This window comes from Anaeromyxobacter sp. Fw109-5 (assembly GCF_000017505.1).
Taxonomy (GTDB): domain Bacteria; phylum Myxococcota; class Myxococcia; order Myxococcales; family Anaeromyxobacteraceae; genus Anaeromyxobacter.
The window spans coordinates 4,529,263-4,586,361 of sequence record NC_009675.1; the positions used below are offsets into that span (position 1 = coordinate 4,529,263).

Here is a 57,099-nt window from a genome sequence, read left to right on the forward strand (position 1 = left end):
ACGACCACCGCGCTCGCCGGGGCGCTCTTCGCGCGCCACCGGCGGACGTTCACCGGCGGCAACCTCGGCACCCCGCTCTGCCAGCACGTCCTCGACGGCGGCGGCGCGGAGGTGGTCGTCGCGGAGCTCTCGTCGTTCCAGATGGAGGGGCTGCTCTCGCTGCGCCCCCGGGTGGCCGCCATCCTGAACGTCACCCCGGATCACCTCGACCGCTACCGCGACGTGGACGACTACGCCGCCGCGAAGGCGCGGCTGTTCGGGCTGCAGCAGCCGGGCGACCACGCCGTCGCGAACGCCCGCGACCCGCGCGCGCTCGCGATGGCCGAGGCCTCGCGCGCCGTCCTCCACACCTTCGGCTTCGGCCCTCCCGGCCCCGGCGCGCGCGATCCCGGCCTCGAGCCGGACGAGGGCGGCGCGACGGAGCTGTGGGTGCAGGCGCGCGGGGGCGGCCCCGAGCGCTTCCGCCTCGCGAACCGGGCCCTGCGCGGGCGGCACAACCGCGAGAACGCGATGGCCGCGGTGCTCTGCGCCCGCCTGCTCGGCGTGCCCGGCGGCGAGGTGCAGGCCGGGCTCGACGCCTTCGGGGGCCTGCCGCACCGGCTCGAGGTCGTGGGCGAGCGCGGCGGGATCGAGTGGGTGAACGACTCGAAGGCGACGAACGTGGACTCGACGCTCGTCGGGCTCTCGGCGTTCCCCGCGGGGACGGCGCGCGTGGTCCTGGTGATGGGGGGGCGCGGCAAGGGCGCCCCCTACGCCCCGCTCCGGCCGCTCTTCGCCGGGCGCGTGAAGGCGCTGCTGACCATCGGCGAGGACGCGCCCGCCGTGGAGCGCGAGCTCGGCGACCTCTGCCCGACCGAGGCGTGCGTCACCCTCGAAGCCGCGGTGCGGCGCGCGGCGGCCCTCGTCCGTCCGGGGGATGCGGTGCTGCTCTCGCCGGCGTGCGCGAGCTACGATCAGTTCCGCAACTACGAGGAGCGTGGCGAGGCGTTCCGCCGCCACGTCGCGGAGTTCGCATGAGCAGAGCCGAGGACGCGCCCGCGCCGCGGGCGGGCACGACGGTGGACGGGATCCTGGTCGCGGCCCTGCTCGCGCTCACCGCGCTCGGCGCGGTGATGGTGTACTCCGCGAGCGCCATCCCCGCGTCCCAGAGCGCCCGGCTCGGACACGACGAGTTCTACTACCTGAAGCGCCAGCTCGCGGCGGCCGTCGCCGGGGTCGGCCTCCTCCTCCTCGCGCTGCGCCTCGGGACGCGCCGGATCTCGGCCCTCGCGTACCCCATGCTCGGCGTCACCTTCCTCACGCTGCTGCTCGTGCCCCTCGTCGGGAAGAGCGCGGGCGGCGCGCAGCGCTGGATCCCGCTCGGCCCGGTGCAGTTCCAGCCCGCCGAGGCGGCGAAGGTCGCGCTCGTGCTCTACCTCGCCCGCTCGCTCGCGCGGAAGCAGGAGAAGGTACGGGTCTTCTCCATCGGCCTCCTGCCGCACCTGCTCGTGACCGGCGCGCTCGTCGTGCTGTGCCTGTGGCAGAGCGATCTCGGCACCGGCGTCATCCTGTTCCTCGTGCTGTTCGCGATGCTGTTCGCGGCGGGCGCGCGCGTCTCCTACCTCCTCGGCGCCGGGCTCCTCGCGCTGCCGATCGCCTGGCACCTCGTGAAGTCCACGCCGTACCGGTACGAGCGCGTGATGGCGTTCCTGGACCCCGAGCGCTACCGCTCCGGCGCCGGGTTCCAGCTGTGGGAGTCGCTGCTCGGCACCGCGCACGGGGGCTGGCTCGGCCAGGGGCTCGGCCAGGGGAAGGGGAAGCTCTTCTACCTGCCGGCGGCCCACACCGACTTCATCGCGGCGGTGATCGCGGAGGAGACCGGGCTGCTCGGCATCCTGCTGCTCGTGGGGCTCTACGCCGTCGTGGTCTGGCGCGGGGTGCGGGCCGCGCTGAACGCCTCGGAGCCGTTCGGCTGCTACGCCGCGCTCGGCGTGACCTCGCTCGTCGGGGCGCAGGCCCTCGTGAACCTGGCGGTCGTCTTCGGCCTGCTCCCGACGAAGGGGCTCACCCTGCCCTTCGTCTCCTACGGCGGCTCGTCGCTCATGACCCTGCTCGGCGCCTCGGGCGTGCTGCTCGCGGTGAGCGGCGAGCGTGGCGGGTTCCTGCGGCGGGCGCCGTCCGCGGTGCGGGTCGGAGCGGGCGACGGGGTGCGGCTCGACAGGGGAGCGGAAGGGACGACGCCATGAGGATGCTCATCGCCGGCGGCGGCACGGGCGGGCACGTGTTCCCCGGCATCGCGCTCGCGGAGGAGGTGGTCGGGCGCCACCCGGGCAACGACGTCGTGTTCGTCGGCACCGAGCGCGGCCTGGAGGCGAAGGTCGTCCCCGCGGCCGGCTTCCCGATCGAGCTCATCGACGTGAAGGGGCTGAAGGGGAAGGGGATCCTCTCCCTCCTCCTCAACCTGCTCCTCGTGCCCCGCGCGCTCCTGCAGTCGCACCGGATCCTCCGCAAGTGGCGGCCGGACGTGGTGGTCGGCGTGGGCGGGTACGCGAGCGGGCCGGTCGTCCTCGTGGCCTGGCTGCTCCGCATCCCCACCGCGGTGCAGGAGCAGAACGCCATCGCCGGCTTCACGAACCGCGTCCTCGGCCGGTTCGTGGACGCCGCGTTCACGGCCTTCCCCGAGGCGGCACGCCACTTCGCCGGACGCAAGGTCTACCAGCTCGGCAACCCGATCCGCCGCACGCTCATGGAGAACTACATGCGGCCGGAGGTGAAGCACCCGCGGCCGAGGATGCTCGTCTTCGGGGGGTCGCAGGGCGCCCACGCGCTCAACATGCGCGTCATCGAGGCGCTGCCGCACCTCGCCGATCTGCGCGAGGCGCTCGCCGTGACGCACCAGACCGGGGCGCGCGACCGCGAGCAGGTGGAGAAGGGCTACCGCGCCTGCGGGTTCGAGCCGGACGTGCGCGAGTTCATCCACGACATGAGCGCGGCGTACGCCGGCGCGGACCTCGTGGTCTGCCGCGCCGGGGCGACCACGCTCGCCGAGCTCACCGTCTGCAAGAAGCCGGCGATCCTCGTGCCCTTCCCCGCCGCCGCCGACAACCACCAGGTGGTGAACGCGCGCAGCCTGGTGGTCGCCGGCGCCGCCGTGATGATCGAGGAGCGCGACCTCACCGGCGAGCTGCTCGCGGCGGAGATCCGCGCCATCCTCACCCACCCGGAGCGGCGCGAGCGGATGGCGCGCGCCGCCGGCCGGCTCGGCAGCCCGCAGGCGGCGAAGGAGATCGCCGACGTCTGCGCCGAGCTGGTGCGCCGCCGCTGGGGCTCCCCCGCCGGCCAGGAGCGCCCCGGCCACGGCCCCGTTCGCCCGCCCGACCTCGCCTAGCCCGGATCCGACCGCATGAGCCTCTTCCGTTCCAGACCCGCCAAGATCCACTTCGTCGGCATCGGCGGCATCGGCATGAGCGGCATCGCCGAGGTGCTGCTCAACCTGGGCTACGCCGTCTCGGGCTCCGACCTGAAGGAGTCGGAGATCACCCGCCGGCTCGCGTCGCTCGGCGGCCGCGTCCAGCGCGGCCACGCCGCGCAGCACGTGGAGCAGGTGGACGTGGTGGTCACCTCCTCCGCCGTGCGCAAGGACAACCCCGAGGTCGTGGAGGCCCGCCGGCGGAAGATCCCGATCATCCCGCGCGCCGAGATGCTCGCCGAGCTCATGCGGCTCAAGTACGGCGTCGCCATCGCGGGCTCGCACGGCAAGACCACCACCACCTCGCTCGCCGCGCACCTCCTCGCCCACGCCGGGCTCGATCCCACCGCGGTGGTGGGCGGCAAGGTGAACACCTTCGGCTCCAACGCGAAGCTCGGCCGGGGCGACTACATGGTCGTCGAGGCGGACGAGTCCGACGGCTCGTTCCTGCACATCCCGCCGACCATCGCCATCGTCACCAACATCGACCCCGAGCACCTCGACCACTGGAAGACGGAGGAGGCGCTCCGCAAGGGCTTCCTCGACTTCGTGAACCGCGTCCCCTTCTACGGCCGCGCCATCCTCTGCATCGATCACCCGACGGTCCAGTCGCTCCTGCCCGAGGTGGAGAGCCGCTACGTCACCTACGGCGAGAGCCACCAGGCCGACTACCGCGCGGACGGCATCGAGGTCTCCGGCCACGCCGTGCGGTTCGACGCGTTCCGGCGCGACGAGCCGCTGGGTCGCTTCGAGGTGCGCCTGGTCGGACGCCACAACGCCCTGAACGCCCTCGCGGTGGTGGCGATCGCCGACGAGATGGGGGTCCCCGCGGACGTGACCCGCGAGGCCCTGGCGTCCTTCGGCGGCGTGCAGCGCCGCTTCACGGTGCGCGGCGAGGCGGGGGGCGTGACGGTGGTGGACGACTACGGCCACCACCCGGCCGAGGTGAAGGCGACGCTCCTCGGCGCGCGCGAGGCCTTCCACCGGCGCGTGGTGTGCCTGTTCCAGCCGCACCGCTACACCCGCACCCGCGACCTCCTCCCCGAGTTCGCCACCGCCTTCAACGACGCGGACGTGCTCCTCCTCACCGACATCTACGCGGCCGGCGAGGAGCCCATCCCCGGCGCGACGAGCGAGGCGCTCGCCGAGGCCATCCGCGCCTGCGGCCATCGCGACGTGTCCCTCGTGCCGCGCCCGGAGCTCGCGCGCGCGGCGCGGCAGCGGGTCCGGCCGGGCGACATCGTCCTCACCCTCGGCGCCGGCGACATCACCGCCGCCGGCCCCGAGCTGCTCGGGCTGCTCGAGGCGTAGCGGTGGCGGGCGCGCTCCGCGGGCCGGGCGACGCCGACTGGCGCGCCGAGATCGAGCGCCGCGTGCGCGGCGAGGTCCTGCGCGACGCGCCGCTCGCGCCGCGCACGGCGGTGCGCGTCGGCGGACCGGCGGACCTGCTGGTGCGCCCGGCCGATCCCGGCGCGCTCGCCGCGCTGCTGCGCGCCGTGCGCGAGCTCTCGGTGCCGCTCACCATCCTGGGCGGCGGCGCGAACACGCTCGTCGCCGACGCCGGCGTGCGGGGGGTCGTCCTGCGGCTGCCGCAGGGGTTCGGCGAGGAGGCGCGGGACGGGGAACGCCTCGTGCTCGGGGCCGGCGCGCCCACCAGCCGGCTCTGGGTCCGCGCTCACGCGGCGGGGCTCGTCGGGATCGAGTTCGTGGCGGGGATCCCCGGCACCCTCGGCGGCGCGGTGGCCATGAACGCGGGGACGAAGATCGGCGAGATGAAGGACGTCGTGTCCGCGGTGGAGCTCGCCACGGCCGACGGCGCGGGCTTCGTGCCCGCGGCGTCGCTCGGCTTCGCCTACCGCACCTGCCGCCTGCCCGCGGGCGCGGTGATCACGCGCGTCCAGCTCACGCTCCGGCCCGGGGACGTCGCCGAGAGCGAGCGGATCATGCAGGCGGATCGCGACGGCCGCCGCCGCACGCAGCCCCTCGATCGGCCCACGTTCGGCTCGACCTTCACGAACCCGCCCGGCGACTTCGCCGGACGCCTCGTCGAGGCGGTGGGCCTGAAGGGGCACCGTGTCGGCGGGGCCACGTGGTCGGACGTCCACGCGAACTTCGTCTCCAACCTGGGGGGCGCGACCGCGCGCGACGTGCTCGCGCTCATGCGGCTCGCGCGGACGCGGGTGAAGCAGCGGTTCGGGATCTCGCTCGAGACGGAGGTCCGGCTCGTGGGCGAGTTCCATGCAGAGGATCTCGAGGGGCTGCGCGCGTAGATTCGCGGCGCCCGATTGAAGATCGGGCGCGGAACCGGGTAACAAGGGGCGGACCAGGAGACGCACATGGGCAAGTGGACCGGCAAGAAGGTCGCGGTGCTGTACGGCGGTCGCTCCTCGGAGCGCGAGGTCTCGCTCCGCACCGGCGCGGCCTGCGCCGACGCGCTCCGCGCGAGGGGGCACGACGTCACCCTCGTGGACGTGGACGCCGAGCTCCCGGCGCGGCTGCGCGAGCTCCGCGTCGACGTGGCCTTCGTCGCGCTGCACGGCCGCTGGGGCGAGGACGGCTGCGTGCAGGGGCTCCTCGAGTGCATGGGCATCCCCTACACCGGCTCGGGCGTCACCGCGTCCGCCATGGGCATGGACAAGACGGTCTCGAAGGCGATCTTCAAGGCGCTCGGGCTCGACGTCATCGAGTACCGCGCCTTCCCGCCGGCGCGCGCCGCCGAGATCGACCTCCGCGACCTGCCGTTCGGCGTCCCGTGCGTCGTGAAGCCCGCGGGCGAGGGCTCCTCGGTGGGCGTCCAGATCGTGAAGGACGCGGCGCGGCTCGCCGACGCCTGCCGCGAGGCGGCGCGCTACAAGGGCGACGTCGTGGTCGAGCGCTACGTGAAGGGGACCGAGGTGAACGTCGCGGTGCTCGAAGGGAAGGCGCTCGGCGCCATCGAGATCGCCCCCGCGAACGAGTTCTACGACTACGCCGCCAAGTACACCGCGGGGACCACCAGGTACTACTACCCGGCGCGCATCCCCGAGGCCCACGCGAGCCGCGTCATGGCGGCGGCCGAGGCGGCACACCGCGGGCTCGGCTGCAGCGGGGTGACGCGGGTGGACTTCATCGTCGCGCCCGACGGGACGCCGTTCATCCTCGAGGTGAACACGCTGCCCGGCATGACCGCCACCTCGCTCGTGCCGAAGATCGCGGCGGGGCTCGGCCTCGCGTTCCCCGAGCTCTGCGAGCGGATCCTCGACGGCGCGGCCCTCAAGGCGTAGGGCCCGGCCTCACTCCCCGCGCAGCGCCTCGGGCAGCTCGAACCGGCCCACCCAGCCGACCCGCACCTCCATCGGCGGCGCGTCGCGGTTCAGCCCCGCGTTCAGCGTCGCCTTCAGCTCGCCCGCGGGCATCGGCAGGACGCCGGTGAGGCCGAGCACGCTCGGGCGATCGGCGAAGCGCCACCCCAGGTAGCCCCGCCAGTCGAGCTCCAGGCCGAGCCCGCTGGCGCGCGTGGCGCGGAGGCCGAGGCCGTAGCCCAGGGCGTCGTCCTGGCGGTCCTGCGCGAATTGCCAGGCGAGGAACCCGACGCGCGCCAGCGCTCGCACCTGCGTCCCGGCGAGCTCCCCCGCCTCCTTGCCGAAGAGCACGTCGATGGCGTACCCGGGCGCGTTCGTGAAGCGCCGCGACGTCAGCCCCTTGCCCGTCGTCGACTTGACCGTGAGCCTCAGCCCCACCGCGGGGAGGCGCCGCTCCCGGAACAGGAGGAAGCGTGCGCCGAACCGGATGTCCCCCGAGGTGCCGCCCGCCCGGTGGAGCGCCGCGAGCCGCTGCTGCGTCTCCGCCGACGTCCGCCAGATCTCGACCAGGATCGCGTCCAGCTCCAGCGCCGCCGTCTCGCGGAAGGGGACCATGAGCCGGACGTAGGGGGTCGCCGCGTGGTCGCGCGCCTCCAGCCCGGAGGCCTGCGCCGCGCCGCCGAGCTCGAGCTCGCCGAGCGAGCCGACGACCGGGTCGGCGTTCGGGAGCACCGGCAGCGCGTTGTACCCCATGAGCCCGGGCACGAGCGGCCAGTCGGCCGAGCCCGGCTCCTGCGCGGCGGCCGCGGTGGCTACGAGCGTGGACGCGAGCAGGAGCGATCTACCGAGCACGACTCAAGACGTTGCGGATCGGCCGCCCGCCCGCGGGAGGCCCCCGTCGCGTCGCCGCGAGTGGATGCACCGCCGGTGGGCGCCCCCGCCGCGGACCGCGGGCCGGCCGGGGCGCGCCGGACGGGATTTCCGGCTATACCTCTGCCCCGCTTCCCCCGAAGGCACCGTGCGAACCGTCCTCTACGTCCTGTCGATCGTCGCGGTGAACGCCGCGTTCGTCGTGTTCCCCCCGATCAGCCCGCCGTGGGGCGGCGTGTTCTCGTTCGCGACGCTGTTCGTGGGCGCCACCTTCATCCTGCGGGACTTCGCGCAGCAGGAGATCGGCGGCAAGGTCTGGCTCGCGTCGCTCGCTGGCGCCTTCATCACGGCCGCCTTCAACCCGCGCCTCGCGCTGGTGTCCGGCGGCGCCTTCTTCGCCGCGGAGCTCGCCGACCAGCTCGTCTTCACGAAGGTGCGCGGATCGTTCCGGGCGCGCGTGGTCTGGTCGCAGCTCGCCGGGGTCGCGCTCGATACCGGCGCGTTCCTCGCCGGGATCGCGTTCGCGCTCGGCATCCCGTGGAGCTGGGCGAGCTACGCCACGATGAGCGCCGGGAAGCTCGCGGCGCTGTCCTACCTCGCGCTCGTCCGCCGCCGCACCGCGCCTCCCAGCGCGGACGCGATCGCGTGACGTGGGACGGGCGCTACGGCGCCCGCCCGCTCTCGCCGCGCTCCAGCCGGTCGCGCAGCTCGCTCACCGCGGCGCGGTCGTCGGCCCAGAGGAGGCCGAGGTGGACCGTGCGCGGCGGAGCGCCCGCCTCGTCGACGACGTCGTAGAGCGCCTTGAGCCGCCAGCGCTCCTGCTCGCAGGCCTTCTTGATCTCGAACCGCACGTTCTGGCCGGTGCGCCGCAGCGCCTCGACGGCGGCGGCGGCTTCCTCGGGGAGGAACACGGCGCGCATGAGACCACGGGCCGTGGGGTCGCGCCAAGGAGGGAGCGCGGTCGCCCGGCCCCTCGGCGGGCCGGCGGGCGCGACGCTGAGACGAGGTCCCGCGCTCCGCACGCGCTCACCACGCCCGCGCCGCGGTCCCGCGCTCACGTGACGCCCGCACGCGCGCTGCTCCGCGCAATCGCCGATTGCGGGGTCGATCGTCTCCGTCAATCCTCCTCGTCACGAACCGTGAAGTTCGGTTGGGGCGTTCACTGCTCGCAAATGCGGCAACTCGCGGGCCAGGCCGGGGGCCACGGCCCGCCGTCGCGCGCGTGTCGATTTCCCGGTCGGCGTGGAGAACCCGAGTCCGCACGCCGACGTCGCCGGCGGCGCGTTTCACCCGACGTGAGTGCCGCGGTTTCGTGCGCCATGACGGCGACCGTCCGCGTGGCGCGCCGTCGCCCGAGCGGGACGATGCGCTGCGCCGATCGCAGCGCGTACCGTACGTCTCGCTTCACCCTCAGACCGTGATCGCTCTACACGGACGCTCCGTGCGGGTTCGCCGCACGAGGTCGCTCCGCGGCACGACGAGCTTCGGTGACACCTCGGCGGTCACGACGGGCAGCTCGCAGCAGAAGGAGGACCCTCGAATGGCGCACCACCGCAGCACCCCCAGCTGGAAACCCCTGGTCGCGGCCGTGGCCGCGCTCGCGATCGGCCCGCTCGTGCCGGATGCTTTCGCAGCGCCGCTGCCGGGAGGGTCTCTGAATCCCCTGATCATCCCGAAGTACGTGCAGCCGCTCGTGGTGCCCCCCGCGATGCCGGCCGTGGGGGAGAACACCTACGACATCGCCGTCCGGGAGTTCCAGCAGCAGGTGCTTCCGCCAGGGTTCGGCATGACGAGGGTCTGGGGATACGGCTCCACCTCCCACCCTGGGACGGTCGCCGAGGGCGGCAGCTTCCACTATCCCGCCTTCACCATCATGGCTCGGCAGGGCGAGCCGACGACGGTGAGGTGGCGTAACGAGCTCGTGAAGGATCCGGTCGCGTGCAGGGCGTCCTCCACGCCCTCGACGGATCCCAGCTGCGAGTTCGTCCCGTACTTCCTCCCGGTCGACCAGACGCTGCACTGGGCGAACCCACCGAAGGATTGCAGGCCGGAGATGCCCGGCATGGACCCGCCGCCCGGTCCGGACTGCACCGGGCAGAGCCCGCTGCCGTACACCGGTCCCGCGCCCATCGTCACGCACCTGCACGGCGGCCACATCGACCCCGACGTCGATGGGTACCCGGAGGCCTGGTACCTGCCGGCCGCGCGCAACATCCCCGAGGGCTACGCGACCGTCGGCTCGAACTTCCCCGCCAGCTGGACGTGGGACGGAACCGCCACCTACACGTACCGCAACGACCAGCGCGGGACGACGCTCTGGTACCACGACCACTCGCTCGGCATGACCCGGACGAACGTCTACACGGGCATGGCGGGCTTCTACTTCCTCCGTGACGCGTACGAGGAAGACCTCATCGCCGGGACGAACTCGTCGGGCTTCAACACGTCGTTGACCCGGATCCCCGGCGCCCCGTACGAGATCCCCCTCGCCATCCAGGACCGCTCCTTCAACGCGGATGGCTCGCTGTTCTACGCCACCACCCGCCGGTTCTTCGACGGCTTCGCCGGGCCGTACTATCCGCTCAGCGACGTCGCGCCGACCTGGAACCCGGAGTTCTTCGGGAACACCATGGTGGTGAACGGCCGGACCTGGCCGTTCCACGTCACCGAGGCGCGCCGCTACCGGGTGCGGTTCCTCAACGGCAGCGACTCCCGCTTCCTCATCCTCCGGTTCGCCGACGCCGCCGGGCGGCCGAACGGCCTCAGGATCTCCATCATCGGCAACGATGGCGGCTTCCTCCCCGGCAAGGTGGCGACCGTCACCCAGCTGGTCATCGGCCCGGGCGAGCGGTACGACACCATCGTCGACTTCGGTCCTTATGCCGGGCAGCGCCTCATCCTTCAGAACGTCGGACCCGACATGCCATGGGGCGGCGGCCCGGTCCCCGTGGGGGCGCAGGCGGATCCCGCCACCACCGGCCAGGTGATGCGCTTCGACGTCGCGCTGAAATCCGCCAACTTCGTCGATCCCGTCCCGCCCGCCGGAAAGCTCGTCCTCAACCAGCCGCCGGATCCGTTCGGCGGGCCGGCCGCGAACGGCACGGCTCGCACCCTCACGCTCAACGAGATCGTGAGCGGGGTCCCACGCTTCGGCGGCCCCATCGCCGCGCAGCTCGGCGACGCGATGGGCCCGCTGCCCTGGATGGCTCCCGTCACCGAGGCTCCGCCGGTCGGGTCGACCGAGGTGTGGCAGATCGTGAACCGCACGGTGGACTCGCACCCCATCCACCTGCACCAGGTGCAGTTCGTGGTCATGGATCGAACGCCGATCGATCTGGCCGCATGGGACGCGGCGGTTGCGGCCTGCAACGCCGGTACCCCGGGGGCGATCTGTCCACCGGACCCGTTCGCGTTCGTCCCCAAGAACGCGGTCCCGGTGCCGGCGAACCCCTGGGAGGCGGGCGGCAAGGATACCGCCATCATGAACCCCGGACAGATCACCCGCGTCCGGGCCTTCTTCGACATCCCGGGGCTGTACGTGTGGCACTGCCACATCCTGTCTCACGAGGACAACGAGATGATGCGGCCGTACTGCGTCACGGACCCCACCGACCCTGCATTCAGCTGCGCGCCGTAGCCGGCGCCGCGCGCCATGAGCGCTCGGGAGCGGGGGGCGCGCGCCCCCCGTTCCGTTCTTCGGCCCTCCTGCCCGATCGCGTTCCCGAGCGAGCCGCCGCCGCCGAAAACTTGCGCCCCCTCGGCCGTCTGCCATCCTCCAGCATCGGGCGATACCGCCCGGAAGCGCGGCGGTCTCCGAGAGGGCGCCGCGGCCGGGCGCTGGGGAGTGGCGGTGGCGCGGGGTCCGAACCGGCGACGCGTGGACAGGGTTCCGGGGGAGCGGCGGCGCAAGCTCGCGGCGGCCCTCCGCTTCGCCTTTCCGTTCGTGGTCCTCGCCTCTTGCCTCGCGGTCGCGGGCTGGGGCGTCTGGCGGGTCACGGTGTCGGGCGGCCTCCTGCGGATCGGCGAGATCCGCTTCGACGGCCTCTCCCGCGCGACGGCGGAGGAGCTGCTCGAGCTGTCGCCGGTGGCCGCCGGCGACCACCTGCTCGCGGTCGATCCCGAGGCCGTGGCGGCCGCGCTGCGCCGGCACCCGTGGATCGCGTCGGCCGAGGTGCGGCGCCGGCTGCCGGCCGCCTTGGAGGTCTCGGTCGTCGAGCGGCGGGCGCGGGCGCTGGTGGATCTGGGCTCGCTCTACCTGGTGGACGAGCGCGGCGAGGTGTTCAAGCGGGCGACGCCCGGAGACGGGCTGGACCTGCCGGTGGTGACGGGCGTCGGGCGCGAGGACTGGGTCGAGCATCGCGCCGAGGTCGAGCCGCTCCTCGTGGGCGCGCTCGCGCTCCTCGACCGGTGGGCGGAGCGCGGCCTCGATCGCCGCGCGCCGATCTCGGAGATCCACCTCGACCCGGACTACGGGACGATCCTCTGGGCGGGGGACGAGGGCGTCGAGGTCCGGCTCGGGCAGGGAGACCTGCCGGAGAAGCTGGCGCGGCTGGAGCGCGTCCTCGCGGCGGTCGACGCCGAGGGGCAGCGCGCGGAGGTGCTGCACCTCGACAATCGCAGGCGCCCGGACTGGGTGGCCGTGCGGGTATCGCGCTCGAGGCCGCCTGAGCAGGCGGCCCCGTAGCGCAGGGAAGGACGCGGGTCCGCGGCGAGTCCGACGGTCGGCTCGGCGCGGGGTGGTGGTGGCGGTCCGAGAGGGCCGCAGGTGGGCGAAGCGCGACGGCGCCAACTCGCCCGGAGGTGGTCATGGCGAAACCCGGGGACATCCTCGTCGGCCTGGACATCGGCACGACGAAGATCTGCGCCATCGTCGGCGAGGTGACCGACGACGGCATCGACATCATCGGCATCGGCTCGCACCCGTCGAAGGGCCTGCGCAAGGGCGTGGTCGTCAACATCGACGCCACCGTCGCCTCGATCAAGCGCTCGATCGAGGAGGCCGAGCACATGGCCGGCTGCGAGATCAGCACCGTCTACACCGGCATCGCCGGCGGCCACATCAAGGCGTTCCCCTCCCACGGCGTCGTCGCCGTCAAGGACAAGGAGGTCCGCCAGCAGGACGTGGACCGCGTCATCGACCAGGCGAAGGCCGTCGCGATCCCGCTCGACCGCGAGGTGATCCACGTCCTGCCGCAGGAGTACGTCGTCGACGACCAGGACGGCGTGAAGGAGCCGGTCGGGATGAGCGGCGTGCGCCTGGAGGCGAAGGCGCTCATCGTCACCGGCGCGGTGTCGTCCGCGCAGAACATCGTGAAGTGCGCGCAGCGCACCGGCCTCAACGTGGCCGACATCGTCCTGCAGCCGCTCGCGTCGTCCCTCGCGACCCTCTCCGAGGACGAGAAGGAGCTCGGCGTCTGCCTGGTGGACATCGGCGGCGGCACGACCGACATCGCCGTCTTCCACAACGGGTCGATCCAGCACACCGCCGTCATCTCCCTCGGCGGCAACCACCTCACGAACGACGTGGCGGTCGGGCTGCGCACCCCCACGCACGAGGCGGAGCGGATCAAGAAGCAGTACGGCTGCGCGATGGGATCGATGGTCGACAAGTCGGAGACCATCGAGGTGCCGAGCGTGGGCGGCGGCCAGCCGCGCGTCCTCTCGCGCCACATCCTCGCCGAGATCGTGGAGCCGCGCGTCGAGGAGATCTTCATGCTCGTCCAGCACGAGCTGCAGAAGTGCGGGATGGAGGAGATCCTCGCCTCCGGCGTGGTCATCACCGGCGGATCGACGCTCCTCGCCGGCATGACCGAGATGGCCGAGGAGGTGCTGGGGATGCCGGTGCGCAAGGGGATGCCGCGCGGCATCGGCGGCCTCGTCGACGTGGTGAAGAGCCCGATGTACGCCACGGCGGTGGGGCTCGTCATCTACGGCGCCCAGCAGCAGGACCTCTCCCCGTACTTCAAGATCCGCGAGGAGAACGTCTACCGGAAGGTGAAGAACCGGATGAAGGAGTGGCTCGGGGAGATCTTCTAGACCCGCGGGGAGCCTGCCAATGATCGAGTACACGGACAAGCAGGACGGCGCGCGGATCAAGGTGATCGGCGTCGGGGGCGGCGGCGGCAACGCCATCAACACGATGGTCGCGGGGCGCCTCGAGGGCGTGGAGTTCATCGCGGCCAACACCGACGTGCAGGCGCTCGCCGCCAACCGGGCGAGCGTCAAGATCCAGCTCGGCCGCAGCGCCTCGCGCGGGCTGGGGGCGGGCGCGAACCCGGAGGTGGGCCGCACCGCCGCGCTCGAGGAGCGCGACCAGATCGCCGCGGCGCTGGAGGGCGCCGACATGGTGTTCGTCACCGCCGGCATGGGCGGCGGCACCGGCACCGGCGGCGCCCCGGTGGTCGCGGACATCGCCAAGTCCACCGGCGCGCTCACCGTCGGCGTGGTGACGAAGCCGTTCCTCTTCGAGGGCAACAAGCGGCGCAAGCAGGCCGAGCAGGGGCTCGCGGAGCTGAAGGCCGCGGTCGACACGCTCATCGTCATCCCGAACCAGCGGCTCCTCTCGGTCGCGGGCGAGAACATGTCGCTCGCCGACGCGTTCAAGCGCGCCGACGAGGTGCTGCTCCACGCGGTGCAGGGCATCTCCGACCTCATCACGGTCCACGGCCTCGTGAACGTCGACTTCGCCGACGTCCGCACGATCATGAGCGAGCAGGGGATGGCGCTCATGGGCACCGGCCGCTCCTCCGGCGAGCGCCGCGCGGTGGAGGCCATGCAGGCCGCCATCAACTCGCCGCTGCTCGAGGACGTCACCCTCGACGGCGCCACCGGGCTGCTCGTGAACATCAGCGGCGGCCCGAACCTCACGCTGTTCGAGGTGAACGAGGCGGTCTCGATGGCGCAGGCCGCCGCCGACCCCGACGCGAACATCATCTTCGGGTCGGTCATCAACGAGCACCTCGGCGACGAGGTGAAGATCACCGTGATCGCGACGGGGTTCCAGCAGCGCGACCTCAAGCCCGCCGCCCGGGGGCCGGTGCAGGCGCAGGTGCCCGTCGCCGCGGCGGTGACGAAGGCGATCCCGCCGCCCGTCCCGGTCATCGAGGCGAAGAAGGACCCCGTCCGGCTCACCAACGCGCCGGTCGCCGCGCCGGCCAAGGCGGTGGTGCGGACGCCGGTCTCCATCCGCCGCGAGCCGGCCATCTACAAGCCGCTCGAGGAGGACCAGTACGACATCCCCGCGTTCCTTCGCCGCGGCGGGCGGGACTCGTAGCCGCCGCCTTCGGCGTGCGCAGCGCCGCGGCCGCCCTCCGGGGCGGCCGCGGTCGTTCCGGGGGTTCGTCGCGCGGGCGGAGCCCGTGCTCCCATCAGAACAGGTAGTCGCTGACGTCCACGTCCACGCGGACCGTTCCGGTGATCTGGAGGATCGTGTCCTCCGGAGGCGGCGTTCCCGTCCCCTCGACGCCGAGCATGGGGTTGCCGCCGAGCAGGTACCGGTCGAGATCCACGCCACTCACCTCGAGCTCGACCACGCGGGTGCCCGCCGGCGCGCTCGCCACGTCGTGCCCCTCGGCGATCACCACGTCCGGGAGCCCGTCCGCCCGGACGATCACGACCACGTCGTCGAGCCACCGCTCGAAGCTCGCCCCCGCGCGGAGCTCGACGCGCAGCTGCACCACGCGCGCGGAGTCGATGTCGCCTCGCTCGAGCCCCTCCTCGCGCAGCGTGTCCTCGATCCGCGGCGCGGCGCGGAAGCCGCTCACCGTGCGGGGCGGCCCACCCGCGGGGTCCCCCGGGACCGAGACGATCGCCGAGCGCGTGACGTCGACCTCGTCGAGGCGGCCGCAGCCGGCGGCCGCCGCCAGGAGCAGGCCGATGAATGCGCCACGCATGAGCGCACGGTGCCAACGGGATGCGCGGGCGGGCAGCCGCCCGCCCGGAGGCAGGAGCGCGCCTCGAAGGGTCTCGTCCGCCGCCGTGGCCGTCGGACGAAGAGACGAACGGGCCGACCCCGACCGGAGCCGCCCCGTCGACCGGTTCGACCAGGTCAGTCCAGCAGCCCGCTCACGTTCACGTCCACCCGGATCGTAGCGGTGATCTCTGCGGTGGTGTCCTCGACCGGGGGAATGCCGGCTGCCTCGACGCCGAGCGTCGGCGCGGTCCCCGTGAGGTACGGCTTCAGGTCGACGTCGCGCCGTACGTCGAGCTCCAGTACGCGGGTCCCGGCGGGCATCGCGCGGATGCCGCGCTTCTCGGCGACGACGACGTCGGGGAGCCCCTCGGCGCGCGCGCGCAGGACGACCTCGTCCAGCCAGGTCTCCAGGCTCGCGCCCTGCAGCACCTGCACGCGCAGGCTGCGAGGGCGAGCCGAGTCGATGTCGTCCGGATCGATCCCCTGGTCGCGGAGCGCGTCCTCTCCGCCGAGATCCACCGTGGCGAGCCCGCCGATCGTCCCGCCGGTCCCGCCGGAGGGGCTCCCCGGGATCGTGAACCTGGCAGAGCGCGTGAAATCCACGTCGTCGAGGCCGCCGCAGGCGATGGCGGCGACGAGGAAGGCGAGCGCCGATCTGGACATGTCTCGAAGGTAGCGATCGCCACCCGCGGCGGCGCGACGCCCGCCCCCGGCGCGGCCGGCGGCCCTGCCCTACCCTTCGACGGCCTCCGGCGGCTCGGGTGGGACGGGCTCGTCCGGGAGATCGGGCGCGGGCGCGCCGCCGATCCCGAGCCGGGCGGCGAGGGGGATCTGCGCGCGGATGACGAGCGCGACGAGCTCGGCGAGCGGCATCCCGACCTCCTCGGCGCCCCTCCGGATGTACTCGCGATCCACCGAGCGCGCGAACGCCTTGTCCTTCATCTTCTTCACCACCGACTCGGGCGGCAGATCGACGACGCTCCTCGACGGGCGCACGAGCGCGCACGCGCCGACGAACCCGGTCAGCTCGTCCGCCGCGACGATCGCCCGCTCCATCGGTGTCTCGCGCGGGACCCTCGTGTAGAACGCGTGCGCGCCCACCGCCTTCACGACCGGCTCCGGCCAGCCGCGCTCGCGCAGGATCTCCATGCCGCGGAAGACGTGGTCGGCCTCGGTGGGCCAGCGCTCGTAGTCGAAGTCGTGCAGCAGGCCGACGACGCCCCACGTCTCCAGCTCGTCCGCCGCCGTCACGCCGGCCCGCCGCGCGAGCGCCCGCATCGAGGCCTCGACCGCGAGGGCGTGCCGGCGCAGCGGCTGGGTCTTCGTGAACTCGCAGAGCAGCGACCAGGCGGCGGCGCGTCGGGGGACGTACATGGTGGGATGATAGCGCCGCGACGTTCCGCGCACTCGCCCCCGCCCTGCCCCGCGCTATCCTCGCCACCACGGAGGCGCCGGATGACGGTGAGCTTCACCCGCAGCATGCAGATCGGGGTCCCCGAGATCGACCAGCAGCACCGCGAGCTGTTCGCGCGGCTCGGGGGGTTCGACGACGCGCTCGGCCGGGGCGATCGCCTGGAGATCGAGGCGACGTTCGGGTTCCTGCGCGAGTACGCCCTCGTGCACTTCGAGTGCGAGGAGCGGCTCATGCGGGAGGCCGACTACCCGCGGCTCGAGGCGCACCGCGCGATCCACCGGACCTTCGTCGAGCGGCTGGAGGCGCTCTCGCGGGAGCACGCGGAGCGCGGCCCGAGCGCCTTCCTGCGCCTGCGGGCGCGCAACTGGATCGTCGTGTGGCTCACCGACCACGTCGGCGGCGAGGACGTCGCGCTCGGGCGGCACCTCGCGACGGTTTGAACGGGGGCTGCGCCCCCGCCCCGCCGAGCGGAGCTCGTCGGGGCCCCACCCCTGCTCGCCGGGTCCCGTGCGCCGCCGCGGGCGGCTTCGCCGCCGGCAGCGGCGCCCCGGCGGCTCGCTTCGCTCGGCGAACGGGGCTGCGCCGCGGATCCTCGTCGTCTTTCGGCGGGTCACCGGCGCGCGAGGCGCGGCGCGAGGAAGCGCAGGGAGGCGTCGAACCGGTAGTTGATGCCCATGTGCCCGTCCTCGAACTCCTCGTGGACGACCTCGATCCCGCCGCGGCGCAGGGCGTCCACGACCATCCGGGCGCCCCAGCGCAGGTGGTACTCGTCGCGCGTGCCGCAGTCCACGAACACGCTCGCGAGGCGCCGGTACGCGTCGAGCGCGCGGGGCACGAACCGGACGGGATCGTGCTCGAGCCAGCGCGCCCACACCTCCTCGCGGACGCGCCCCGAGGGCAGCTCGAAGGGCAGCGCGAGCCCCAGCGGCGCGCCCGGGTCGGGCGCGTAGTGCGCCGCCATGGCGAGGACGTTCAGCACCGGGTGGTCGCCGCCGCCGAGCTTCGTCTCCGCCGCGCGCCGCTTCGCGGCCGCGAGCCAGGCCGCCGCGTCGGGCGCCCCCGCGAGCGCCCCGGCCGCCTTCGGCAGATCGGGCAGGTAGCAGTACTCGAAGTAGGCGTCGCCGGCGTGGCAGGCCAGGTGCGCGAAGACGTCCGGGCGGTCGCGCCCCATCGCCAGCGCGCCGTAGCCGCCCGAGCTCTTCCCCACCACCGCCCGGGCCTCCCGCCGCGGGATCGTGCCGAGCGCGCGATCGACGTGGGCGACGACGTCCTCCGCGACGTAGTCCTGGTAGCCGCCGACGGCGGGTGCGTTCGTCCACTGCGTCCCGCCGAGCGCGGTCATCCCGTCCGGGAACACGCCCACCACGGGCGGGATCGCCCCCGAGGCGATCAGCGCGTCGAGCCGCTCCGGAACGGTGGGCGCGAACACGGACGCGTTGGTCCAGCCGCGCGCGCTTCCGGTGAACCCGTGGAGGAAGTAGACCGCCGGGAGCGGCGCCGCCCCGTGGCCGGGCGGGAGGTAGGCGAGGACGAGGCGCCGCGCCGGGTCGCCGAGCGGGTTGCCCGCCAGCGCACCGGACTCGACCTCGAGCTCCACGAGCGAACCGTGCATGCCCGCAGGCGTACCCCGGCCCCGAGGCACGTTCCACACATTTGCGGACGCCGAGCCCGCGCCGCGAAAGGCGCAGCGGTCGCCCCGCCGTGTCACACTAGGGTCCCCTCGAGCCCGCCGACTCCACATGCGCCTCCTCCTCCTCGCGGCCTTCCTCCTCGCTCCCGCCGCGGCGCGCCCGGACGCCGTCGCGCTGCTCCCCGCGACCGGCGCCAACGTGCACGCCGGACATCTCGCGGCCGCGACCGACCTCCTCCGCTCGCACCTGGAGCGCGCCGGGTTCTCGGTCGTCCGCGTCTCGGCACCCGAGCTCGCGAACGCAGAGGCCACGCCCGCGCAGGCGGGAGCGGCGGCGGCCGGGGCCGGGGCCTCGCTCGGGGTGACGCTGCGAGTCTCGCGCCTGGGCACGCTCGCGAGCGTGCGGCTCGCGGCCTTCCACCCGGACGGCACCGCGGCCCACCTCGACGAGCTGTCCGCCTCCGGCCCGAACGACCTCGATCCGGTCCTGCGCCGGCTCGCGGCCGGGCTCGCGGAGCGCAGACCCGCGCGCCTCCTCGCGGAGATCGACTCCGTCACCGAGCGCGAGGCGGAACCCTACCTGAAGCAGGTCGCGACCCAGGTGTTCGGGCTGCGACTCGGGAGCGCCTTCCTCCTGAACCGCGCGGACGGCGCCGAGCTCGCGCGCGGCGCCGCCGGCGGGGGATTGTTCTGGCTCTACGACGCGCGGACGTTCCTCGCCGACGTCTCCTTCGACCTGAACGGCGGCGACGGTAACCGGCTCGTCGCGCTCGGGCTCGGGTTCTACTACCCGTTCTCGCGTGCCAACCTCGCGCCCTACGCCGGTGGCGGCCTCGCCTACACATGGATCGATACGGGGGGCGCGGGCGCGCAGGGGCTCGCGTTCCGCGGCGCCGTCGGCGCGCTCTTCGGACGGCTCTCGACGGTGCAGGTGCGGGTCGAGGCCGGCTACGTCGTCGGCGCCTTCCGCGAGGAGGCGGCGGGCACGACCGGGCGCGTCCCGCACGGCGCCATCCTCTCCGTCGGGCTGGGGCACTGATCGTGGCCCGGCAGGCGCGCAGCCTCCTCTCCGCCGCCGCGCTCGCGGTCTCGCTCACCGCGACCGGCTGCGGGCACACGCGCTTCACGAGCAGGGTCACCACCCCGGAGCCGGACGCGGTCATCTGGCTCGACGGCCGCCCGCTCCGGGGCGGCGCCCGCGTCTGGGCGCTCGGCCCACCTCACGACGGCCAGCTCCTCGTCATCGCGCGCGACGGGCGGCGCACCCGCTCGGTCGTCTCGCGCCGGTTCACTCCCGGCTCGCTGGTGATGGGGTTCTACACGATGGGCGCGTGCCTCCTGCTGTGCTGGGTCTACCCCGAGGAGATCCACGTCGCCCTCCCGCCCGCGCCGCCCAGGGCGAGCTGGGACGAGGACGTGCCCGGCGATCCCTGGCTCGCGGCGCCTGCGGGGTGGGGCGGCGAGACGGGGGGAGCGAAGTAGGAACGACCCCCGACCTCGACCGCTCGGGACCGGTCATCCCGAGCGTAGCGCCTCCGCGCAGCGGAGACGCGAAGTCGAGAGACCCCGACCCCGACCCCGCCGGAGCCCGCGTGCGCCCCCTCCCCCTCCTCACCGTCCTCGCGCTCCTCGCCGCGCCGCAGGCGCGCGGCGCGCCCCCCGCCACCGTGGCGCTCCTCCCCGCGACGGGCTCCAACGTCACCGACGGTCAGCTCGCCGCCGCCGGCGACGTGCTGCGCGCCCACCTCGAGGCGACCGGCCGGTTCGTGGTGGTGCGCGCGGGCGGCCCCGCCGCGGGGGCGGAGGCCTCGCCCGCCGACGCCGGCGCCGCGGCGCGCGCGACGGGCGCGGCGCTCGCCGTCGCCGTCCACGTCGCCCGGCTCGGCGAGACCGCGATCGTCCGCGTGGCCGCGTACGCGCCCGACGGCGCCGTCGTCCACACCGATCAGCTCGGCGCGCTCGGCGTGGACGATCTCGATCCCGCCCTCGATCGCCTCGCGGCCGGCCTCGCCCGCCGCGGCCGGGCCGCCGAGCTCGCCCGCATCGACACGGTGACGGCCAGGGAGGAGCGGCCGCTGCGCAAGATGACCGCCTGGATGGCGTACGGGATGAAGATCGGCTCGCTCGTTCCGGTCCACCGCCCCGACCCGGCGGCGCGCGCGGGGAGCGCGTCCGGCGTCGGCCTCGTCTGGCATTACGACGCGCGCGACTGGCTCGCCGACGTGACGCTGGAGGGGGTCACCTCGAACCTCGACGCCTGGCGGCCGGATCCCGACCGCGCCCTCGCGCTCGCCATCGGCGTGTACAAGCCGTTCTCGAGGGGCAACGTGGCGCCGTACGCCGGCCTCGGCCTCGCCTACGCGATCACCCGCTTCGGCGACGTCGCCGGCCACGGGCTCCAGCCGCGCGCGATCGCCGGGCTCCTCCTCGGCCGCCTGTCGAACGTGGCGGTGCGCGTCGAGGCCGGCTGGTTCGTCGACGCGTTTCCGGTCGCGGAGCGCGTCACCGGCCGCGACGTGTGGGTCCACGGCGGCCTCGGGTCGCTCACGTTCGTGGCCTCGGAGCCGACGGGGCGCTGAGCCCCGCCCCCGGCCTGCGGCGGTCAGCTCCCGCGCGCGAGCACGACGCTGCAGCGGGCGGCGAGCTCGGTGGTGCGGGCGAGGAGCGCCTGCGCCTCCTCGTACAGCGCGGCCGCGTCGCCGTCGCCCCCCGGATCCGGCAGCTCGCCGATCCGGGAGAGCAGCTCCGACACCCGCAAGAGGTGCTGGTGCGCGAGGAGCAGGTCGCGGCCGAGCCGCGCGCCCTGCCGGGTGAAGATGAGGCCGGTCTGGAAGAGGCGACCGAGCGCGCCGCGGTTCACCTCGGCGACGGTGCGGCAGCGGGCCTGGAAGTCGCGCAGGCGCCGCGCCTCGCGCGCGCGCGCGATGTCCACGATTCGTGAACGTCGGCGCTGCGGACGCGAGCGGGGGACCGGGGCCATCGTGTGGGCGGGATCGTAGGCGTCCGGCGCGGGCGCGGTCAACGCCACCCGTCCTCTTGACACCACCCGAACGCGGTCCGGGGTTCCCCCGGGGGCGTCGCTCACCCCAGCGCGGCGACCGCGAGCTCCTGCACCTTGGCGAGCGCCTTCTCCAGGCCGGCGGGATCCGAGCCGCCCGCCTGCGCCAGGTCCGGCTTGCCGCCGCCCGAGCCCCCGACGAGCTTCGCGGCCTCCTTCACGAGCTCCCCCGCCTTGAGCCGGGCGGTGAGGTCCTTCGTGACGGCGACGAGCAGGATCGCCTTGCCGTCCTGCTCCGCCCCGAGCGCGACGACGCCCGTGCCGAGCCGGTCGCGGAGCTTGTCGGCCAGCTCGCGCAGGCTCTTGCCGTCGCCCTGCACGCGGACCGCGAGGACCTTCGCGCCCTTCACGTCCCGCGCCTGGGCGGCGAGATCGCCGGACTGCGCGGAGGCGATCTTGCCCTTCGCCTCGTCCAGCGCGCGCTCGAGGTCCTTCACGCGCTTCTGGGTCTGCTCGATCTTCTGCGCGACCTCGAAGGCGCCCGCCTTGAAGAGCGCCGCCGCGCGGCGGAGCTCGTCGGCCTCCCGCTGCGACAGCTCGATCGCCTGCGGCCCCGTGTACGCGACGATGCGGCGCACGCCCGCGGCGATCGACTCCTCGCTGCCGATCTTGAAGAAGGCGATGTCCCCGGTCCGCCGCACGTGCGTGCCGCCGCAGAGCTCCTTGGAGGGTCCGAGGCGGACGACGCGCACGACGTCGCCGTACTTCTCGCCGAAGATCATCATGGCGCCGGACTGGCGCGCGTCCTCGAGCTTGAGGACGGCGGTCTCCGTCTCGGCGTTCTCGCGCACGAGCTCGTTCACCCGCCGCTCGATGGCGTTCAGCTCCTCCTCGGAGAGCGGCTGGAAGTGGGAGAAGTCGAAGCGCAGGTAGTCCGGGGCCACGATCGAGCCGGCCTGCTTCACGTGGTCGCCGAGCGTCTCGCGCAGCGCGAGCTGGAGCAGGTGCGTCGCCGAGTGGTTCGCGCGGATGAGGTCGCGGCGCCGGTCGTCGACGGCGAGCTCGACCAGATCTCCGACCGCGAGCTCACCCTCCTCCACCACGCCGACGTGCGTGACGAGGCCGGGCACCGGCCGGCGGGTGTCCTCCACGCGCACGCGCCCGCCCGGCGCGGCGATCGACCCCTGATCGCCGACCTGGCCGCCGGACTCCCCGTAGAAGGGCGTCGCCGCGGTGACCACCTCCACCTTGTCGCCCCGCGCGGCCTTCGCGGCGCGCGCGCCGTTCGCGAGGAGCGCCTTCACCTCGGCGCGGGCGGTCGGCGCCTCGTACCCGAGGAAGCGGGTCTCGCCGAGCTCGCTCGCGATCTGCTTGTGGAGATCGCCGACGGCCTGCTCGCCGGAGCCCTTCCACTCGGAGCGGGCGCGCTGCTCGGCCATGTTCCGGTCGAAGCCCTGCTCGTCCACGTCGAAGCCGCGCTCCGCCGCGATGACGCGGGTGAGGTCGAGCGGGAAGCCGAACGTGTCGTAGAGCTGGAAGGCGAGCTTGCCGTCGATCACCGGCCGGGGCGCCGAAGGCGGCGGGGTGGCGGGCTTGCCGAGGTGCGTCTCCGGCGGGATCGCCTTGCGCATCTCGGTCTCGAGGATGGCGAGCCCCTTGTCGAGCGTGCGCCGGAAGGACTCCTCCTCCTGCCCCGCGACCTTGACGATGAACGCGCGGTTCTCGCGCGTCTCCGGGTAGGCGCCGCCCATCTCCTCCATCACCGCCTCGCAGACGTCCGCGAGGAACGGCCTCTCGAGGCCGAGCCGCTTCCCGTGGCGGATGGCGCGGCGCATGATCCGGCGCAGCACGTAGCCGCGCCCCTCGTTCGCCGGGAGGACGCCGTCGCCCACGAGGAAGGTGGTGGCGCGCGCGTGGTCGGCGATGACGCGCATCGAGACGTCGTCGTCCGCGTCCGTCGCGCCGTAGCGCTTCCCGGCGAGCTTCTCGATGGCGCGGATGATGCTCTGGAAGGCGTCGATGTCGTAGTTGGAGCGCTTCCCCTGGACGACGGCCGCCATGCGCTCCAGGCCGGCGCCGGTGTCGATGGAGGGCTTCGGCAGCGGGGTGAGCCCGCCGTCGGCGCCGCGCTCGAACTGCATGAACACGAGGTTCCAGATCTCGAGCCAGCGGTCGCAGTCGCAGGCGACGCCCTGGCACGTGCGGCCGGCCTTCTCCTCGGCGCAGGGGATGTCGTTCCCCTGGAAGAAGTGGAGCTCCGAGCACGGGCCGCACGGCCCGGTGTCCCCCATGGCCCAGAAGTTGTCCTTCGCGCCGAGCTTGTGGATCCGCTCGGGGGGCACGCCCTGCGCCTCCCAGAGCCGGTACGCCTCCTCGTCCCAGGGCAGGGTCCCCTCCCCAGCGAAGACGGTGGCGGCGAGCCGCTCCTTCGAGATCGCGAGCCAGCGCTCGGAGGTGACGAGCTCCCAGGCCCAGGCGATCGCCTCCTTCTTGAAGTAGTCGCCGAAGGAGAAGTTCCCGAGCATCTCGAAGAACGTGTGGTGGCGGGCGGTGAACCCGACGTTCTCGAGGTCGTTGTGCTTGCCGCCGGCCCGGACGCACTTCTGCGCCGTGGTCGCCCGGGAGTAGTCGCGCTTCTCACGACCGGTGAACACGTCCTTGAACTGGTTCATCCCGGCGTTCGTGAAGAGGAGCGTCGGGTCGTTCTGCGGGACGAGGGAGGAGCTGGGCACGCGGCGGTGCGCCTTCTCCTCGAAGAAGCGCAGGAAGAGCTCGCGGATCTGGGCGGCGGTTTTCATGGCGAAGAGCGCTTTTTAACAGAGGGATCGGCCCCTGGCTACCGGCCGCCGGAGCGCTCCGCGCCGGGGAGCACCACCCGCCAGCGCCCGTCCTCGCGCACCATCGTCACCTCGCGCGGGGCGCGCTCTCCCTCGAGCTGGACGGCGACCACCGCCGCGTCGCGCGACTCGCGCAGCACGGTGGCCGAGGCGATCCGCTCGGCGCGCGGGGCGAGGTCGCCGAGGACGAGCTCGCGTCCGCTCGCCGGGAGCACGCCGGGCGCCGCCCGGGCCGCGACCTCCTTCGCCCGCTCGTCGAGCAGCTCGCGGGAGCGCTCGGAGAGCATGCTCCACACGGTGTCGGCGTCGCCCGCCCGCGCCGCGGCCGCGAAGACGCGGTACCGGTCGGCGGGGCCCTCCGGGCGACGGCAGGCGAGCGTGACGAGGACGAGCAGGGCGGCGCCGAGCCGGACGGTGAGGGTCATGGCGCAAGCATAGCCGCGCCCGCGGCGCCCGACGGGGCGATCCAGGCGACGGCGCCCTCCCGGGGCAGCGCTCGTCCGGGCGGCCCCGCAGCGCGGCCGCTCCTCGCGCCCGGCGTCCACATATTTCGGGTCGGGACGGCGCGGCGAGACTCTCGCCCGTTCGGCTCCGCCTTCCGGCGGGGGCGCCGCCGCTGACGAGCGCGATTTCGCGCGGAGGGGGACAGGAGCATGGATATTCGCAAGATGGCGCTGGCGCTGCCGCTCGCATTCGGCATCGCCTGCTCGACGTCGCAGTCCAGCCGCACGGCCCGGACCGAGGAGCCGGCTCCGCCGGCCGGGACCGGGGCCACCAGGGAGGGCTCGCCCGGCGCCGCCGGCAGCGACGCCGAGGGCGGCCGCGTGGCGACCACGCCGGGCCGGACGGGCACGACGACCACCCCGGACGACGGGACGCTCTCCGGCGATCGGACGATGGGCGGAACGTCGGACCTCAAGGGCCACGCGAGCGACCGGGTGTTGATGGGCAAGGTGGAGAGCGTGTCGGGACGCTCGCTCTCGATCCAGTCGGACATGGGTGACAGCCGGACGCTCGAGATCGTCCCCGAGACGATCATCACCGTCGACGGCCGCGAGGGCAGCTCCGCCGACATCAGGGAAGGGCAGCCGATCCGTGCGAGCTTCAACGAGCAGGACGGCAAGCAGGTCGCGGTGAAGATCGAGGCCGGCGAGATGATGGGCGGCACGGGCCACATGGGCGACACGCACATGGGCGGCCACGGCGACATGGGCACCACCGGCACCGGCAGCGGCGCGGGCACCACGCCCGAGAGCGGCACGACCGGCACGAGCCCGGCGGACACCGGCACCAGCACGAGCGGCAGCGGTACGGACAGCGGCTACGACACCGGCACGCGCCGGTAGCGAGCGCCGATCACCAGCGACGCGCCTCCGGCCTTCGGGCCGGGGGCGCTCGCGCGTCCGGCGCTCCGGTCACGCCGGCCGGCGCAGCCGCAGCCGCCACACCGGCTGGCCGGTCTCGAGGTACCGCTTCTCGCGGGTGGAGGGCAGCTCGTCCGGCGGCCGCTCCGCGAACGCCCCCGGGCCGCACTCGTTCGCGAAGCCCGCCGCCTCGAGCCGCACCACCGCCTCGCGCGCGTACCGCTCGACGTCGGTGCGGAAGTCCAGCAGCCCGCCGGGCGCGAGCAGCCCGAGCAGGAGCGACGACATGCGGTCGTCGACCAGCCGCCGCCGCCCGTGCCTCCGCTTCCACCACGGATCCGGGAAGTGCACGTGGATGGCGGCGAGGGAGCCGGCGCGGAACAGCCGGGGGGCGAGGATGCGGCCGTCGCCCTGGATCACCACGAGGTTCCCGTGGCCGCGCCGCTCCGCCTTCGCGGCGACGTCGCGCGCGAACGCCCGGCGCTGCTCGATCGCCACGAGCGCGCGGTCCGCGTGCGCGCGCGCGAACGCCAGCGCGAACCCTCCGTGGCCGCAGCCGATCTCGAGCTCGAGCCGCCCGGCGAGCGGGCCGAAGCGCGCCGTCCAGTCGGGCGCGAGGTCGAGCGCGAGCGGAGCGTCGTCGTCGTCGGAGAAGATCATGGGCGCGCCTGTTTAGCATGCCCGGCGCGCGTGCCAAGCACCGCGGCGTCCGCGGGGGGGCCGCGCCGCGAGACCTCGGGTGCACCGGGCGGCGGGCGCCCGCCTATCCGCTACCCGCGCTCCGCGTAGACGACCAGCTTCGCGCCGACGTGGAGCTTGTGGGCGTTCGGGTTGCGGATGCCGTTCCAGCGGCACAGCTCGGTGAGGTCCACCCGGAACCGCTGCGCGATCGACCAGAGGGTGTCGCCCGCGCGCACGCGGTGGGTCGAGCGAGCGCGATCCGACGGGATGCGCACGGCGGTCCGGGCGCGGGCGCGCGCGGAGGTTCGCTCGATCCTGCCTTCCTCGCCGGCCGAGGCCACGGCCGCGCCGACCGGGCGCGGGATCATGAGCTCCTGGCCGACGCGGAGCTTCCGGGCGTTCTTCAGCCCGTTCATCTCCATGATCCCCTGCATCGGCACGCCGTGCCGGTGCGCGATCGAGGAGAGGGTGTCCCCGCGGCGCACGACGTGACCGGCGAAGGTGAGGCGGACCTTCGGCTGCATCGCCGGCCAGTTCTCGGCGAACGTGTCCGCGCTGGCCTTGGGGAGCTTGAGCGCGTACGGGCGCGGCGGCGTGCAGGCGCGGCGCAGCTCCGGGTTCAGGTCGATGAGCTCGCGCTCGCTGACGCCGGCCGCCTTCGCGATCGTGGAGAGCAGCGTGGCGGAGGGGATCCTCACCTCCTCGTACGCCGTCCACGACTGCCGCTCGATCTCCTCGTCGGAGAAGCCGAACTCCCGCGGGTGCTTCGAGAGGATGGCCGCCGCCATGAGCTTCGGGACGTAGCCCTTCGTCTCCGGGTGGAGGACCCGCTTGCCGGGCACCGCCGCCATCTCCCAGAAGTCCTCGTAGCCGGCCCGCCGCGCCTTCGCGATCCGGCCGCCGCCCGCGTTGTAGCCCGCCCACGCGAGCCGCCAGTCCCCGGTCTGCTGGAAGAGCTGCTTGAGGTAGCGGGCGGCGGCGCGTGCCGAGCGCTCCGGATCGCGCCGCTCGTCCACCCAGAAGTCCTGGCGCAGCCCGAAGGCCTTGCCGGTGGAGGGGATGAACTGCCACGGCCCGGCCGCCTTGGCGGGGCTGAGGGCGAAGTTGCCGAAGCCGCTCTCGATCATCGCGAGGTAGACCGTGTCCTCCGGCAGCCCCTCCTCGCGGAGGATCGCGCGGTAGCGGTCGAGGTAGCGGTGCGAGCGGGAGAGCCACTTCGCGAAGTGGGCGCGCGCGGCAGGCCCCTGGAAGAAGCGGATGTAGTCGAGGACCGCCTCGTTCACGTCGATGGGGATGTCGTAGCGCGCCCGGAGCTCGGCCAGGTTCATGTCGAGCTCCGGCAGCAGCTCGATGCGGCCGAGGCCGGTCTCGTGCGGCACCTGCCCGTCCACCGCCGCGTCCTTCGCGCCGTCCCGGACGTGCGCCTCCTCCTCCGCGCGCCGCACCGCCTCGATCTCGGCCGAGTCGCGATCGATCTCCTCCGCGATGGGCTGATCGTCGGGCACGTACGCCCACGCGTCCTCGACCTGCGGTGCGCGCGGCTCCGGCGCGGCCACCTCGAAGGTGTCCTCGATGAGCTCCGGCTCCGGGACGAGCGCCGGCGGGAGGACCTGCGTCGCCGCCGAATGGGCAGCGCTGAGGGTGGATGCCCGCGCCCGCGCCTGGACGGCCGTCGGTACGATCAGGACGAACAGGACGACATGGGACAGGTGCGTCGGTCTCATCGCTCCTCGGCTGCTCGGGCTCCAGCCGGGGGACGGACCGGAACCTGCTTGGGTTGACATGGTAGCGAGCAAAGGCTCGTGGTCAAAATCATGCGCTCGCTCGCCTAGTTGCTTGGCTGCCGTGGAAACTGCCGCCCCCGGGGTGACGAGACCTCGGATGCGGGGGTCCGCCGTCCTTCGTCCTCGAGATTGGGCATCGAAAGGGCACGCACGGCAGGCCCCTTTGCTGGCGGTCGCTCCGACGTGCGTCGGCGCGCCCGGCAGGGCGAGGTTCGGGTTGCGATCGGGGACGAAGCGGCTTAGCAGGGAACCGCCGGACGCCGGGCGAATTCCGGGTTCCCAGCCCATCGGCGGGAGTGCTACACCCCCGCCCCGTCGTCGCCGCGCACGAGCATGCAGATCGGGCCCTACACGTTCTCCGGCAGGTTCTTCCTGGCGCCGCTCGCCGGCGTCTCCGACCGCCCCTTCCGCGCCATCTGCCGCTCGATGGGCGCGAGCTTCGCGTACACGGAGATGGTGAGCGCCCATGGCCTCGTCCACGGGACGCTCCAGACGGAGAGCTACCTGGATCGCGATCCGGACGAGGACCCGTTCGCGGTCCAGATCTTCGCGTCGGAGGCGGACGTGCTGGCCCGCGGCGCGGAGGTGGCGGTGCGGGCGGGGGCCGGGATCATCGACGTGAACATGGCCTGCCCGGTGAAGAAGGTCTGCGGCACCGGCGCAGGCGCCGCGCTCGGCCGCGATCCGCGCCGCGTCGAGGAGGCCGTGCGCGCGATCCGCGCCGCGGTGGCGGTGCCGGTCACGGTCAAGATCCGGGCGGGGTGGGACGACGCGGAGGTGAACTGCGTGGAGGTCGCCCGCGCCGCCGAGGCGGGAGGCGCGGCGGCGGTCGCGCTCCACGGCCGGACGCGGACGCAGATGTACTCCGGCCGGGCGCGCTGGGAGCTCGTGCGCGCGGTCAAGGAGGCGGTCTCGGTCCCCGTCCTGGGATCGGGGGACGTCTGGACCGTGGACGACGCGCTGCGCATGCGCGCCGAGACCGGCTGCGACGCGGTGCTCGTCGCCCGCGGGGCCTGCGGGAATCCCTGGATCTTCCGCGAGCTGCGCGCGGCGGAGCTCGGCGCGCCGCGCCCGCCGCCGCCCACCCGCGACGAGTGGATCGGCACCGTGCTCCACCACGTCCGGCTCCAGGTCGAGCACCGCCAGCGGCAGCACCCCGGCGACGATCCGCTCGAGCTGGAGCGCCTCGCGATCCGCGAGCTGCGAAAGCACCTCCTGTGGTACACCCGCGGCCGTCGCGGCGGGGTCCACTTCCGCCGCGACGCCAACCGGCTCGCGACCGCCGCCGACGTCGCGCAGGTCATCGAGGAGCACTTCCCGGCCGGCAGCTCGAGCTTCGAGCTGGACCCGGGGTTCCGCCGCGAGGAGGAGGGGGAGTGAAGTGAAGCCGAGGGCGCTGCTGCTCGCCGACTCCGACGAGCTCGCCCGCTCCTGCGAGGGCGCGGGGTTCGAGATCGTCCGCGCGCAGACCGTCGCGGAGGGCCGCGGCCTCGCCGCGCGGGAGCGCTTCGCCATCGTGGACGCGCGGATCGCCCGGCCGCGCCCGCTCGACGAGGAGCTGCAGCAGCGCGTGGAGGCGTTCTTCGAGCGGCTGCGCGGGCACTCCGCGGACGGGCTCTACGACGCCGTCATGCGCGAGGTCGAGCGCCCGCTCATCGCGGGCGCCCTGGCGCGCGCGAACGGCGTGCGCGCCGCCGCGGCCGCCACGCTCGGGATCGACCGCGGCACGCTCGTCCGGCGCATGCGCGCGCTCGGGCTGGACGAGCCATGACCGAGCTGCAGTCCCTCCTGCTCTACACCGGCGCGATCCTCGCCGGCGCCCTCGCGGGCGGCGCCCTCCCGCTCTTCGGCGGGGTCCGCCGTTCGGACGTGCTGCTGTCCTTCTCCGCGGGCGTGATGCTCGGCGCCGCGTTCTTCCACATGCTCCCCGAGGCGGTGGAGGCGGGCGGCGCGGGCGCCCTGCCCTTCGTCGTGGTGGGCTTCCTGCTCCTCTACCTGCTGGAGCGGTTCGTGCTCGTGCACGTGTGCGCCGAGCCCGGCCCCGGCGTCCCCGCCGCGTCCGGCGGGGACGCGCCGGCCGTGGACCCGCAGATCCACGGCGCACCTCGGCACGTCCACGTCCACGGCGACGCCACCGGCTGCGGCGTCCACACCATCGGGCTCGCCGCGTTCATCGGGATGAGCCTGCACACCATCGTGGACGGGTTCGCGCTCGGCGCCGCGAACGTCGAGGCGGAGCTCGGGCTGCTGGTCTTCCTCGCCATCCTCGCGCACAAGGTCCCGAACGCCTTCTCGCTGTCGGCCATCCTGCGCGCGGAGGGTTACTCGCGCCGGCGCGCGCTCGGCATGAACGCGGCGTTCGCGCTGATGGTGCCGGTGGGCGCGGGGCTCTACGTGCTGCTGCGCGAGGCGGTCCACGTGGAGGCGTTCACCTCCATCGCGCTCGCCGCCAGCGCGGGCACGTTCCTGCACCTGTCGCTCTCGGACATCCTGCCGGACCTGCACCGGCGGGGCGTCGCGCGCTGGCGCCTCTCGCTCGCCGTCGTCGCCGGGCTGCTCGTCATGTGGTCGCTGCGCTTCCTGCGCGCGGGCCACGGACATTGAAGGACGCTGCGCGGTTCGCGTCGCGAGTGGCGCGTCAGGCGCCTCACCGCAGCGGCATCGTCAGCGTGAACACCGTCCGCTCGCCGGGCGCGGAGCGGACCTCCAGCGTGCCGCCGTGCGCCGTCGCGATGGCGCGCGCGATGAACAGGCCGAGGCCGAGCCCGTCCTTGCCGCCAGCGCGGTCGCGCTCGCCGCGACGGAACGGATCGAAGAGGGTCGGCAGGAGCGCCGGAGGGATGGGCGCTCCGTCGTTCGCGACCTGGACGATGGCGCGCTCGCCGGCCGCGCGCCACGAGACGTCCACCGTCGAGTCGAGCGGGCTGTAGTCGAGCGCGTTCGAGAGCAGGTTCGCGATGATCTGGCAGAGGCGGTCCGGATCCCACTCTCCGTGGACCTCCGGCGCGCCGCTCGCCCTGACATGCCTGCCCGGGTGGGACGCCTCGCACTCCTCGGCCACCGAGCGGCAGAGCGCGCCCAGGTCGGAGGGCTGGCGCCGCAGCGGGATCCCGGTGCCGGCCCGCACGCGCGCGTAGTCGACGAGGACCGCGATGATCCGCTGCATGCGCTCGGCGTTCCCGGCGATCCGCTCGCCCAGCCGCGTCACCGCCGCGGGATCTCCCGCCTGGCGCACCACCAGCCTGGCGGAGGTCGTGATGGCGGAGAGCGGGTTCCGGAGGTCATGGCCGACGATGCCGAGCACGTTCCGCTGGAACTCGGCGGCCTCGCGCTCGGCGGTGATCTCTCGCACCAGCACGCCGAGCCCGAAGATCTCGTCCTCGACCCGCACCGGGTACCAGCTCTCGACCCAGTGGCGCAGCCGCCCTGGCGCGGCCGGCGTCTCACCGGAGAGCTCCACGTCGAGCTTCGGCTGGCCGCTGCTCAGCACCTCGCGGAACGCCGCCTCCACCTCGTCGTTCGGCAGGTCCGGCATCAGCTCGCGCGGGGTGCGACCGGCGTGCGCCGCGGCGGGGAGGCCGTTGATCTCGGCGAGGCTCGGGTTCACCCGCACGAAGCGCAGCTCGCGGTCGATGAGCCCGATGCCCATGGGCGCGTAGTCGAAGATCGCGTCGAGGGTGGCGCGCGCGCGCTCCTCTCCGACGCGGGCCTGCCGCTCCGCGTCGAGCAGGCGGGCGCGCTCCAGCGCCTGCGCGCACTGCTGCGCGGCCGCGAGGATGAGCTCGCGCTCCTCGCCGTCGAAGACGCGCGGCTCGTCGAACCCGAAGTTCACGACACCGAGCACGCGGTCGCCGACCTTCAGCGGCAGCGCGACCAGCGCGTGCATCCGCGCGGTGTGCGGGGCCCACCTCGGCAGCTCGGGGAATTGCGCGGAGAGCTGCGCTGCGCCCTCCACCCAGATCGGCTCGCCGCGCCGCACCGCTTCGGCGCCGGGGAGCGGTGCGTCCAGCGGTACGAGACGCGCGCGGCCGTGCTCCGCCTCCGCGCCCCCGACGGCGGCGGCGAACTGCAGGCGCACCCCAGCCGCGTCGAGCAGGTACGCGACGGACGACGACGCCCCGAGCGCCTCCTTCGCCTGCATCACGAGCACCCGGGCGACATCCGACGAGGTGCTCGCTCGCGACAGGGCCGCCGTCACGGCCTGCAGCCGCGCCAGCCGGTCCCGGGCCTGCAGCGCCCGGCGGCGCTGGGTGCGCTCCGCCTCGAGGAGCTGCGCGCGCCCGAGCGCCTGGGCGCACTGCTCGGCGACGGCGAGGAGGAAGTCGCGCTCGTCCTGGCCGAAGGCGCGGGGCTCGGCGAACCCCAGCGACAGGGCGCCGAGCACGTACCCGTGCCCGACGAGCGGCATCGCCACGCCCGCCCGCACCCCGAGCTGGGCGGCCGTCTCCGCGAAGGCCGGGAAGCGCTGGAACTCCTCGACGTTCCCGAGCCAGATCGGCTCGCGCCGGCGCACGACCTCGGAGACCGGATAGGAGTCCCTGGTCGAGATGCGCGGAAAGCGCCCCCGGACGGCGTGCGCCCCCGACTCCTCGGCGAGGACGAGCTCGTCCCCCTCTAGCAGGCGCAGCGACCCCGCGCTCGCGCCCGCCGCGACGCGCACCCGGTCGACCACCAGCTGCGCGATCGCCTCGGCGGTGTCGGCGCGCGAGAGCCCCGCGGTCACCTCCTGGAGGAGCTTGAGCCGGCGCGCGCTCTCCTCCGCCCGCTCCCGCGCGCGCTCCGTCTGCTCCTGTCGATCGCGTGCGTCGCTCATGTCCGTGATGAGCACGCAGACGCCGCCTCGCGCGCCGACGTCGGGCAGCGGGAAGTACGAGCAGATCCACCCGCGCGCGCGGTCGCCCGGCGGCACCGGCTCGAGCGGAACGTTCCTCCGCGGCCGACCGGACGCGAGCACCGCGCGCGCGATGGCCTCCGAGCGCTCCACCGCCGCGCGGCGCGGGTCGTCGGGGAGGAGCCGCAGGATCTCCGCGAGCGAACGGCCGACGTGCGCCTCGGGAGGCAGCCCGTTCATCGCGGCGAGCGCGTCGTTCACGCCGACGAACCGGAGGTCCGCGTCGAAGACCGCGATCCCCGCCGGCCCGCTCCAGAGCGCGTCCACGAGCGCGTTCTTGAGGTCGCGAACGTTCAAGCTCCCGGGCTCCGCGGCGAGCATCGGCGATCCTGCGAGAGGGACGATTCGCTTCATTTTCCTCGCTCGGCGGCGGCGCGGCGCGCCCACCGACGCGACGACCCCAACGGAGTCGGCGCGGCGCCCGCGCGTCCCACGGGAGCGCGAGGCCGGCCGACATCGGGCTCGTGGAATGGCGCCCGGGGCGGCAGCGCGCATCGGGTGTTCACCCGATGCGACGATCAGGCGCAGCGCAGCGCCTCGGCGAGCGCGCGCGGACCGGCCCGGAAGACCTCGAGCGCCTCGTCGGCGGGCGAGCGCCCGGACGTCGCGCGCTCCACGAGCGGCGCGAGCCAGACGCGCTCGTCCTCCCCGCGCTCGCCGCAGCAGCGCTGGCGGCAGAGCCCCCCCGCGGCGACGTCGAGGAGCCCGCGGGCGATCTCCTGGATCGACCGGCCGTCCGGCGCGCGCCCGGCGAGCGCCTCGCGACCGGCCGTGCGCATGAACGCACGGCGCTCGGCGATCGTGAAGGCCTCCACGCTCTCCCACGCCGCGGCGCGCGCCTGGCGGTCGTAGAGGACTCCCTTCCAGAAGGCCAGCAGCGCCTTGGCCATCGCCGGCGAGCACGCGTCGGCCGCCCGCACCTCGACGACGCCCTTCACGCGCACCTCGGGGAACACGGTCGTGAGGTGGTCCTCCCAGTCCGACAGCGTCGCGCGCTCCCCCTCGAGCCCCTCGGCGAGGAACCGCCGGAAGGTCCGTCCGCCCGTCTCGCGGTAGGCGCCCGCGCGCCGCAGGAAGATCATCGGCACGTCGAGCGCCCACTCGACGTAACGGCGGTACGGCTCCGCCTGGAAGCCGGGCTCGAACGCGAACGGCAGGAGGCCGGAGCGCGCGGGATCGGTCTCCTCCCACACCGCCGTGCGGTAGCTCTTCCAGCCGATCTCGCGCCCCTGCACGATCGGGCTGTTCGCGTAGAGCGCGGTCACCGCCGGCTGGATCGCGAGCGCCACGCGGAGCTTCTCCGCGAGATCCTTCTCTCCGGAGAAGTCGAAGGACGCCTGCGCGGAGGCGGTCATCGCCATCATGTCCGGCGCGAGGCGCCCGCGCGCCGAGAGGAACGGCCGCATGATCTTGTAGCGGTTCTTGGGCATCCACGGCGTGGTGGCGGGGGTCCCCCAGGGCCGGTAGCCGACGGCGAGGAACTCGACCCCGAGATCGCGCGCCAGCGCGGCGCACTTCTCGATGTGCCGGTCGAGCTCCGCCGCCACCACGTGCACGTCCGCGAAGGGGCGCCCGGACAGCTCGAGCTGTCCCCCCGGCTCGATCGAGATCGTGAGGCCGTCGTTCTGGGACGCGATGATGCGTCCCTCCTCCTCGAAGGGCTCGTAGCCGAAGCGCGTGAAGCCGCGCAGCACGGCGCCGACGCCGTCCGGCCCCTCGTACGGGACGGGGTCGAGGGTGCCGGCGCGCAGCATCAGCTTCTCGTGCTCGAGGCCCACCTTCCACCCTTCGCGGGGCCGCTCGCGCGCGCGGAACCACGCGACGAGATCCTCGACTCCGGTGACGACGGGTGACTCGTGGGTGCGGGCGTCGAGCGACATGCGGCCGGACTGTATAACGGCGCACCGCCCGGTCCCCCCACGGAAAGCTTCCGCCCGGGCTCGGTCGCTACCGCCCGTCCGCCGCGCCCTCGCGCGTGGCCGCGCCGCCCGGGGCGGACGCGAGCAGGTCCTCGAGGAAGAACGCCGCCAGCTCGGCGCGACCGGCCAGCCCGGCCTTGCGGTACACGGACAGCGCTTGCTGGCGGACCGTCCGCTCGCTCGTCCGTCGGACCTCCGCGATCTCCTTGCTGGCGAGCCCCTTGAGGAGCAGCAGCGCGATCTCGCGCTCTGCGGGCGAGAGCTCCCAGCGGGTGAGCTGGTGGTCGATGGCGGCGCCGAGCCCACGCAGGTGCTCGTCCGCCTCCGCCCTGAAGCGGGCCGCCTCCGCTCGCGCCCGGCCGAGATCCACCTGGAGAGCGCCCGCCTGGCGCCGCGCGGCAGAGAGCTGGCGCCACAGCAGGAGGGTCCCGAGGAGGGCCGCGGCCATCGCCGCGAGCTCGACGAGCAGGTGCGCGGGCGAGCCGCCCGCCCGGGCGTCGGCCACCACGTCGACGCCGACGAGGAGCGCGACGCCGAGGAGGATCGCGGCCGGAACGGCCAGCGCGGCGGGGCGCACCGCCCCGTCATCCGACGCAGCGAAGCGCGCCAGCCCCCTCATCCCGCTGGGGTTTTCGTCGTGCGTCATCCGTCGCATGGCCGCCGCGGTCGCGGGCGCCAAAGGTCCGAAGCGAACCGTCACCGGAGAACGAGCATGTCGACCCTACCGCTGCACCCCGCCTTCGTCCACCTGCCCCTCGGGCTCGCGCTGGCGGTCCCGCTGGTCGCGCTCGGGCTGGCCCTCGCGCACCTCCGCGGCCGCGTCCCGAGGAGCGGGTTCGCCATCCTGCTCGGCCTCCAGGCCCTCCTCGTCGCCTCCGGCGTCGTCGCCCTCCAGCTGGGGGAGCGCGACGAGCACCGCGTCGAGGCCATCGTCGCCGAGCGGGTGATCGAGGCCCACGAGGAGCGCGCGGAGGCGTTCCTGTGGGCTGCGGGCGCGGTGCTCGCCGCCGCGGCGGCGCTCCTGCTCGTTCCCCCGCGCCTCGCCCGCGGGCTCTCGGCCGCGGTCGCGCTCGCCACGATCGGCGTCGCCGCGCTCGCCGTCCGGACCGGGGAGGCGGGCGGCGAGATCGTCTACACCCACGGCGGCGCGAGCGCGTTCGCGCCCGGCGCGGCTCCCACGGGCGTCGCCGCCCGCGCCGCGCACGGCGAGCGGGACGACGAATGACGGCCGGCGCGACCTGCCGGGGCGGGAAGCGTCCACCTGCGCCCACCGACCACCCTGTGGGCTGCGGGCATGAAACCGTCCCCTGGGCGTTCTGCGGTATGGGGTCGGGGGCGGACCGTTCTGCTTGCGGACCCCTCCCCCCCACCCTATCCTCGGACGATACGTAGGTTTTCTCGCTTGCCCGATCCCAGACCCCCTACGCCCAGGCGCCCCCGCATGATCCGCCCGTTCCGGCTGCTCACCACCCTCGCGGCCACGGCCGCCCTGGCGCTCGGCGTCACCGTCCGGTTCGTGCGGGCGGAGCCCGACGCCGCCCCCGCGGTCGCGTACCGCGGCGCCGTGCCGGCCCACGCGAAGGCCGACGCCGCCGGCGAGTACCGGCTCGATCGCCTGCCGATCCTCTCCCAGGTGATCCTGAAGGTGAAGGACAACTACGTGGACCCCGCGCGGTTCGACCCGAAGAAGATGGTCGTGGCGTCGCTGGAGTCCGTCGAGCGAGCCGTCGCGGAGGTGATGGTCCAGGGCGACGAGAAGTCGCCCAAGCTGACGCTCACCGTCGGGTCGTCGCAGCGGGACCTGGACCTCACGGGCGTGGACTCGATCTGGAAGATCCGCCTCGTGCTGGGCGAGGCGATGGGCTTCATCCAGGACCACCTCGTCGCGCACAAGGAGCTGAAGGACATCGAGTACGCGGCGGTGGCCGGGCTGCTCTCCACCCTCGATCCGCACACGAACCTCCTCGAGCCGAAGTACTTCAAGGAGATGAAGCTCCAGACCCGCGGCGAGTTCGGCGGGCTCGGCTTCGTCATCGCCATGCGCGACGGGAACCTCACCGTCGTGAAGGTGCTCAAGAACACGCCGGCGCAGCGCGCCGGCATCAAGGCGAAGGACGTCATCGCTCGCATCGAGGAGCAGTCCACCGTCAACATGGACCTGCAGGACGCGGTGGATCGGCTGCGCGGCAAGCCGCAGACGAAGATCTCGATCACCGTCCAGCGCAAGGGCGCCGAGGCGCGCAAGCTGAGCCTGCTGCGGGAGGTCATCAACGTCGAGACCGTCGCGCAGGCGAAGCTGCTCGAGGGCAACGTCGGCTACGTGCGGCTCTCGCAGTTCTCCGCCAACACCACCCGCGACCTCCTCGGCGCGCTCCAGCAGCAGCGGGCCCAGGCGGGCGGCAAGCTCGAGGGGCTCGTCCTCGACCTGCGCGGGAACCCGGGCGGCCTGCTCGAGCAGGCGATCCAGGTCTCGGACCTCTTCCTCTCGCAGGGCGTCATCGTGAAGACGGTGGGCGGCGGCGACCGGCAGCGCATCCACGAGGTGAAGGAGGCGAGCAGCGACGCGAGCGACCTCGCGACGCTCCCCCTGGTCGTCATCGTGAACAACAGCTCCGCCTCGGCGAGCGAGATCGTGGCGGGGGCGCTCAAGAACAACGACCGCGCGCTCGTCATCGGGCGCCAGACCTTCGGCAAGGGCTCGGTGCAGGTCCTCGACGACCTCGACGACCCCACCGGCTCGGGCGAGCAGTCGGCGCTGAAGCTCACCATCGCGCAGTACCTCACCCCGGGTGACCTCTCCATCCAGGAGGTCGGCATCACGCCCGACGTGCTGCTCCTCCCCGGCCGCGCGCTGAAGGAGCAGGTGAACTTCTTCGCGCCGCCGCGCTCGATGGGCGAGGCGGATCTCGACGGCCACCTGATGAACCCGGGCGGCGCGGGGCCCGCCGAGGTCGCGAAGGCCGAGGCGAAGAAGCGGCGCGTCGAGAAGGCGCCGCTCGAGCTGCGCTACCTGCTCGACGAGAAGGAGGACCAGGTCGCGAAGGCGCTGAAGCGCGACCTCGCAGGCGACGCCGCCGCGGCCCACGAGGACGTGTTCGAGCTCACGCCCGAGCAGGTCGAGGACGAGGAGGCGGAGGCGGATCCCGACCGGCTCGTGGAGGACTACCAGATCCGGTTCGCCCGCGAGCTCCTGAAGCGCGCGCCGCAGCCCGCGCGCGCCCGCCTGATGGAGTCGGCGAAGGCGCTCGTGGCGGAGCGGCAGGCGCAGGAGGACGAGCGGCTCGAGAAGCGGCTGCGCGAGCTCGGCGTCGACTGGACCGCCGAGGCGCCGGCGGGCCGCGGCACGCCGCGCCCGGTCGTCACGCTCACCCCGGCGCCCGGGAAGGATCACCGCGCCGGCGAGACGGTCTCCTGGACGGTGACGGTGGAGAACAAGGGCGACGCGCCCTTCCGCCGGCTCCGCGCCTGGACCACCGCCGAGAAGAACGCGCTGCTCGATCGGCGCGAGTTCGTGTTCGGCAACGTGCCGCCCGGCCAGCGCCGGAGCTGGACCGTGCCGCTCAAGCTGCCGAAGGGGATGGACAGCCGGCGCGACGAGATCACGCTCCACTTCGAGGAGGACGGCGGACACGCGCCCGCCGACCTCCTGACGAGCGTCGGCGTGGTGGAGGTCGCGAAGCCGGTGTTCGCCTTCAGCGTGCAGATCGACGACCGCCAGTTCGGCAACGGCGACGGGCTCGCGCAGCGCGGAGAGACCTTCGACGTGCGCCTCGACGTGCGGAACGCCGGGACCGGCGCCGCCGGCGACAAGACCTGGGTGTCCTTGAAGAACCTCGGCGACGAGAAGCTCTTCGTGAAGAAGGGGCGCGAGAGCCTCGGCGCGCTCAAGCCGGGCGAGACGAAGTCGGCGCGCATGGAGGTCGAGCTCCGCCGCGGCTCCAAGAGCGACACGCTCCCGATCCGCGTGATGATCGTCGACGAGAAGATGGAGGAGTACGTCTCGGAGAAGCTCGACTGGCCGATCGCGAAGGACGAGCAGGCCCGGACGCCGGCCTCGGGCGCGATCCGCGTCGAGGTGGCCGAGGCGACGCTCCGCTCCGGCGCGAGCGCGGCGGCGCCGGCGATCGCGACCGCGAGGCGCGGGGCGCTCATGCCGGTGGACGCGAAGATCGGCGAGTTCTTCCGGGTCGAGTGGCAGAAGGGCCGGTTCGCCTTCGTCCCCGACTCCGAGGTCCGCGCCGCCCGCGGCACGCGCTCCGGGACGATCGCCGCCGCGTGGCAGCGGGAGCCGCCGCGCATCGCCCTCGTGCCGGACCCGCAGCGGGGCGCGCCGGTCGTCGAGGGGGACAGCTGGAAGCTCCAGGGCAGCGCGCTCGTGCCGCCGTCGGCGGACCCCGACGCGCGCCTGCGCGACGTGTTCGTGTTCGTGAACGAGCAGAAGGTGTTCTTCAAGGTGCTGCCCGAGGACGCGACCACCTCCAAGCTCGACTTCTCGGCGGACATCCCGCTCCAGGCGGGCAACAACGTCGTCACCGTGTTCGCGCGGGAGGACGACGAGTTCCAGAGCCGCAGGAGCATCGTGGTCTACCGGCGCCCGCCCGCCGAGGTGGCGGCGGACGGCACGCGCAAGACGAGGCAGGCGCAGTAGGGAGAGCTGCTGGCGGGTGGTGGGAGCGGAGGGCCGCGCGGAGACGCGCGGCCCTTCGTGTTTTCGGGGGGAAACGGCCGAGATTTTCCGAACCCCCCATCCGTCCGCTAGAATTCGCGGCCATGGCGGAGGTGAAAACAGGCGCCTCCGCCCCCGGGACGAGGAGCGGGGCGGGGTTCGAGCTTCGCCTCGAGCGCGGCGGCGCGTTCGTCCGGCTCGCGGACCAGCCCATCGCCCCCGGCCTGCGGCTCGAGGCGCTCACCCTCGAGCTCCCGGACGTCCGCTTCCCGTTCGACGTGGGCAAGGGCTCCGGCCAGTTCCGGCACCGCCTCTCCGATCTGTCCGAGCTCTCCGTCGCGCTCGAGCCCTCCGTCGCGGACGGCGCGCTCTCGGCGCCGGGGCTCGCCGCGTTCGGCGTCGAGGACGTCCGCGTCGCGTTCCGCGCGGGCGCGGCCGAGCTCCTGGCCCGCCTCTCGGGCGGGCCCGCGTTCACGCTGCTCGCCGGGCTCGTGCCGGCCGGCGGCCAGGGGATCGCGCTCGTCTTCCACTCCCCGCGCATCTACGGGCCGGCGCCCATCCCGGCCGCGACGCTGCCCCACCTCGCGAGAGGGGTGCTGGACGCCCTCGGCGCGGAGTCGCTCCCGCGCGAGCCCCTGCCCGTGCTCCTCCGGCGCGTGCTCGCGCCGCGCGGCTGGAAGCTGCCGCGCATCGCGGACGTCCCCCTCGCGCGCGCGGAGCTCGCCGAGGGGCTCGTCCGCCTCGTCTGGGCCCGCGGCGCGGCGGGCCCGGCGGCCGTGTCCCCCGACGCCGACCTCCTCGCCGCCGAGGAGGGCGCCCGCGCGTTCCGGGACGCCGAGGAGCGGCTCGCCGCGGGGGACGCGGAGGGCGCGCGCGAGCGCTACCTCGCCGCCGGCAGCGCCGCGAGCTCGCACCCGTTCGCCGCGGAGCGGCTCCTCGCGCTGCTCGCCGTCGAGGAGCGCTTCCACGACGAGGCGCTCGATCTCGCCGCCGACTGGCTCGCGCGCCGGCCCGGCTTCCTCCCGGCGCTGGCGGCGGAGGCGTCGATCCGGCTCGCCCGCGGCGAGCCCGCCAGGGCGGCCCGGGCGCTGACCGCGCTCGCGGCCGGGGCGGCCGCGCGCGGAGAGACGTTCTCGGCCCTCGCCGCCGCCGAGGCCGTCCTCGCCCTCCCCGGCGCCGCGCGCGAGGACGCGCTGCGGGCCGCCGAGCTCGCGCTCTCCGTCCGGCGCGACCACGTCCCCGCGCTCCGCGCGCTGCGCGCTCACGCCGCCGCGGCGGACGATCGCGAGGGCCTGCTGCGCGCGCTGCGGCGACTCGTCGCCCACGATCCCGACGAGGCGGAGCGGGCGCGCGCCCACGCCGATCTCGGCGCGCTGCTCCTCGAGGCGGACCCGCCCGCCGCGCGACTGCACCTCGATCAGGCGCTCCGGCTCGCGCCGGAGGATCCCGAGGCGCTCGCCGCGCTGGCCCGCGCCTGCCGCGCCGCCGGGGAGCCGCTGCGCGCCGTCCGCGTCCTCGAGCGGCTCGGCGCCGCTCACCTCGCCCGCGGCGACCGCCTCGCGGCCGCCGGCGCCACGGTGGAGGCCGGGGCGCTCTGGGAGGAGGTGCTCCAGCACCCCGAGAACGCGCTCCTCCGCTACCGCGAGGCCTGCGAGCTCGCCCCGACCGCCGACGGCCACGCGCGCGCCGCCCGCGCGGCCGAGGCGGCCGGGCAGTGGGCCGAGGCCGCCGAGCACCACGCGGCGGTCGTCGCGAGCCTCGACGCCACCAGCGCCCCGGGCGACCCGGAGCGGCTCGTGCGCGCGCGGCTCGCGCTCGCCGACCTCGCGGAGGCGCGCCTCGCCGACCGCGCGGCCGCCGCCGCCCACCTCGAGGCCGCCGCCGCGCTCGCGCCCGAACGCCCCGAGCTGCTCCGGCGCCTCGCCGGCCTGCACGCGTCCCTCGGACGGGAGGACGGCGTCCTCTCCGCGCTCGACCGGCTGGCGCCGCTCCTGCCCTCCGGGCCCGAGCGCGCGGCGGCCCTGGCCGGGGCGGGCGAGGCGGCGCTCGCGCTCGGCCGCGCGGCCGACGCGCGCGGCCGGCTCGCCGCCGCGCTGGCGTCCGACGAGCGCTGCCGCCCGGCGCTCGAGGGGCTCGCCCGGCTCGCCGCGGAGCGCGGCGACGCGGCCGCCGAGCGAGACGCGCTGGCGCGGCTCGTGGCGCTCGCGGGCGCCCCGGCGGAGGCGGCGCTCGTCCACGATCGCCTCGCGGCCGCGCACGATCGCGCGGGGGACCTCGCCGGCGCCCTGCGCGCCGCCGCGGCCGCGCGGACCGCGCAGCCCAGCGCCGCGCGCCTCGAGGCGCTGCTCGCGATCGCGCGCCGCGCCGGGGACCGCCCGCTCCTCGCGGACCTCCTCGCCGAGCGCGCCGCCCTCGCCGCCGCCGCGGGAGACGCCACGGCCGCCGCCGGCGCCTGGCTCGAGCGCGCGCGCGTGCTCGCCTCCACGGATCCCGCCGGCGCGCGCGAGGCGCTCGCCGAGGCCCACGCGGCCGCCCCGGACGACCCCGCCGTGCTGCGCACCCACGCCGAGCACGCCGAGCGGACCGGGGACGCGCCGCTCGCGCTCGGGTGCCTGCGCGCGCTCCTCGCCGGCTCCCCCGCCGACGCCCCGGACCTGGAGCTCCGCGCCTCCCGCGCCGCGCTCGCGGCCGGGGACGCGCTCTCGGCCCGCGCCCACGTGGAGCGGGCGCTCGAGCTCGGCGCCGCCGGCGCCGCCGAGCTCGCCGCGACCGTCCTGGAGCGCGCCGGGGACGACGGCGCGCGCGCCGCCCTGCTCGAGCGGCTCGGCCGGCCGCTGGAGGCGGCGGAGCTGTACGCCCGCGCGGGCGCGAGCGCCCGGGCGTGCGCCGCGCTGGAGCGCGCCGCGCAGGACGCGGCCACCGCCGCCGTCGCCCTGGCTCGCCTGTCCGACCTGCGCGCCGCGGAGGGGGACGCGGCCGGCGCCGGCGCCGCGCTGCTCGCCCTCGCTCGGCTCACGCCGGGTCCGGAGGGTGCACGCCTGGCGCTCCGCGCGCACGACCTCTCCTCGGACCCCTCGGCGCTCGACCTCGCCCTCGCGCGCGACGGGTCCCTCGCCGAGGCCCGGGCGCGGCGCGCCGCCGTCCGCGCCGACCCGGACCCACGCGCCGCCCTCGCCGACGCCGAGGTGGCGCTCGCCTCCGGCGCGCTCGCCCGGCCCGCACGCGCCGCGCTGCTCGCGCTCGCCGCGCGGTGCGCGGAGGCCGCCGGCGACGCCGCCGCCGCGCGACGCCACCTCGCGGCCTTCACCGCGCTCGCGCCGGAGGACGACGCCGCCCTCGCCCGCCTCGCCGCCCTGGAGCGCGCGGCCGGCGCCCGCGACGACCTCGTCCGCACCCTCACCCGCCGCTTGCCCCTCGCCTCCGGCCCGGACGCCGTCGCGCTGCGGCTCGAGCTGTCCGACGCGCTGGCGCCGGAGGATCCCGCCCGCGCCGCGTTCCTCGCCCGCGAGGCGCTGGCGGCCGAGCCCGGCTCGCTCCGCGCCCTCCGCGCGCTCGCCGAGCCGCCCCGCTGCGCGCACGTCGCGCCCGCCGAGCGCGCGGCGCTCCTCGAGCGCCTCGCCGCCCACCCCGCGCTCGCCGCCGCGGACGCCGGCGCCGTGCTCGCCGCGCGCGCGAGGCTGCTCGCCGACGCGGGCGATCCCGCCGGGGCGCTCGCGGCCCTCCGCGCCGCCAGCGGGCGCGGTCCCCTGGACGAGGCGGCCCTCGAGCTCCGCGCCGCCCTCGCCGGCGCCGCGGGAGAGGCCGCCGAGGCGGCCGAGGCGCTCCTGGCGCGCGCCGCCGCCGGCCGCGATCGGGGGGATCCGGACGCGGCCGAGCGGCTCGCCGAGGCCGGGCTCGCCGCGGTGGCGGCGGGCGTCGCGGGCGGCGAGGAGGCGCTCCGCGAGGCGCTCGCGCGAGCGCCGGAGCGCGAGACCGCGCGCGCGGTCCTCGAGGAGCTCGTGCGGCTCGCCCGGGAACGCGGCGACGCGTCCGGCGAGCGAGCCGCGCTCCTGGCGCTCCTGCCGTTCCTCCCGACGGGCGCCCGGCCTGCGGCGCTGCTGCGCCACTCGGCCCTCGCGCTCGCGCAGGAGGACGTCGCGCTCGCGCGCGCGAGCGCGGAGGAGGCGCGGGCGCTCGCGCCGCGCGATCCCGCCGCGGTCGAGGCCTGCCGGGCCGCGGCCGAGCTGGCGGGGGACCTGCGCGCCGTCGCCGAGCTCCTGGGAACCCTCGCCGCGCTCCAGCCGGAGCTCGCCGGCCTGCGGCTGCTCGCCCGCGCCCGCATCCTCGACTCCCTCGGCGAGGCGCGCGGCGCCGACTCCTCGTTCGCGGAGGCGCTCGCGGCGCTCCCGCCGGACCGGGCGCTCGCGGACGATCACGCGCGCCTGCGTCGCCGCACGGCGCTCGCCCGCCCTTCCGAGCCCCTCGAGGCGTTCGCCCGCCGCGCCGGTCCCGCGGAGGCGGCCGCCGCCCTGCGCTCCGCCGCGGCGCTGGCGCTCGCGGCGGGGGAGCCGGACGCAGCGCTCCGCTGCGCGCGGGGGGCCCACGCCCTCGCGGGCGACGACCTCGCCTTCGCCGGTCCGCTCCTCGCGCGGCTGCTCTACCTCGGCGGCGCCGTGCGGGAGGCGCTCGCGCTCGGGGCGCGGCTGCTCGATGCGGAGATCGACGCCGGAGAGGCGATCGGCCTGTGCGACGAGCTCGCCGAGCTCGCCGCCGACGCCGCCGAGCCGGAGCTCGCCCTCGCGGCCCTCGACCGGCTCCTCGCGCTGCGCCCCGGGGACGTCGGGGCCGCCCGTCGCCGACTGGCGCTCGATCCCGATCGGAGGCGCGGCGCGCTCGTGCTCTCCGACGCCGCCGAGGCCTGCCGCTCCGAGCGGGCGCGCGCGCTCGGCCTCGCCGACGCAGCGGCGGCGGCGCTCGGCCCGGCCGGCGACGCGGAGCTCGCGGCCAGGCTGTTCGCCCGCGCCGAGGCCGTCGCCGCACGCGCCCCCGTGCTCGCCGCCGAGGTGGTGCGGCGCCGCGCGGACGCCCTCCGCGACGCCGGCGCGCCTCCCGGAGAGCTCCTCCCGGCGCTCGACGGCGCCGCGCAGGCGGCCCTCGGCGTGGGCGACGCCGCGTCCGCGGCCGCGCTCCTCGAGGAGCTGGCCAGCCGCGCGCGGGCGGCCGCGAGACCCGCCGATGCGGTGCGCGCGGTCCTCGGCCTCGAGCGCCTCGCCGCGGAGGGAGGCGATCCGGCTCGGGCGTCGCAGCTCGCACGCGAGGCGGCCGCCCTCCTCCTCGAGACGGGGGATGCCGACGACGCCGCCGTGGCGCTCCGCCGCTCCGCCGCGCGGCACCCGCCGTCCGCGGAGGCGGGCCTCCCGCTCCTGCTCGAGGCGCTCCGGGCGAGGCCGCGCGAGCGGGCCGAGCTGCTGCTCTCCCGCGCGACCGCCGCGGCCGGTGCGGCACGCGCCCGGCTGCTGCTCGACGCCGCCGAGGCCCTCGACGCCGACCGGGACAGGGCGCGCGCGGCGGACGCCCGCCGCGCGGCGTTCGACGCCTGCCCGTCCGACGATCGGGCGTTCGCGGCCGCGCTCGCCGACGCCGGGGACGATCTCGGTCGACGGGTCTCCGTGCTCGCCGCGCGCGCCGCCGCGTCGCCCGGCGAGGCCGCCGCGTGCCACCGCGCCCGAGGGGACGCGCTCCTGGACGCCGGCGCGCTCGAGCGCGCGACCGCCGCGTACGAGGACGCGCTCGCCGTGGATCCCGAGGACGTCGCCGCCCTCGCCGCGTGCGTCGCCGCGGCGCACGGCGATCGCTCCGCCTCCGAGCTGGACCTGCGCCTCGTCGTCCGCGCCGAGGCCGCCGGCGACGTGCCGCCCGACCAGGAGGCGGCGGCGCGCTACCGCCTCGGCCTCACCGCGGTGGACGACGGCCACTTCGCGGAGGGCATCCCGCACCTCGAGCGCGCCCTCTCGCTCGCTCCCGCCGATCCTCGCGCGGAGCATGCCTGGGCGGCCGTGGCGGGCGCGCACGCGGGCGCGGAGGCGCCGGCCTGGGACGACGGGCGGACGGAGGATCCCGTTCGCCCCGGGCCCGACGAGGGGCGAGCGGTCGAAGCCGCTCCGACCTCGACCCCGCTCCTGGATGCGAGCGGCCCGGCGACGGAGCCGGCAGCGGATCCTGCTCCCCCCGAGCCCGTCGCAGAGGGCGCGATCGCCTCCCCTGCCATCCCGAGCTTCCGGGACGAGCCGTCCTTCGAGTGGAACGCGCCCCCGCGGGAGCTCCCGCCCCCCGCTGCGTGGGAGGAGCTCACGCTCGACGCGGACGGCTCCGGCCCGACGCTCGCGGAAGCGCAGGCCGAGGATGAGGATGCGCCCGCGCTCGCCCACGACCTGGCGAGCGCGGCCGAGCTGGCGGCGCTGGGCGACACCGGCATGGCTGGCGAGGCGGACCCGGCCCCCGCTTCCCGCGAGGATCCGCTCGGGGACGACCGGGGTCACGACCCCGCCGCCGGGGTCGAGCCGCAGGAGGCGCCGGCTTCGCCGCCGCCGGGCGAGCACGACCCTCGCGTCACGGCCAGCGCCTGCATCGAGCGTGCGCTCGCCACCGAGGTCCCCGCCGATCGCGCCGCCGCGTTCCTCGCCGCGGGCGGGATCCTCGCTCGCGCCGGAGCGTCTGCCGACGAGGTCCGCGAGCTCCTCGACGTGGCGTGCGACGCCGACCCCGACTCCGCCGGCGTGTTCCAGGCGCGGGCCCGCATCGAGGCGGCGCTCGGGGACCCCATCGGCGCGGCCCGCGCGCTCCTGTCCGCGTCCATCCGGGCCGAGGGTGACGAGGCCGGAGCCGCTGCGCTCGAGGCGGCGCGCCTGTTCGAGGAGGCCGGCGCTCGTGGCGACGCCGCCCGCGCCTACCGCGCCGCGCTGCACGCGCAGCCGGCCGCCCCCGCCGCGCGCCTCGCGCTGGCCGAGGCGGCGCTCGAGGCCGGTGACGTCGCCGCCGCGAGCGAGCACCTTCGCGCGATCGAGCTCTCCGCGGTCCCGGGCTCCGAGCGCGCCGAGCCCGCGCGCCGCATGGCCCGCGCCCTCGAGCGCGCCGGCCTGATGGCCGACGCCGAGCGCACCTGGCGCACGGCCCTCGAGCTCGACCCGACCTACGCCGAGGCGTTCGACCGGGCCGAGGCGCTCGCGGTGGAGGCGGCGGTGGGTGGGCCGGCCTCGGCCTCCGTCGCGGACGCGGACCCTGTGGCCGCCCATTCCGAGCCCTTCGACTCCGCGGCCTCCGGCAGCGCTGCTCAGGACACGCTGCACGCCGTCCCGAGCTCGTCGAAGGACGGCGCGGAGTCGAGGGAGGACCCCGCCGCCCTCGGCCGCGCCCTCATGGCCGCCGGCGAGCACGACGGCGCGCGGAGGGCCCTCTTCGCCGCGCTCGAGCGCGAGCCGTCCGACCTGACCGTCGCGCGAGACCTGTCGCGGGTCGCGGAGAAGCTCGGCCGCTTCGACGACTACGTCCAGCTCGGCGAGCTGTGCGCGGACGCCATCGCCGCCTACGACCCCCTGGCGGCGGCGGCCCGGTACCGGCACTTCGCCGACGTGCTGCGCGGCCGGCTCGGCGCGCCCGAGCGCGCGGTCGTGATGCTCGAGAAGGCGCTCGCCCTCGTCCCGGACGAGACCGAGGCGCGCCGCGCCCTGGCCCAGCTCCTCGGCGGCCGTCCCGGCGCCACCCCCCGGGCCCTGGAGGCCTGGCTCGAGATCGTGCGCGGCGATCCGGCCGACGCGGAGGCGCTCGGCGCCGTCGCCTCGCTCGCGGCCGCCGGCGCGCAGGTGGGGCCGGCGCCCGAACGCGCCCGCCTCGCCGAGCGCGCACGCCTGGCGGCCTCCCTCGCCGCGTTCGTGGCTCCCGGCGAGGCGCCTCCGGCCTCTCCCGCTCGCCTCGCGCAGGTGACGCCGGGGCTCCGGGACCGCGTCGCCGCGCCCGGCGCGACGGGTCCGCTCGCGCGGCTGCTCGCGCTGCTCTCGCCCTGGCTCGAGCCGCTCTTCCCGGCGGACCTCGCCCGCCGCGGCGCGACCCCCTCCCACCGGCTCGCGCCGCCCCGCGAGCCCGCCCTCCGCGCCGCCCTGGACGACGCGCGCGCCGCGCTGGGCGGGCGCACGTTCGCGGCCTTCCTGGTGGACGCGCCCGGCGCGGAGATCGCGCTCGAGAACACGCAACCCGCCGCGCTGGTGGTGGCGTCCGGGCTCGCGACGCTCTCGCCCGCCGCGCTCGCCTTCGCCGCCGCGCGCGCCGTGGATCTCCTCGGGCACGGCTGGGCGCTCGCGGGGAAGTTCGCGCCGCGCGACGTGGCCATCCTGCTCGAGCTCGCCTGCCGCTTCGCGGGCGGAGCGCCCCCTTCGCACGGCCTGCCGCCCGAGCGCGCCGGCGCGTTCCTCGGCGCGCTCGAGGCGACGGTCCCGGCGCCGGTGCGGGACGGCGCCCGCGCGCTCGCGCGGGAGGCCGCCGACGAGCTCGGCGCGACGGACCCCCGCGCCCTGACCGCCGCGCTCCGGCGGACCGCGAACCGCGTCGCGCTCCTGCGCGGGGGCGATCCCGGAGCTGCGCTCGGGGTGCTGCAGCGCAGCGCCGGACGTCCGGGCGACGCTCCTCCGGCGCCCGCGCAGGCGCTCGCCGTCGCCGACCTGCGCGACGTGGCGCTCTTCGCGCTCTCGGATCCCTTCCTCGAGCTGCGCCTCGCGGCGCTGGGATGATCGGCGTGCGCAGCTCGCTCCTCGCCGCCGTCCTCCTCGCGGCCGCGTGCTCGCGGGGAACGGAGGACGCCTGCCCGGGCGAGCCGGTGGGCAGCTTCCTGCTCCAGGTGTCCGTGCCCGAGGGCGCGGAGCCGTCCGCCTGCGCCGCCGAGCCGCCGCCGTCGGATCCGCCCACGCGCGTCGTGGCGACCTTCGCGGCGCGGCTCCACGCCGAGCCGTCCCCGGCGGGGAGCTCCCCGGCGGCGCTCTGCCCGGGCGGGCGCGCCGCCACCTACTTCGGCGCGCGCGCGCCGGACGGGATTTACACGCTCGAGGCGAGCTCCGGCCTCGCGGTCCTCGAGCGCTGCGGCTCGAACTGCTCGGCCTCGGCGACCCAGCGCCTCACCGGCTCCGTCGCGGGCGAGGGCGCCTCCGCGACGTTCACGGGCACGCTCGAGGAGCGCTTCGACTACCTCGCCGGCGACTGCGGCGCCTGCGTCCTCCCCTGCGCCGCGGCCTACGCCGTCACCTCGACCGTTCCGGCGGACGCCGCCTCGCCTTAAGATCCGGCTGCATGGCGAAACGCCCCACGAAGCGCGCGGTGGTCCTCCTCTCCGGGGGGCTCGACTCCACGACCTGCCTCGCCGTCGCGCGCCGCGACGGCTTCGAGGCGCACTGCCTCTCCGTCGACTACGGCCAGCGGCACAAGGGCGAGCTCGCCCGGGCGAGGCGGCTCTCGCGGGCGCTCGGCGCGGCCGACCACCGGGTCGTGAAGGTGGACCTCTCGGCCTTCGGCGGCTCGGCGCTCACCGACCGCGCGATCGCCGTGCCGAAGGGGCGGAGCGGACGCCGGCGGGCGGCGGAGATCCCGGTCACCTACGTCCCCGCGCGCAACACCGTGCTGCTCGCCCTCGCGCTCGCCCACGCCGAGACCCTGGGGGCCGAGGACGTGTACGTGGGGGTGAACGCCATCGACTACTCGGGCTACCCGGACTGCCGGCCTGCGTTCCTGCGAGCGTTCGAGCGCCTGGCGACCGTGGCGACGAAGGCGGGCGTGGAGGGACGCCCGCTGCGAATCCACGCCCCGCTGCTCCGGCTCACCAAGGCGGGGATCGTGAGGCTCGGCACCTCGCTCGGAGTTCCCTATCGGGTGACCCTCTCGTGTTACGACCCGGTCCGGGGACGGGCCTGCGGCGCGTGCGACGCCTGCGTCCTGCGCCGGAAGGGGTTCGCCGAGGCGGGCATTCCCGACCCCACTCTCTACGTTCAGAAGTGACAGGAGAACGAATGCCGCAGATCACGAGGAAGTATCCCGGCAAGAGCGCGGGCGAGATCTACACGAAGGTCGACGAGGTGATGGAGCGGATCGCCCAGAAGCTCTCGCTCGACTACCAGAAGGACGGCGGGTCGAAGACGGGCAAGGTCTCGAAGATGGGCGTGTCGGGCGCTTACTCGGTGCGCGACGAGGAGGTCGTCGTCGACCTCAAGTTCCCGATGCTGATCCCGGGCTCGATGCGCCAGAAGGTGCAGGAAGACATCGAGAAGAAGCTCGACGGGCTCTTCCCGTAGCGGCGGGTGCCTGGAAGGCTGCGGGCTGTCGACTGCGGGAGGCTCGCAAGGCGGTTGCCGAAGCCTGGAGCCTGAAGTCCGTAGCCCTTCCTACTCCAGCGGCACCACGATCGCGCCGGACCGCTCGTTCATCCGCTCCACCGCCGCGTAGATCGCCTGAAGGGGCGAGTCGCCCACGCCCGTCACGGCGCGCGGCGCCTCGCCACGACGGCGCTTGGCCGACGGTCCCGGGACGATGCGGGCGCTCGCCCTGCCCTTCATGGCGTCCGGCCACAGCCGCACCTGCATCCCCGCCCGGTAGAGCGCCAGCATCACCCGGCCCATCTCGGCAGCGACTCGTTCCTCGGCGTAGGTCATGGCGGGATCCGGGCGCGAGCGGTCCGTTCGACGGCGGGGCATGCCGCGATCCTGCCGGAACGCATCGGGGTGGGCGCATCCTAGCCGGGGCGGGTGACGTCGCCACTTTCCAGGCGACGGCGCCGAGGGAGCCGTCCCGTCCACCCCGGCGGCGCCGAGCTTGAAAGCGCGCGAGCGCGCCGCCACCTTGCCGATGGCATGTACGCGCGCTGGGCGAGCTTCGCGGTGGGACTCTGGCTCATGCTCGCGCCTCTCGTGCTCGGATACGGCGCCGTCGGGCCGATCCTGCACGACGTGGCGATGGGCCTGCTGGTCTGCATCGCGACGCTCGCCGCGCTCGAGTGGCCGCGCGCGCGGTTCACGCTCACCGGTCCGGCCCTCTGGCTCATGGTCACGGCGAGGGACTCCGCGGATCGGGCCGCGGCGATGGCCGAGCTCTCGTCCGGCTTGCTCCTCGTCTTCCTCGCGCTCGTCCCGAGCGCCCGCCTCGTGCCCCGCCTCCCCCCGCCGCCCCAGGGTCGCGCCGACGCCCGCGCCTGAGCAGCGAGGAGCCCCGGGCGGCCGAGCGGTCGGCGGCCGGAGTTGATACAACGGGCCGGCGTGCGCACGCCCCCGTCGCCGATCGAGGCCGCCCTCGCCGCGCTCGCGCCGCTCGCCCCCGGCGCGCAGCTCGCGGCGGCGCTCGCCCGGCTCGGCGGTGCGCCGGCGGGGCCGCTCGGCGGGTTCGGCGTCGCTGCGGACGGCGGCGACGTCCGGTCCGGGTCGCCGCTCCTCGACGACGCGCTGCTCGAGGCGATCTGCGCGCGCGCGCTGGGCGGGGCGCGGGGAGCGGTATTCACGCCCGCGCCCGAGGCGCGCCTGCTCGCAGCGTTCGGGCTCGCCCACGCGGCGGCCCGGCGCGGCGGTCCGGCTCCGGCCGACGCGGTCGCGGCGCTGCTCGCCGGAGCGCCGTCCCCGCGGCTCGCGCGCGCCCTCGACGGCCTGGCGGTGCTGGACCCCGCCTGCGGGGGAGGAGCGCTGCTCTGCGCCGCGGAGCGCCTCGCGCGCGGAGTCGGCGCGCGCCTCGCCCTGGCCGGGCTGGACCTCTCGCCGCTGGCGGTGGAGGCGACGCGCGGCCGGCTCGCCCTGCTCGGCGCGCGCGCGGAGCTCTGCGCCCGCGACGCGCTCTCCTCGGAGCCGTGGCCGCAGGCCGGGCTCGTGCTCGCGAACCCGCCCTTCCTGCGCCACGAGGCGCTCCCCGCCCGCGAGAAGGCCCGCGCGGTGACGGCGAGCGGCCTGTCGCGGCAGGCGGATCTCTCCGCCCACTTCGCAGCGGTCGCGCTCCGCCGCGCGCCGGTCGTCGCGCTCGTCTGGCCGCGCGCGCTCGACACCTCGCGCTCCGCCGCGCCCCTCGTCGCGGACGCGCGCGCGCGCGGCGGGTTCGTGCTCCGCCTCCGCTCGCGCGCCGCGGGGAGCTTCGCCGCGTCCGTGGACACCCTGCTCGCCGTCTGGGCCGAGGGCGCCGGGGACGTCCGCCCCGCGGAGGCCGCGGTGCCGCTCGCCGCGCTGGCGCCGGCGGAGCTCGAGGCGCTCGCCCGCGGCAGCTCCTCGCCGCGCCTGCGCCTCGCCCCTCGCGCCGCCGCCGCGCCGGCGGTGGCGCTCGCGCTCGGCGACGTGTGCGAGGTCCGCTTCGGCACGAAGACCGGCTGCAACGCCTTCTTCCAGCTCCGGCCGCTCGGCGGCGGACGGTACGAGTCGGCGCTCCTGGGCGAGGTGGCGCTCGCCGCCACCGACGTGGTCCCGCTCCTCGCGTCGCTCAAGGAGGCGCGCGCGCCCGAGCGCGCCGAGCCGGCGCGGGTGCTGTTCCGCCCGGGTGAGCCGTCGCGTGCGGCGCGGGCCTACGTCCGGCGCGGCGAGGAGGCGGGCGTGCACCGCCGGCCGACCTGCGCGGGACGGGCGCCGTGGTGGCGGCTCGCGCCAGGACGCGGCGCCGCGCCGGTGCTCTACCCGGCCAAGGTGAGCGCGCGCGCGTTCGCGTTCCTGAACGCAGAGGGGCTGTGGGAAGACAAGAAGTGGCACGCGCTCTTCCCGCGCGAGCTGCCGCCGTGGCAGGTGGCGCTGGTGCTGGGCGCGACGCCGGTGCGGCTCGCCATCGACGCGGCGGCGCGGCAGCTCACGGGCGCGCAGGCCATCGCCGACGTCGACTGCCGCGTGCTCGCCGCGGCCCCCTTCCCCTCGCCGGCCGCGCTCGCCGCGGCGGGGCGGGAGCTCGCGGAGCTGCGCGGCGCGCTCTCGGCGGAGACGGTCACCACGGACGTGCGGGCGATGCTCGCCCGCACCGCGCAGCGCGAGCTCGACGCCCTCGTCGGGCGCGCGCTCGGGCTCGAGCCGCGGGCGGTGGAGCGCGCGCGGCGCGAGCTGGTGGAGCGGGTGGAGGCCCGCCTGGCGCACGCGGAGGCGATCCGGCGCGTCATCGGGGAGTGAGGCGCTGGGAGCTCAGCCGCCGGCGGCCGGATCCGACGGCCCGGGAGGCGCGGGCGGCTCGGGAGCCGCGGGCTGGACGGCCTCGGCGGGCGCGGGCGCGTCGTCGCCCTTGGCGAGGCACTCCGGGCAGGTCCCGACCAGCTCGTGGTGGTGGCTCTCGAGCCGGAAGCCGTAGCGCGTCGCGACCTCGCGCTGGAGGATCTCGAACGCCTCGAACTCGAACTCGACCACCTTCCCGCACCGGCCGCAGCGCAGGTGATCGTGGTGGTGGCGGCCGAAGGTGGTCTCGTAGCTGCGGGTCTCGCCGGCGAGGATGGCGGGCTCGAGGATGCCCGCCTCGGCGAGGAGCGGGAGCGTCCGGTAGACCGTCGCCTTGGAGCCGCGGATGCCGCGCTGCTTCAGATCGGCGATCAGCTCCTCGATCGGATAGTGGCCTTCGCGGGCCATCGCGGCCTCCACGATGGCGGCCCGCGCCTCGGTGAGCCGCAGGTCCTTGCTCTCGAGGAAGCGCGCGAAGCGGTCCAGCGCCTCCTGGACCTGTGCGCTCGTGGCGCCCTCCATGCGACCCGGTCTCACGGCCGCGTACGCTAGCGAGCGGCCGTCTACCCTGTCAAACGCCCGCCCCGGAAATGTCCGGCCCCCTGCCGCGCGTTCTCCTCGCGCCCGCCGGGACGCACGCTGTCCACGCGGTCGCCCATCCGGTAAGAGAGAGCTCCGTGATCGCCACCGTCAGGGTCGCCGCCGCGACCCTCGCCGTCCTCCTCTCCGCTCCCTCTGCCGCAGAGCCGCCGACCCGGCGCGAGCTCGAGGCCGCGCTGCGCTCGATCGTCGAGGGCAGCGCGCTGTCCGGCGCGCGCGCCGGCGTCGTCGTCGCGGACGTCGCGTCCGGCGAGGTGCTCTACGCGCGGGACGCGGACGTGCTCCTCAACCCGGCGTCCAACGTGAAGCTCGTCACCTCCGCGGCGGCCCTCGCGCGCCTCGGCCCGGGGTACCGCTTCTCCACCGAGCTGCTCGTGGACCCCGCGTCCGCGCGCGCCGCCTCGGTGCGCACGCTGTACGTGCGCGGTCGCGGCGATCCCACCCTCGTCACCGAGCGGCTGTGGGCCGTCTCGGGCGAGCTCGTCCACCAGGGCATCCGGCGCATCGGCGAGGTGGTCCTCGACGACGGCTTCTTCGACGGCGAGCGCATCGGCCCGGGCTACGACCAGGAGGAGGGCGACAGGTCCTACCTCGCTCCCACCGGCGCGCTCTCCCTCAACTGGAACACGGTGGCGGTGTACGTCGCCCCGGGCGATCGCCGCGGCCAGAAGGGCCGCGTCGAGCTCGAGCCCCAGAGCGCGTACTTCGAGGTCGTGAACCGGACCAGGACCGTCGGACCGCGGGGCCGGCGCCACGTGACGGTCGAGTCGTCGCTCGTGAACGGCAAGCAGCGCATCGTGGTCTCCGGCCCGGTGCCCGCGGGCAGCCGCGTGCAGGCCGTGTGGCGCAAGATCGACGATCCCCCCCGCTACCTCGGCCACACCCTCGCGAAGCTCCTCGAGCTGCGCGGCGTGAAGGTCACCGGCGCGATCCGCGTCGGCACCGTCCCTCCCGGCGCGAAGCTCGTGCACGTCGCCGAGTCGGAGACGCTCGCCGAGATCGTCCGCCGCCTGAACAAGAGCTCGAACAACTTCGTCGCCGAGCAGCTCCTCAAGACCCTCGGCGCCGAGGCGAAGGGCGCGCCCGGGTCCTGGTCGAAGGGCGTGGAGGCGGCGGGGGAGTTCCTCGCGAGCATCGGCGTCTCGCGCGGCGCGTACGTCATGAAGAACGGCTCGGGCCTGAACGACGCCAACCGCTTCAGCGCGCGGCAGCTCGTGACGCTGCTCCGCGCCATGTGGTCGCGCTTTCCGCTCCAGGCCGAGTACGTGACCTCGCTGCCGGTCGCCGGCCGGGACGGCACCACCCGCTGGCGCATGGACGGCACGGCCGCGGACGGGCACCTGCGCGCGAAGACCGGCACCCTCGACAACGTGACGAGCCTCTCCGGCTACGTCGAGACCGCCGGGAAGCGGACGCTGGCCTTCGCCATCCTCGTGAACGACTACCCCGGCCGGCACGCGGGCGTGGTGCGGGCGGTGGACGCGCTCGGCTCCGCGATCGCCGCGAGCGGCGGGACGCGCGAGGGGCTCGACGCCGCGGTCGCGCTCGCGAACGCGCCGGCGGCCACCGCGATCCCCGCCGCTGCGCCCGCCGAGCTCGCCGTCGCCGTGGGCACCTACTACGGCCTCGGGCGCGCGGGCGACCCGCGCAACGTCTCGTTCCTGCGCACCGCGCTCCGCGCCGAGACCGATCCCGCCCTCCGGCTGGCGGTGGCGGAGAGCGTCTACCTCTCCGACCCCGACGGCGAGACCGCGCGGCGGGCCTTCCTCGACGCGGTCACCGCCGATCCGCGGGCGCTCGGGCGGCTCTGGGCGGCGGTCGGCCAGGACGAGCCGGCGCCGGTGATCTCGTCGCTCGGCGACCTCGCGGCGGAGGGCGAGGGGGACGCCCTGGCGCGGCTCGTCGAGCTCGCCCCCGGATCGGGCGGCGACGAAAGGCTCGGCGCCGCGCTCGCGGAGACCATCGCCGCGGTGGCGGCGAGCGCGCCGGAGGAGCTCGTCGGCGCGCTCGGCGCCGCGCCCCCGCCGCTCCAGGACGCGGCCATCGCGGTGCTGGCGCGCGGGCTCGCGCGCGCCGAGGAAGGCGAGAAGCCGCTGCGCGAGGCGCTGAAGGCGCTCGGCGACAAGCCCGGCGACGCGGGAGCGTTCGCCCGGGCGCTCGCTCCACGGCTGGAGGCGGCGCTGCGCGCCGGCGACGCGGCCCGCGCCGCGCCCGCCCTCCTGCCCGCCTCCACGACCGCCCCGGCGCAGAGCCCGGCGCGGCGGTAGATCGGCCAGCCAGCGGGTGCTTTCGCCTCCCGCGCTGCGGCTCGGTGCGGGCCGTCAGAGCGCCCTGCTAAGGCTACCTGCACGGTGGGCCGCGCAACGGTGCGCGGCCGCCGAGAACGCAAAGTCGCCGGCCACGCGCCGGCATGACGACGCCCGCGGCTCGGCCGCCGGCCACGCAAGGAGAGCGACGCCATGGTGAACAGGGTCATCCTCGTCGGGAACCTCGGGAAGGATCCCGAGGTCCGGTACACGTCCGGCGGCCAGGCGGTCGCGAACCTTCGCATCGCCACCTCCCGCTCCTGGACCGACAAGCAGTCCGGGCAGAAGAAGGAAGAGACGGAGTGGCACGACGTCGAGGTCTGGGGAAAGCAGGCCGAGCAGTGCGGTGAGTACCTGGCGAAGGGCCGCCAGGTCTACGTCGAGGGCCGCCTCAAGACCGACAAGTGGCAGGACAAGCAGTCCGGCCAGGAGCGCTACAAGGTGAAGGTCGTCGCCGAGACGGTGCGCTTCCTCGGCGGCGGCGCCGGGCGAGGGGGCGGGATGGGCGGTGCGGGCGGCGGCCGCGGCGGTCACGGCGGCCCCGACGAGCCGACGCCTCCGGGCGGCTTCGAGGACGACGGCGGCCACGGCCACGGCGGCGGGCCGGACGACATCCCGTTCTAGGTCCTCTCCCCGGGAAGACCGGACGGGACGGCGGCGGAGACCCACGGTCTCCGCCGTTCCTCGTTTTGGTTCCGCGCCTCGGTCCCGACCTTCGGCGCGAGCCGGTCCTCCTCCACCCTTCTGGACCTGATCCACCACCCCTGTTCGGCGGCCGCCCGCGCCTCGAGCGAGAGCTGAAGGCGCTCGTGGAGCGGGCGGCGGCGGGCCGTGGGGCAGGCGCGCTCACCTGACCGCCACCGCCGCGAGGTGCGGCCGGATGGGCACGAACGCCGTGGGCATCGTGAACGCGCGCGCCTCGATGGAGGCGTACCCCGCCTCGCCCAGGAGCCTCCCCACGTCGCGCCGCGTGTCGCAGCCCTCGAAGAGCCGGCCCCAGGGCCGCTTCACCGATCGTTGAACGCGCGCCACGGCGCTCCCCTCGCGCGCCGCGACGTGCTCCACGCACCAGAACCGGCCGCCCTGACGGAGGACGCGGCGGACCTCGGCGAGCGCGCGGCCGGGATCGGCGACCGAGCAGAGGACGAGGCTCGAGATCACCGCGTCCACGCTGGCGTCTGGGAGCGGCAGCCGCTCCGCCACGGCCGTCCGGACGTCCACCGTCACCCCGTGACGGGCCGCGGCCGCTCGCAGGTGCCCGTGCATGTGGCGGTTGGGCTCGATGGCGATGACGTGCGTCCCGCGCGCGAGGTAGCGGAAGTTCGCCCCGGC

At 75.4% G+C, this 57,099-nt stretch carries 46 protein-coding genes (2 of these 46 cut by a window edge); 29 read left to right on the forward strand and 17 right to left on the reverse strand.

The genetic code is table 11. From position 1 onward, the window contains the following. From murD to ANAE109_RS19960, 6 genes are all read left to right on the forward strand, one after another. A protein-coding gene (gene murD / locus ANAE109_RS19935) for a UDP-N-acetylmuramoyl-L-alanine--D-glutamate ligase (protein ID WP_012098695.1) crosses the window boundary here: on the forward strand, window positions 1-1,017 show its 3' portion. Its footprint begins 369 nt before the window's first position; the window shows 1,017 of its 1,386 coding nt (coding positions 370-1,386); its start codon lies off the left edge, out of view; the stop codon is at window positions 1,015-1,017. Next, window positions 1,014-2,225 carry a putative lipid II flippase FtsW gene (ftsW, locus tag ANAE109_RS19940; protein WP_012098696.1) on the forward strand — a complete coding sequence of 404 codons (1,212 nt, stop codon included), beginning with the start codon at window positions 1,014-1,016 and terminating at the stop codon, window positions 2,223-2,225. Before murD ends, ftsW begins: the two co-directional genes overlap by 4 nt. Beyond that, window positions 2,222-3,367, forward strand: a complete 1,146-nt coding sequence (gene murG / locus ANAE109_RS19945; RefSeq protein WP_012098697.1) for an undecaprenyldiphospho-muramoylpentapeptide beta-N-acetylglucosaminyltransferase — start codon at window positions 2,222-2,224, stop codon at window positions 3,365-3,367. Before ftsW ends, murG begins: the two co-directional genes overlap by 4 nt. 15 nt (window positions 3,368-3,382) lie before the next feature. After that, entirely contained in the window at window positions 3,383-4,759 is a 1,377-nt protein-coding gene (murC, locus tag ANAE109_RS19950; RefSeq protein ID WP_012098698.1) for a UDP-N-acetylmuramate--L-alanine ligase, read from the forward strand. Between the two features lie 2 nt (window positions 4,760-4,761). After that, window positions 4,762-5,718, forward strand: coding sequence for a UDP-N-acetylmuramate dehydrogenase (gene murB, locus ANAE109_RS19955; protein ID WP_012098699.1), 957 nt, complete (start codon window positions 4,762-4,764; stop codon window positions 5,716-5,718). Window positions 5,719-5,784: 66 nt separating this feature from the next. Continuing rightward, window positions 5,785-6,711: a D-alanine--D-alanine ligase gene (locus ANAE109_RS19960; RefSeq protein WP_012098700.1), complete on the forward strand. Its 927-nt coding sequence runs from the start codon at window positions 5,785-5,787 to the stop codon at window positions 6,709-6,711. Window positions 6,712-6,720: 9 nt separating this feature from the next. Here the strand turns inward: ANAE109_RS19960 and ANAE109_RS19965 are convergent, their stop codons facing one another. Further along, window positions 6,721-7,581, reverse strand: a complete 861-nt coding sequence (locus ANAE109_RS19965; protein WP_012098701.1) for a hypothetical protein — start codon at window positions 7,579-7,581, stop codon at window positions 6,721-6,723. 166 nt (window positions 7,582-7,747) lie between these two features. On the opposite strand from ANAE109_RS19965, the gene ANAE109_RS19970 reads away from it, so the two are divergent. Then, a complete protein-coding gene (locus tag ANAE109_RS19970) occupies window positions 7,748-8,248 on the forward strand; it encodes a hypothetical protein (protein ID WP_012098702.1) in 501 nt (166 codons plus the stop codon). 13 nt (window positions 8,249-8,261) lie between these two features. Here the strand turns inward: ANAE109_RS19970 and ANAE109_RS19975 are convergent, their stop codons facing one another. Then, the gene (locus ANAE109_RS19975; protein WP_041448545.1) at window positions 8,262-8,519 is read right to left on the reverse strand and encodes a hypothetical protein; all 258 of its coding nucleotides are present in this window, start codon (window positions 8,517-8,519) and stop codon (window positions 8,262-8,264) included. A 620-nt stretch (window positions 8,520-9,139) separates the two neighbouring features. Between ANAE109_RS19975 and ANAE109_RS19980 the strand changes: the two genes are divergently transcribed. The 4 genes from ANAE109_RS19980 to ftsZ all read left to right on the forward strand — a co-directional run bounded on the left by ANAE109_RS19980 (window position 9,140) and on the right by ftsZ (window position 14,872). After that, window positions 9,140-11,236 carry a multicopper oxidase family protein gene (locus ANAE109_RS19980; RefSeq protein ID WP_012098704.1) on the forward strand — a complete coding sequence of 699 codons (2,097 nt, stop codon included), beginning with the start codon at window positions 9,140-9,142 and terminating at the stop codon, window positions 11,234-11,236. Window positions 11,237-11,476: 240 nt separating this feature from the next. Then, complete coding sequence (locus ANAE109_RS19985) at window positions 11,477-12,283, forward strand: cell division protein FtsQ/DivIB (RefSeq protein ID WP_234945189.1); 807 nt, start codon at window positions 11,477-11,479, stop codon at window positions 12,281-12,283. 122 nt (window positions 12,284-12,405) lie between these two features. Continuing rightward, on the forward strand, window positions 12,406-13,635 hold the full coding sequence (gene ftsA / locus ANAE109_RS19990) for a cell division protein FtsA (protein WP_012098706.1): 1,230 nt from the start codon (window positions 12,406-12,408) through the stop codon (window positions 13,633-13,635). A gap of 19 nt (window positions 13,636-13,654) precedes the next feature. Continuing rightward, entirely contained in the window at window positions 13,655-14,872 is a 1,218-nt protein-coding gene (ftsZ, locus tag ANAE109_RS19995; RefSeq protein WP_012098707.1) for a cell division protein FtsZ, read from the forward strand. Between the two features lie 94 nt (window positions 14,873-14,966). Here ftsZ and ANAE109_RS20000 read toward each other — a convergent pair whose 3' ends face one another. The 3 genes from ANAE109_RS20000 to ANAE109_RS20010 form a co-directional block, all read right to left on the reverse strand. Beyond that, the gene (locus ANAE109_RS20000) at window positions 14,967-15,491 is read right to left on the reverse strand and encodes a hypothetical protein (RefSeq protein WP_041448546.1); all 525 of its coding nucleotides are present in this window, start codon (window positions 15,489-15,491) and stop codon (window positions 14,967-14,969) included. Window positions 15,492-15,646: 155 nt separating this feature from the next. Further along, window positions 15,647-16,174 (reverse strand): hypothetical protein, encoded by a 528-nt coding sequence (locus ANAE109_RS20005; RefSeq protein ID WP_012098709.1) that lies wholly within the window; start codon window positions 16,172-16,174, stop codon window positions 15,647-15,649. Window positions 16,175-16,243: 69 nt separating this feature from the next. Beyond that, the gene (locus ANAE109_RS20010) at window positions 16,244-16,885 is read right to left on the reverse strand and encodes an HDIG domain-containing metalloprotein (RefSeq protein ID WP_041448547.1); all 642 of its coding nucleotides are present in this window, start codon (window positions 16,883-16,885) and stop codon (window positions 16,244-16,246) included. A gap of 81 nt (window positions 16,886-16,966) precedes the next feature. Here ANAE109_RS20010 and ANAE109_RS20015 point away from each other — a divergent pair, with 81 nt between their 5' ends. Beyond that, window positions 16,967-17,365, forward strand: coding sequence for a bacteriohemerythrin (locus ANAE109_RS20015; RefSeq protein ID WP_012098711.1), 399 nt, complete (start codon window positions 16,967-16,969; stop codon window positions 17,363-17,365). Window positions 17,366-17,535: 170 nt separating this feature from the next. On the opposite strand, the gene ANAE109_RS20020 is transcribed toward ANAE109_RS20015, so the two are convergent. Next, the gene (locus ANAE109_RS20020) at window positions 17,536-18,537 is read right to left on the reverse strand and encodes an alpha/beta hydrolase family protein (RefSeq protein ID WP_012098712.1); all 1,002 of its coding nucleotides are present in this window, start codon (window positions 18,535-18,537) and stop codon (window positions 17,536-17,538) included. A 127-nt stretch (window positions 18,538-18,664) separates the two neighbouring features. Between ANAE109_RS20020 and ANAE109_RS20025 the strand changes: the two genes are divergently transcribed. The 3 genes from ANAE109_RS20025 (at window position 18,665) to ANAE109_RS20035 (ending at window position 21,134) form a co-directional block, all read left to right on the forward strand. Beyond that, complete coding sequence (locus tag ANAE109_RS20025; RefSeq protein ID WP_012098713.1) at window positions 18,665-19,594, forward strand: hypothetical protein; 930 nt, start codon at window positions 18,665-18,667, stop codon at window positions 19,592-19,594. A 2-nt stretch (window positions 19,595-19,596) separates the two neighbouring features. Further along, window positions 19,597-20,037 (forward strand): hypothetical protein, encoded by a 441-nt coding sequence (locus ANAE109_RS20030; protein WP_012098714.1) that lies wholly within the window; start codon window positions 19,597-19,599, stop codon window positions 20,035-20,037. A gap of 110 nt (window positions 20,038-20,147) precedes the next feature. Next, window positions 20,148-21,134: a hypothetical protein gene (locus tag ANAE109_RS20035; protein WP_012098715.1), complete on the forward strand. Its 987-nt coding sequence runs from the start codon at window positions 20,148-20,150 to the stop codon at window positions 21,132-21,134. A gap of 23 nt (window positions 21,135-21,157) precedes the next feature. On the opposite strand, the gene ANAE109_RS20040 is transcribed toward ANAE109_RS20035, so the two are convergent. The 3 genes from ANAE109_RS20040 to ANAE109_RS20050 form a co-directional block, all read right to left on the reverse strand. Then, window positions 21,158-21,487 carry a hypothetical protein gene (locus ANAE109_RS20040; RefSeq protein ID WP_234945190.1) on the reverse strand — a complete coding sequence of 110 codons (330 nt, stop codon included), beginning with the start codon at window positions 21,485-21,487 and terminating at the stop codon, window positions 21,158-21,160. 149 nt (window positions 21,488-21,636) lie between these two features. After that, a complete protein-coding gene (gene alaS, locus ANAE109_RS20045) occupies window positions 21,637-24,351 on the reverse strand; it encodes an alanine--tRNA ligase (RefSeq protein ID WP_012098717.1) in 2,715 nt (904 codons plus the stop codon). 38 nt (window positions 24,352-24,389) lie between these two features. Beyond that, complete coding sequence (locus tag ANAE109_RS20050; protein WP_012098718.1) at window positions 24,390-24,815, reverse strand: hypothetical protein; 426 nt, start codon at window positions 24,813-24,815, stop codon at window positions 24,390-24,392. Between the two features lie 228 nt (window positions 24,816-25,043). Here ANAE109_RS20050 and ANAE109_RS20055 point away from each other — a divergent pair, with 228 nt between their 5' ends. Further along, entirely contained in the window at window positions 25,044-25,736 is a 693-nt protein-coding gene (locus ANAE109_RS20055) for a hypothetical protein (RefSeq protein ID WP_012098719.1), read from the forward strand. Window positions 25,737-25,805: 69 nt separating this feature from the next. On the opposite strand, the gene ANAE109_RS20060 is transcribed toward ANAE109_RS20055, so the two are convergent. Further along, window positions 25,806-26,414, reverse strand: coding sequence for a tRNA (guanosine(46)-N(7))-methyltransferase TrmB (locus ANAE109_RS20060; RefSeq protein WP_012098720.1), 609 nt, complete (start codon window positions 26,412-26,414; stop codon window positions 25,806-25,808). Window positions 26,415-26,524: 110 nt separating this feature from the next. Further along, window positions 26,525-28,159, reverse strand: coding sequence for a LysM peptidoglycan-binding domain-containing protein (locus ANAE109_RS20065; RefSeq protein ID WP_012098721.1), 1,635 nt, complete (start codon window positions 28,157-28,159; stop codon window positions 26,525-26,527). A gap of 393 nt (window positions 28,160-28,552) precedes the next feature. On the opposite strand from ANAE109_RS20065, the gene dusB reads away from it, so the two are divergent. From dusB to ANAE109_RS20080, 3 genes are read left to right on the forward strand one after another with little or no spacing between them, the layout of a single operon-like run. Beyond that, window positions 28,553-29,599 carry a tRNA dihydrouridine synthase DusB gene (gene dusB / locus ANAE109_RS20070; RefSeq protein WP_012098722.1) on the forward strand — a complete coding sequence of 349 codons (1,047 nt, stop codon included), beginning with the start codon at window positions 28,553-28,555 and terminating at the stop codon, window positions 29,597-29,599. Window position 29,600: 1 nt separating this feature from the next. Further along, window positions 29,601-29,990, forward strand: a complete 390-nt coding sequence (locus tag ANAE109_RS20075) for a helix-turn-helix domain-containing protein (protein WP_012098723.1) — start codon at window positions 29,601-29,603, stop codon at window positions 29,988-29,990. Next, the gene (locus tag ANAE109_RS20080; RefSeq protein WP_012098724.1) at window positions 29,987-30,823 is read left to right on the forward strand and encodes a ZIP family metal transporter; all 837 of its coding nucleotides are present in this window, start codon (window positions 29,987-29,989) and stop codon (window positions 30,821-30,823) included. Before ANAE109_RS20075 ends, ANAE109_RS20080 begins: the two co-directional genes overlap by 4 nt. Window positions 30,824-30,866: 43 nt before the next feature. Here the strand turns inward: ANAE109_RS20080 and ANAE109_RS23730 are convergent, their stop codons facing one another. From ANAE109_RS23730 to ANAE109_RS20095, 3 genes are all read right to left on the reverse strand, one after another. Then, entirely contained in the window at window positions 30,867-33,407 is a 2,541-nt protein-coding gene (locus tag ANAE109_RS23730) for a GAF domain-containing protein (protein ID WP_158305918.1), read from the reverse strand. A gap of 221 nt (window positions 33,408-33,628) precedes the next feature. Continuing rightward, on the reverse strand, window positions 33,629-34,990 hold the full coding sequence (locus ANAE109_RS20090; protein WP_012098726.1) for a glutamate--cysteine ligase: 1,362 nt from the start codon (window positions 34,988-34,990) through the stop codon (window positions 33,629-33,631). 67 nt (window positions 34,991-35,057) lie between these two features. After that, window positions 35,058-35,648, reverse strand: a complete 591-nt coding sequence (locus ANAE109_RS20095; protein WP_234945191.1) for a helix-turn-helix transcriptional regulator — start codon at window positions 35,646-35,648, stop codon at window positions 35,058-35,060. Between the two features lie 93 nt (window positions 35,649-35,741). Between ANAE109_RS20095 and ANAE109_RS20100 the strand changes: the two genes are divergently transcribed. The 6 genes from ANAE109_RS20100 to ANAE109_RS20125 all read left to right on the forward strand — a co-directional run bounded on the left by ANAE109_RS20100 (window position 35,742) and on the right by ANAE109_RS20125 (window position 50,002). Further along, window positions 35,742-36,254: a hypothetical protein gene (locus tag ANAE109_RS20100; protein WP_012098729.1), complete on the forward strand. Its 513-nt coding sequence runs from the start codon at window positions 35,742-35,744 to the stop codon at window positions 36,252-36,254. Window positions 36,255-36,470: 216 nt separating this feature from the next. Next, window positions 36,471-39,677, forward strand: coding sequence for an MXAN_5808 family serine peptidase (locus ANAE109_RS20105; protein ID WP_041448549.1), 3,207 nt, complete (start codon window positions 36,471-36,473; stop codon window positions 39,675-39,677). A gap of 122 nt (window positions 39,678-39,799) precedes the next feature. Next, complete coding sequence (locus tag ANAE109_RS20110) at window positions 39,800-48,454, forward strand: hypothetical protein (RefSeq protein ID WP_041448550.1); 8,655 nt, start codon at window positions 39,800-39,802, stop codon at window positions 48,452-48,454. Between the two features lie 5 nt (window positions 48,455-48,459). Next, window positions 48,460-48,996 carry a hypothetical protein gene (locus tag ANAE109_RS20115; RefSeq protein WP_012098732.1) on the forward strand — a complete coding sequence of 179 codons (537 nt, stop codon included), beginning with the start codon at window positions 48,460-48,462 and terminating at the stop codon, window positions 48,994-48,996. Between the two features lie 11 nt (window positions 48,997-49,007). Beyond that, complete coding sequence (gene queC / locus ANAE109_RS20120) at window positions 49,008-49,709, forward strand: 7-cyano-7-deazaguanine synthase QueC (RefSeq protein WP_012098733.1); 702 nt, start codon at window positions 49,008-49,010, stop codon at window positions 49,707-49,709. Between the two features lie 11 nt (window positions 49,710-49,720). Beyond that, window positions 49,721-50,002: a polyhydroxyalkanoic acid system family protein gene (locus tag ANAE109_RS20125; protein ID WP_012098734.1), complete on the forward strand. Its 282-nt coding sequence runs from the start codon at window positions 49,721-49,723 to the stop codon at window positions 50,000-50,002. A gap of 90 nt (window positions 50,003-50,092) precedes the next feature. Here the strand turns inward: ANAE109_RS20125 and ANAE109_RS20130 are convergent, their stop codons facing one another. Then, a complete protein-coding gene (locus tag ANAE109_RS20130; RefSeq protein WP_012098735.1) occupies window positions 50,093-50,401 on the reverse strand; it encodes a hypothetical protein in 309 nt (102 codons plus the stop codon). A 156-nt stretch (window positions 50,402-50,557) separates the two neighbouring features. Between ANAE109_RS20130 and ANAE109_RS20135 the strand changes: the two genes are divergently transcribed. Continuing rightward, window positions 50,558-50,899 (forward strand): SPW repeat protein, encoded by a 342-nt coding sequence (locus ANAE109_RS20135; RefSeq protein WP_012098736.1) that lies wholly within the window; start codon window positions 50,558-50,560, stop codon window positions 50,897-50,899. A 60-nt stretch (window positions 50,900-50,959) separates the two neighbouring features. Continuing rightward, window positions 50,960-52,822, forward strand: a complete 1,863-nt coding sequence (locus tag ANAE109_RS20140) for a methyltransferase (RefSeq protein WP_041448552.1) — start codon at window positions 50,960-50,962, stop codon at window positions 52,820-52,822. 12 nt (window positions 52,823-52,834) lie between these two features. Here the strand turns inward: ANAE109_RS20140 and ANAE109_RS20145 are convergent, their stop codons facing one another. Next, on the reverse strand, window positions 52,835-53,398 hold the full coding sequence (locus tag ANAE109_RS20145) for a Fur family transcriptional regulator (RefSeq protein ID WP_234945192.1): 564 nt from the start codon (window positions 53,396-53,398) through the stop codon (window positions 52,835-52,837). 140 nt (window positions 53,399-53,538) lie between these two features. Between ANAE109_RS20145 and dacB the strand changes: the two genes are divergently transcribed. Both dacB and ANAE109_RS20155 read left to right on the forward strand, forming a co-directional pair. After that, entirely contained in the window at window positions 53,539-55,728 is a 2,190-nt protein-coding gene (dacB, locus tag ANAE109_RS20150) for a D-alanyl-D-alanine carboxypeptidase/D-alanyl-D-alanine-endopeptidase (protein ID WP_234945193.1), read from the forward strand. 192 nt (window positions 55,729-55,920) lie between these two features. Then, window positions 55,921-56,391: a single-stranded DNA-binding protein gene (locus ANAE109_RS20155; RefSeq protein ID WP_012098740.1), complete on the forward strand. Its 471-nt coding sequence runs from the start codon at window positions 55,921-55,923 to the stop codon at window positions 56,389-56,391. 222 nt (window positions 56,392-56,613) lie between these two features. Here the strand turns inward: ANAE109_RS20155 and ANAE109_RS20160 are convergent, their stop codons facing one another. Beyond that, window positions 56,614-57,099 carry the 3' portion of a class I SAM-dependent methyltransferase gene (locus ANAE109_RS20160; RefSeq protein WP_234945194.1) on the reverse strand. The gene runs 240 nt beyond the window's last position, so only the last 486 of its 726 coding nucleotides appear in the window; its start codon lies beyond the right edge, outside the window; its stop codon occupies window positions 56,614-56,616.

Bases quoted from the DNA above. Each gene is read 5' to 3' on its own strand.
- ftsW (WP_012098696.1), top strand. From the start codon at position 1,014: ATGAGCAGAGCCGAGGACGCGCCCGCGCCGCGGGCGGGCACGACGGTG.
- murG (WP_012098697.1), top strand. From the start codon at position 2,222: ATGAGGATGCTCATCGCCGGCGGCGGCACGGGCGGGCACGTGTTCCCC.
- murC (WP_012098698.1), top strand. From the start codon at position 3,383: ATGAGCCTCTTCCGTTCCAGACCCGCCAAGATCCACTTCGTCGGCATC.
- ANAE109_RS19960 (WP_012098700.1), top strand. From the start codon at position 5,785: ATGGGCAAGTGGACCGGCAAGAAGGTCGCGGTGCTGTACGGCGGTCGC.
- ANAE109_RS19975 (WP_041448545.1), bottom strand. From the start codon at position 8,519: ATGCGCGCCGTGTTCCTCCCCGAGGAAGCCGCCGCCGCCGTCGAGGCG.
- ANAE109_RS19980 (WP_012098704.1), top strand. From the start codon at position 9,140: ATGGCGCACCACCGCAGCACCCCCAGCTGGAAACCCCTGGTCGCGGCC.
- ftsA (WP_012098706.1), top strand. From the start codon at position 12,406: ATGGCGAAACCCGGGGACATCCTCGTCGGCCTGGACATCGGCACGACG.
- ftsZ (WP_012098707.1), top strand. From the start codon at position 13,655: ATGATCGAGTACACGGACAAGCAGGACGGCGCGCGGATCAAGGTGATC.
- ANAE109_RS20000 (WP_041448546.1), bottom strand. From the start codon at position 15,491: ATGCGTGGCGCATTCATCGGCCTGCTCCTGGCGGCGGCCGCCGGCTGC.
- ANAE109_RS20005 (WP_012098709.1), bottom strand. From the start codon at position 16,174: ATGTCCAGATCGGCGCTCGCCTTCCTCGTCGCCGCCATCGCCTGCGGC.
- ANAE109_RS20010 (WP_041448547.1), bottom strand. From the start codon at position 16,885: ATGTACGTCCCCCGACGCGCCGCCGCCTGGTCGCTGCTCTGCGAGTTC.
- ANAE109_RS20015 (WP_012098711.1), top strand. From the start codon at position 16,967: ATGACGGTGAGCTTCACCCGCAGCATGCAGATCGGGGTCCCCGAGATC.
- ANAE109_RS20020 (WP_012098712.1), bottom strand. From the start codon at position 18,537: ATGCACGGTTCGCTCGTGGAGCTCGAGGTCGAGTCCGGTGCGCTGGCG.
- ANAE109_RS20025 (WP_012098713.1), top strand. From the start codon at position 18,665: ATGCGCCTCCTCCTCCTCGCGGCCTTCCTCCTCGCTCCCGCCGCGGCG.
- alaS (WP_012098717.1), bottom strand. From the start codon at position 24,351: ATGAAAACCGCCGCCCAGATCCGCGAGCTCTTCCTGCGCTTCTTCGAG.
- ANAE109_RS20050 (WP_012098718.1), bottom strand. From the start codon at position 24,815: ATGACCCTCACCGTCCGGCTCGGCGCCGCCCTGCTCGTCCTCGTCACG.
- ANAE109_RS20055 (WP_012098719.1), top strand. From the start codon at position 25,044: ATGGATATTCGCAAGATGGCGCTGGCGCTGCCGCTCGCATTCGGCATC.
- ANAE109_RS20060 (WP_012098720.1), bottom strand. From the start codon at position 26,414: ATGATCTTCTCCGACGACGACGACGCTCCGCTCGCGCTCGACCTCGCG.
- ANAE109_RS20065 (WP_012098721.1), bottom strand. From the start codon at position 28,159: ATGAGACCGACGCACCTGTCCCATGTCGTCCTGTTCGTCCTGATCGTA.
- dusB (WP_012098722.1), top strand. From the start codon at position 28,553: ATGCAGATCGGGCCCTACACGTTCTCCGGCAGGTTCTTCCTGGCGCCG.
- ANAE109_RS20080 (WP_012098724.1), top strand. From the start codon at position 29,987: ATGACCGAGCTGCAGTCCCTCCTGCTCTACACCGGCGCGATCCTCGCC.
- ANAE109_RS20090 (WP_012098726.1), bottom strand. From the start codon at position 34,990: ATGTCGCTCGACGCCCGCACCCACGAGTCACCCGTCGTCACCGGAGTC.
- ANAE109_RS20095 (WP_234945191.1), bottom strand. From the start codon at position 35,648: ATGAGGGGGCTGGCGCGCTTCGCTGCGTCGGATGACGGGGCGGTGCGC.
- ANAE109_RS20100 (WP_012098729.1), top strand. From the start codon at position 35,742: ATGTCGACCCTACCGCTGCACCCCGCCTTCGTCCACCTGCCCCTCGGG.
- ANAE109_RS20105 (WP_041448549.1), top strand. From the start codon at position 36,471: ATGATCCGCCCGTTCCGGCTGCTCACCACCCTCGCGGCCACGGCCGCC.
- ANAE109_RS20110 (WP_041448550.1), top strand. From the start codon at position 39,800: ATGGCGGAGGTGAAAACAGGCGCCTCCGCCCCCGGGACGAGGAGCGGG.
- queC (WP_012098733.1), top strand. From the start codon at position 49,008: ATGGCGAAACGCCCCACGAAGCGCGCGGTGGTCCTCCTCTCCGGGGGG.
- ANAE109_RS20125 (WP_012098734.1), top strand. From the start codon at position 49,721: ATGCCGCAGATCACGAGGAAGTATCCCGGCAAGAGCGCGGGCGAGATC.
- ANAE109_RS20130 (WP_012098735.1), bottom strand. From the start codon at position 50,401: ATGCCCCGCCGTCGAACGGACCGCTCGCGCCCGGATCCCGCCATGACC.
- ANAE109_RS20135 (WP_012098736.1), top strand. From the start codon at position 50,558: ATGTACGCGCGCTGGGCGAGCTTCGCGGTGGGACTCTGGCTCATGCTC.
- ANAE109_RS20155 (WP_012098740.1), top strand. From the start codon at position 55,921: ATGGTGAACAGGGTCATCCTCGTCGGGAACCTCGGGAAGGATCCCGAG.